Origin of the sequence: Salinivibrio sp. ML290 (genome assembly GCF_001995695.1) — a bacterium.
Lineage (GTDB): Bacteria > Pseudomonadota > Gammaproteobacteria > Enterobacterales > Vibrionaceae > Salinivibrio > Salinivibrio siamensis.
The window spans coordinates 173,015-230,685 of sequence record NZ_MUEY01000007.1; the positions used below are offsets into that span (position 1 = coordinate 173,015).

Annotated in this window: 40 protein-coding genes, 1 pseudogene and 1 riboswitch (2 of these 42 running past the window's edge); of the genes and pseudogenes, 26 read left to right on the top strand and 15 right to left on the bottom strand. The window is 49.0% G+C overall.

Annotation, left to right across the window (positions count from 1 at the left end; genetic code table 11):
• Nucleotides 1-27 carry the beginning of a GntR family transcriptional regulator gene (locus tag BZG23_RS08375; protein WP_077606644.1) on the bottom strand. The gene continues 693 nt to the left of window position 1, outside the view, so the window shows 27 of its 720 coding nt (coding positions 1-27); its start codon is at nt 25-27; its stop codon lies off the left edge, out of view.
• 269 nt (nt 28-296) lie between these two features.
• Between BZG23_RS08375 and BZG23_RS08380 the strand changes: the two genes are divergently transcribed.
• Nucleotides 297-3,143, top strand: coding sequence for a ligand-binding sensor domain-containing protein (locus BZG23_RS08380; RefSeq protein ID WP_198532127.1), 2,847 nt, complete (start codon nt 297-299; stop codon nt 3,141-3,143).
• 77 nt (nt 3,144-3,220) lie between these two features.
• Here the strand turns inward: BZG23_RS08380 and putP are convergent, their stop codons facing one another.
• The 4 genes from putP to BZG23_RS08400 all read right to left on the bottom strand — a co-directional run bounded on the left by putP (nt 3,221) and on the right by BZG23_RS08400 (nt 9,628).
• Entirely contained in the window at nt 3,221-4,717 is a 1,497-nt protein-coding gene (putP, locus tag BZG23_RS08385; RefSeq protein WP_046075580.1) for a sodium/proline symporter PutP, read from the bottom strand.
• 47 nt (nt 4,718-4,764) lie between these two features.
• A complete protein-coding gene (locus BZG23_RS08390) occupies nt 4,765-5,475 on the bottom strand; it encodes an aldehyde dehydrogenase family protein (RefSeq protein ID WP_077606646.1) in 711 nt (236 codons plus the stop codon).
• A gap of 31 nt (nt 5,476-5,506) precedes the next feature.
• A complete protein-coding gene (gene putA / locus BZG23_RS08395; protein WP_077606647.1) occupies nt 5,507-8,620 on the bottom strand; it encodes a bifunctional proline dehydrogenase/L-glutamate gamma-semialdehyde dehydrogenase PutA in 3,114 nt (1,037 codons plus the stop codon).
• Nucleotides 8,621-8,851: 231 nt separating this feature from the next.
• Complete coding sequence (locus BZG23_RS08400; RefSeq protein WP_077606648.1) at nt 8,852-9,628, bottom strand: helix-turn-helix transcriptional regulator; 777 nt, start codon at nt 9,626-9,628, stop codon at nt 8,852-8,854.
• A gap of 583 nt (nt 9,629-10,211) precedes the next feature.
• Between BZG23_RS08400 and BZG23_RS08405 the strand changes: the two genes are divergently transcribed.
• On the top strand, nt 10,212-12,065 hold the full coding sequence (locus BZG23_RS08405; protein WP_046075584.1) for an SUMF1/EgtB/PvdO family nonheme iron enzyme: 1,854 nt from the start codon (nt 10,212-10,214) through the stop codon (nt 12,063-12,065).
• Between the two features lie 516 nt (nt 12,066-12,581).
• On the top strand, nt 12,582-13,280 hold the full coding sequence (locus BZG23_RS08410) for a helix-turn-helix transcriptional regulator (RefSeq protein WP_077606649.1): 699 nt from the start codon (nt 12,582-12,584) through the stop codon (nt 13,278-13,280).
• Between the two features lie 97 nt (nt 13,281-13,377).
• Here BZG23_RS08410 and pdxH read toward each other — a convergent pair whose 3' ends face one another.
• On the bottom strand, nt 13,378-14,016 hold the full coding sequence (gene pdxH, locus BZG23_RS08415) for a pyridoxamine 5'-phosphate oxidase (protein ID WP_077606650.1): 639 nt from the start codon (nt 14,014-14,016) through the stop codon (nt 13,378-13,380).
• A 62-nt stretch (nt 14,017-14,078) separates the two neighbouring features.
• Between pdxH and BZG23_RS08420 the strand changes: the two are divergent.
• A pseudogene (locus BZG23_RS08420) lies at nt 14,079-15,740 on the top strand (type I secretion system permease/ATPase); the annotation flags it as partial.
• A 22-nt stretch (nt 15,741-15,762) separates the two neighbouring features.
• On the opposite strand, the gene BZG23_RS08425 reads toward BZG23_RS08420, so the two are convergent.
• The 4 genes from BZG23_RS08425 to BZG23_RS08440 form a co-directional block, all read right to left on the bottom strand.
• Complete coding sequence (locus BZG23_RS08425; RefSeq protein WP_077579445.1) at nt 15,763-17,427, bottom strand: DUF342 domain-containing protein; 1,665 nt, start codon at nt 17,425-17,427, stop codon at nt 15,763-15,765.
• Nucleotides 17,428-17,790: 363 nt separating this feature from the next.
• The gene (locus BZG23_RS08430) at nt 17,791-19,815 is read right to left on the bottom strand and encodes a GNAT family N-acetyltransferase (protein WP_077606652.1); all 2,025 of its coding nucleotides are present in this window, start codon (nt 19,813-19,815) and stop codon (nt 17,791-17,793) included.
• Between the two features lie 101 nt (nt 19,816-19,916).
• Nucleotides 19,917-20,888, bottom strand: a complete 972-nt coding sequence (locus BZG23_RS08435) for a ParB/RepB/Spo0J family partition protein (protein ID WP_046075595.1) — start codon at nt 20,886-20,888, stop codon at nt 19,917-19,919.
• Nucleotides 20,889-20,897: 9 nt separating this feature from the next.
• Complete coding sequence (locus BZG23_RS08440) at nt 20,898-22,106, bottom strand: ParA family protein (RefSeq protein WP_046076018.1); 1,209 nt, start codon at nt 22,104-22,106, stop codon at nt 20,898-20,900.
• Nucleotides 22,107-23,463: 1,357 nt separating this feature from the next.
• Between BZG23_RS08440 and BZG23_RS08445 the strand changes: the two genes are divergently transcribed.
• The 3 genes from BZG23_RS08445 (at nt 23,464) to BZG23_RS08455 (ending at nt 27,382) form a co-directional block, all read left to right on the top strand.
• Nucleotides 23,464-25,443: a replication initiator protein RctB domain-containing protein gene (locus tag BZG23_RS08445; protein ID WP_046075596.1), complete on the top strand. Its 1,980-nt coding sequence runs from the start codon at nt 23,464-23,466 to the stop codon at nt 25,441-25,443.
• 274 nt (nt 25,444-25,717) lie between these two features.
• The gene (locus BZG23_RS08450; protein ID WP_338013044.1) at nt 25,718-26,593 is read left to right on the top strand and encodes a DMT family transporter; all 876 of its coding nucleotides are present in this window, start codon (nt 25,718-25,720) and stop codon (nt 26,591-26,593) included.
• Between the two features lie 159 nt (nt 26,594-26,752).
• On the top strand, nt 26,753-27,382 hold the full coding sequence (locus BZG23_RS08455) for a GNAT family N-acetyltransferase (protein WP_077579449.1): 630 nt from the start codon (nt 26,753-26,755) through the stop codon (nt 27,380-27,382).
• Here BZG23_RS08455 and BZG23_RS08460 read toward each other — a convergent pair.
• Nucleotides 27,350-29,608 carry a bifunctional diguanylate cyclase/phosphodiesterase gene (locus BZG23_RS08460; protein WP_198532128.1) on the bottom strand — a complete coding sequence of 753 codons (2,259 nt, stop codon included), beginning with the start codon at nt 29,606-29,608 and terminating at the stop codon, nt 27,350-27,352. The two genes, BZG23_RS08455 and BZG23_RS08460, sit on opposite strands and share 33 nt — an antisense overlap.
• A gap of 455 nt (nt 29,609-30,063) precedes the next feature.
• On the opposite strand from BZG23_RS08460, the gene BZG23_RS08465 reads away from it, so the two are divergent.
• The 4 genes from BZG23_RS08465 (at nt 30,064) to BZG23_RS08480 (ending at nt 34,851) form a co-directional block, all read left to right on the top strand.
• Nucleotides 30,064-30,846, top strand: a complete 783-nt coding sequence (locus BZG23_RS08465) for an HAD-IA family hydrolase (RefSeq protein WP_077606655.1) — start codon at nt 30,064-30,066, stop codon at nt 30,844-30,846.
• Between the two features lie 18 nt (nt 30,847-30,864).
• Nucleotides 30,865-31,128: a DUF3081 domain-containing protein gene (locus BZG23_RS08470; RefSeq protein WP_074214461.1), complete on the top strand. Its 264-nt coding sequence runs from the start codon at nt 30,865-30,867 to the stop codon at nt 31,126-31,128.
• 73 nt (nt 31,129-31,201) lie between these two features.
• The gene (locus BZG23_RS08475; protein WP_077606656.1) at nt 31,202-33,097 is read left to right on the top strand and encodes a sensor histidine kinase; all 1,896 of its coding nucleotides are present in this window, start codon (nt 31,202-31,204) and stop codon (nt 33,095-33,097) included.
• On the top strand, nt 33,094-34,851 hold the full coding sequence (locus BZG23_RS08480; protein WP_077606657.1) for a putative bifunctional diguanylate cyclase/phosphodiesterase: 1,758 nt from the start codon (nt 33,094-33,096) through the stop codon (nt 34,849-34,851). The genes BZG23_RS08475 and BZG23_RS08480 overlap by 4 nt, the downstream gene beginning before the upstream one ends.
• 48 nt (nt 34,852-34,899) lie before the next feature.
• Here BZG23_RS08480 and BZG23_RS08485 read toward each other — a convergent pair whose 3' ends face one another.
• Complete coding sequence (locus BZG23_RS08485; protein WP_077606658.1) at nt 34,900-35,034, bottom strand: entericidin EcnAB; 135 nt, start codon at nt 35,032-35,034, stop codon at nt 34,900-34,902.
• 127 nt (nt 35,035-35,161) lie between these two features.
• Nucleotides 35,162-35,262: riboswitch (TPP riboswitch) on the top strand.
• Nucleotides 35,263-35,323: 61 nt separating this feature from the next.
• On the opposite strand from BZG23_RS08485, the gene thiD reads away from it, so the two are divergent.
• Complete coding sequence (gene thiD / locus BZG23_RS08490) at nt 35,324-36,175, top strand: bifunctional hydroxymethylpyrimidine kinase/phosphomethylpyrimidine kinase (protein ID WP_077606659.1); 852 nt, start codon at nt 35,324-35,326, stop codon at nt 36,173-36,175.
• Between the two features lie 113 nt (nt 36,176-36,288).
• Here the strand turns inward: thiD and BZG23_RS08495 are convergent, their stop codons facing one another.
• A complete protein-coding gene (locus BZG23_RS08495) occupies nt 36,289-37,314 on the bottom strand; it encodes a potassium channel family protein (RefSeq protein WP_077606660.1) in 1,026 nt (341 codons plus the stop codon).
• Nucleotides 37,315-37,488: 174 nt separating this feature from the next.
• Here BZG23_RS08495 and BZG23_RS16860 point away from each other — a divergent pair, with 174 nt between their 5' ends.
• From BZG23_RS16860 to BZG23_RS08570, 14 genes are all read left to right on the top strand, one after another.
• Nucleotides 37,489-38,589 (top strand): methyl-accepting chemotaxis protein, encoded by a 1,101-nt coding sequence (locus BZG23_RS16860; RefSeq protein ID WP_274532373.1) that lies wholly within the window; start codon nt 37,489-37,491, stop codon nt 38,587-38,589.
• Nucleotides 38,590-38,669: 80 nt separating this feature from the next.
• Nucleotides 38,670-39,572: a homocysteine S-methyltransferase family protein gene (locus tag BZG23_RS08505; protein ID WP_077606662.1), complete on the top strand. Its 903-nt coding sequence runs from the start codon at nt 38,670-38,672 to the stop codon at nt 39,570-39,572.
• A gap of 347 nt (nt 39,573-39,919) precedes the next feature.
• The gene (locus tag BZG23_RS08510; protein WP_077606663.1) at nt 39,920-41,002 is read left to right on the top strand and encodes a helix-turn-helix domain-containing protein; all 1,083 of its coding nucleotides are present in this window, start codon (nt 39,920-39,922) and stop codon (nt 41,000-41,002) included.
• A 247-nt stretch (nt 41,003-41,249) separates the two neighbouring features.
• Complete coding sequence (locus BZG23_RS08515; protein WP_443216284.1) at nt 41,250-42,203, top strand: WYL domain-containing protein; 954 nt, start codon at nt 41,250-41,252, stop codon at nt 42,201-42,203.
• A gap of 37 nt (nt 42,204-42,240) precedes the next feature.
• Entirely contained in the window at nt 42,241-45,591 is a 3,351-nt protein-coding gene (locus BZG23_RS08520) for an SNF2-related protein (RefSeq protein WP_077606665.1), read from the top strand.
• A gap of 3 nt (nt 45,592-45,594) precedes the next feature.
• On the top strand, nt 45,595-46,281 hold the full coding sequence (locus BZG23_RS08525) for a DUF4391 domain-containing protein (RefSeq protein ID WP_077606666.1): 687 nt from the start codon (nt 45,595-45,597) through the stop codon (nt 46,279-46,281).
• A 72-nt stretch (nt 46,282-46,353) separates the two neighbouring features.
• Complete coding sequence (locus BZG23_RS08530) at nt 46,354-48,297, top strand: site-specific DNA-methyltransferase (RefSeq protein WP_077606667.1); 1,944 nt, start codon at nt 46,354-46,356, stop codon at nt 48,295-48,297.
• A gap of 9 nt (nt 48,298-48,306) precedes the next feature.
• The gene (locus BZG23_RS08535) at nt 48,307-51,420 is read left to right on the top strand and encodes a type III restriction-modification system endonuclease (protein ID WP_077606668.1); all 3,114 of its coding nucleotides are present in this window, start codon (nt 48,307-48,309) and stop codon (nt 51,418-51,420) included.
• 621 nt (nt 51,421-52,041) lie between these two features.
• Complete coding sequence (locus BZG23_RS08545) at nt 52,042-52,809, top strand: DUF3450 domain-containing protein (protein ID WP_198532132.1); 768 nt, start codon at nt 52,042-52,044, stop codon at nt 52,807-52,809.
• Complete coding sequence (locus BZG23_RS08550) at nt 52,806-54,155, top strand: MotA/TolQ/ExbB proton channel family protein (RefSeq protein ID WP_077606671.1); 1,350 nt, start codon at nt 52,806-52,808, stop codon at nt 54,153-54,155. Before BZG23_RS08545 ends, BZG23_RS08550 begins: the two co-directional genes overlap by 4 nt.
• Nucleotides 54,152-54,700, top strand: coding sequence for a MotA/TolQ/ExbB proton channel family protein (locus tag BZG23_RS08555; RefSeq protein ID WP_077606672.1), 549 nt, complete (start codon nt 54,152-54,154; stop codon nt 54,698-54,700). The genes BZG23_RS08550 and BZG23_RS08555 overlap by 4 nt, the downstream gene beginning before the upstream one ends.
• Nucleotides 54,700-55,104 (top strand): ExbD/TolR family protein, encoded by a 405-nt coding sequence (locus tag BZG23_RS08560; protein ID WP_046075609.1) that lies wholly within the window; start codon nt 54,700-54,702, stop codon nt 55,102-55,104. Before BZG23_RS08555 ends, BZG23_RS08560 begins: the two co-directional genes overlap by 1 nt.
• On the top strand, nt 55,104-55,736 hold the full coding sequence (locus tag BZG23_RS08565; RefSeq protein WP_077606673.1) for an energy transducer TonB: 633 nt from the start codon (nt 55,104-55,106) through the stop codon (nt 55,734-55,736). The genes BZG23_RS08560 and BZG23_RS08565 overlap by 1 nt, the downstream gene beginning before the upstream one ends.
• Nucleotides 55,736-56,911, top strand: a complete 1,176-nt coding sequence (locus BZG23_RS08570) for a tetratricopeptide repeat protein (RefSeq protein ID WP_077606674.1) — start codon at nt 55,736-55,738, stop codon at nt 56,909-56,911. Before BZG23_RS08565 ends, BZG23_RS08570 begins: the two co-directional genes overlap by 1 nt.
• A 201-nt stretch (nt 56,912-57,112) precedes the next feature.
• Here the strand turns inward: BZG23_RS08570 and cspE are convergent, their stop codons facing one another.
• The gene (gene cspE, locus BZG23_RS08575) at nt 57,113-57,325 is read right to left on the bottom strand and encodes a transcription antiterminator/RNA stability regulator CspE (RefSeq protein WP_069360900.1); all 213 of its coding nucleotides are present in this window, start codon (nt 57,323-57,325) and stop codon (nt 57,113-57,115) included.
• A gap of 249 nt (nt 57,326-57,574) precedes the next feature.
• Nucleotides 57,575-57,671, bottom strand: the 3' portion of a protein-coding gene (locus BZG23_RS08580) for a LysR substrate-binding domain-containing protein (RefSeq protein ID WP_077606675.1). Its footprint extends 863 nt past the window's final position; the window shows 97 of its 960 coding nt (coding positions 864-960); the start codon falls outside the window, past its right edge — the gene reads right to left on this strand; it ends in the stop codon at nt 57,575-57,577.

Genomic DNA, 57,671 nt, shown 5'->3' on the forward strand with positions numbered 1-57,671 from the left:
CTGGCGAATCACCATAAATTGCATCATGAGCTGTCAGGCCTGCGTGATCTTTGTATCGCTAGTGTGATCTTTCTCAATTTGCTGTCAAAACCTGTCCATTATGTCCAAGAAATAAACAGTGATTAAGATAGAATCGCCAGTCTACTCGGAATCGGAGCAAAGAACAAAAGATGCACTTAAGGAACACGCTGAGACATATTTCCCCACAACTAGGCCGACGTCTCGTGTGTATTACGCTTTTTTGTTGGTTAGGTTTGGCAGGGCATATCACGCCCAGTTATGCCAAGGATAACCAATTGTCTGATTATTTTATTGAAACCTGGACCTCTGCCAACGGATTGCCGCATAACAGCATCAATGCCATTGCCCAAACCACTGACGGCTACTTGTGGTTTGCCACTTGGGAGGGCGTGGCACGTTATAACGGTTTAGAGTTTGTGCGCTTTGACCGCGGCCCTGATACACAAATGAAAGATTCAGGGACGCGCGCCCTGGCGACAGGGCCTGACAATCAACTTTATGCCGGAGGGGCACGAGGCAGCTTAGTGATGCGACAAGGCTTTTCTTGGCAGGGGCTTCCCACAGCCCCCAGTCTCATTAATGATGCGCTCCATGACCAAACAGGTGGCTTGTGGTTAGCCGTAGAGGGAATGGGGATTGCTTACTACGCCCCTGAACAGCTCTCGCAACCCGATCCCACCCCACAGACATTTATCGATACCCTCAGTAGCTATCACCTGACCCAGACCGCCGATGGTCAAGTCTATGCGGCCACCGAAAAAGGGGTCTACCAACTGTCTTTGCAAAACGGCGCGACGCCTCTCTCTTTTCACAACCTGTTTCGCAAAGCCTTTTATGTCTCGAGTGGTCAGGATGGGAGCCTCCTAGTCGGCTCCGAAAATGGCGCTTGGCGCTATAAAAACAGTCGCTGGACGCCACTGGCGAGTGAGCTACTCCACCAAGCGATTACCATGGTTGAACAAGACAGCCGTGGTGCCTATTGGTTCGGGACCCTTAGCCACGGTATTGCTCACATGAAAGACCAACATATCGATTTTCTCGACGATCACCGCGGCCTGCCCAACAACCGGATATTATCCTGGTTTGAAGACAATGAGGGCAGCATTTGGATAGGCACTAACGGCGGTGCAATGCGGCTTAGATACGCACCTTTTGTGACGCTGACTCAAGACAATGGACTAGCCGGTGACTATGTGCGCACCGTACTTGCTGACGATAAAAATACGGTGTGGGCAGGGGCCAGTGAGGGGTTAAGCCAAATTGATATCGTACAAGGTAATGCCAAAGTACTCGCCAAGGATATATCGGTGCTCAGTCTCGCGCCTCGAGCACAAGGTGGGGTATGGGTGGGTACCTACCAACAAGGCCTCTACTACTGGCACCAAGGCGCGCTCACTCCCGCCGAAACCCTGAACGATCAATTGCCTGACAATGAAGTCAGGGCGATTGTCGAACGTGATGGTGCATTATGGGTGGGCACACCACGTGGCTTGGTCACGTTTTCGTCTCTCCCAGGCGGTCAACCCGCGCACTCGTCAACCGTTTATCAAAAGCGTGCACGCTACAATAGTCAAAATAGTGCCCTACCCGGTAACTATGTTATGTCGTTAACGTTCGATGAAACGGGCAAGCTATGGATAGGCACCGGCAGCGGAGCCGGGTATCTGATCAATGAGACCATCACGCCGCTCGATTTCACCGATCAAGAGCAAGCGCAGTATGTTTTTGGCTTTTTTCACGAGCCTGGCTACGTATGGATGGCCACTGATCGGGGTATTGTCCGTTATCGACAATCTGATAGCCAACTCGCGTTAGTCGGCCGACCACATGGTCTACCGATTGATAAGTTCTTTCAAATCATCAAAGGCGATGACCAAAGTTTTTGGTTGTCCAGTAACCGAGGGATCTGGCGGGTCAACTATCATCACGCGCATCAAGTGGCGGATAAAACCCGCGCGCGTATTGACTTTGAGCATTATGATCAAAGCGATGGCATGCTGAATAGTCAGGCTAACGGCGGCTCTAATCCTGCGGCGACAAAAACCGCGGCAGGCGATATTGTCTTCGCCACCGCTCAAGGCGTGACGAGTGTTAAACCCGCACGATTGTCACAGATGCTCAGCCAGCCCTTGCCGATCGTGATGCAGAACGTGCACTTTGATGGCCAAGCGATTAACCCAGAGGCGAGCAACAGAGCCCCTGCTGGTACCAATCGCGTCTCCTTTTCCTATGCTGCGCTTGGCTATACCATGCCAGAACAAATCCAGTACCGCACCCAACTAGAGGGCTTTGAGTCTGAATGGGCCTACCGTCACGAAAACCATATTGCCGAATATACGAATTTACCACCGGGTGACTACACCTTTAAAGTCAGTGCTCGCTACCCTTATAGTAACTGGAGTGATGATGTGCTTAGCTATCGCTTCAGTGTGACCCCCTCGCTTTGGCAACGGTCAGATATACGTGCGCTGGGGTTCTTGACCTTAGTCACCCTCGCCTACGGCGCCTTTATGTGGCGAATCCGCCGAATGCAACAAAAAGAGGCGCAGCTCAAAGCGCTGGTGGAAGAGAAAACACACGCGCTACAAGCGCAAGCTGACGATTTTGAACGTATGTCGAAAGAGGATGCATTAACCGGCCTTGCGAATCGACGCGCCTTTGACGAATACTGGCACCTGGCCTTTGATGAAGCCAACCAGTCGGGGCAGCCCTTGCAAGTAGCGATTCTAGATATTGATCATTTTAAGCGCATCAACGATCAGCATTCACACCTGGTTGGCGACCAGATTATCCAACGAATCGGAAGCTTTTTAGATAAAGAACGCGAGCAATTAAGTCATATCGCCCGCTGGGGCGGCGAGGAATTTACGTTACTGTTTGCAGGGACACCGGCCGATGGTTATCGCTACTTTGATGGATTACGCCGTCGTATCGCGGCATTGACCCTTGACGACATTGCGCCGTCATTAAAAGTGACGGTCAGCATTGGTGTGGCTGGCAATCATCAGGCTACCGATTATGTCGATGGCCTCAAACAAGCTGACCAAGCCTTGTACCGTGCCAAGCGCGACGGACGGAACTGTGTGCGCCAACGTAGCGGACACGAGTCACAGCCATCCTAAACGTGAACGCCAAAGAAAAAGGAGCGCGAATGCGCTCCTTTATACGATGCTTTGAATAGAGGCTTTATGGCCAAGGCTTAGGCCATGGTTTCTAAGCTCTTTTCATAAGACTCGTATTGTTTTGATACCGACTCGCTTGGGCCACCGGTTGCTTTACTCACCACAATCGCCCCCAATCCCGCAAAGATAAAGCCAGGAACAATTTCATACAAATCGAAAATGCCGCCTGAAAGCTGTTTCCATACCACAACTGTCACGCCGCCGACCAAAATCGCCGTCAGTGCACCGTTACGGTTCATGTCACGCCAGAACAGACTGAGCAGCAGTGCTGGGCCAAAGGCAGCCCCAAAGCCCGCCCATGCATACGACACGAGGCCGAGGACTGAGCTTTCTGGATCCATCGCTAAGCCAAGCGCAATCGCCGAGAGTAAGATAACAGCGCCGCGACCCACCATCACCACTTCTTGCGTAGAAGCATCAGGACGGAACACTTGCTTATAGAAATCTTCCGCTAACGCAGATGACGAAACCAGTAGCTGTGAATCCGCGGTACTCATGATCGCAGCCAAAATGGCGGCAAGCAGGATACCGGCGATAACAGGGTGGAATGCCGCGTTAACGAGAAGCATGAAAATTTTCTCGCCATCCTTCAGATCGGCTGTCATGTCGTTTTGTACGTACAAAATGCCCACCAGCCCGATAAGCACCGCACCAAACATTGACAGCGCAGACCAACCAACGGCAATACGGCGCGCGGTAGTGATGTCTTTGTTTGAACGGGTGGCTTGGAAACGTGCCAAAATATGTGGCTGTCCAAAGTAACCCAGTCCCCATGCGGCCAGCGATACAATGCCGATCCAAGATAGCGGCTCGCCCTCAACATCACGCCAAAGCGTCATCAACTCAGGGTTAACAGCCGCCACATCGCTGCCAAGCTTAAAGATGCTCCCGTCCATGATCACGAAAGGCACAATCAGCAGGGCTGCCGCCATCAACAAACCTTGTACCAAGTCAGTCCAAGATACCGCCAAGAAGCCGCCGAACAAGGTGTAAGACACAACACAGATGGTGCCAATGACCACCGCAGTGGTGTAATCAAACCCAAACACCGTGGTGAAGAGTTTGCCGCCTGCAACCAAGCCGGAGCTGGTGTAGAAAAGGAAGAAAAGCAAAATGAAGAAAGCAGAGATGGTTTGTAGCAGTTTTGATTTATCTTCAAAACGGCGGGCAAAAAACTCCGGTAACGTCAATGCGTTATCTGCTTCAATACTGTATGTACGCAGGCGTTTGGCACAAATTAACCAGTTCAGGTAAGTCCCTAACAGCAAACCGCCTGCTAACCAAAGTGATTCCATTCCCGCAGCGTAGGCATAGCCAGGAAGGCCAAGCAGCAACCAACCACTCATATCTGATGCACCCGCTGACAATGCAGCAGGCCATGGGCCTAAAGAACGCCCCCCGAGGAAGTAGTCTTCGGAGTTGGATGTGCGTTTGTAGGCATATACACCAATGGCAAGCATCATGATGAGATATGCCAGAAAGGTTGCACTGATGGCATAGCTATTGTCTATCATATCTGTCCCTCAATTACATGGCCCCAACCGGGGCCATTTCTGGAAAGTTAATGTTCACCACTGCCGAGTTCCAGAAGCGTGGCATTACCACCTACAGCAGTGATATTTATGGTTCGGGTGCATTCGGTCACAAAACGCAACACATAGTCAGGCGTGCCGATCACGGGATAGTCAGCCGTGTCAGTTTCCGCAACCAGTGTGGCAATCACACCCTTACGTTGTGCGAGCTGGCGATTGACATGTCGCACATGTGCGTCCTCCCCTGTCGTTGCCAACCCGACGATATGCGGATGAACCAGCAGATCGCTGAGCGCGTCAATACCAACGCGAACCGCCACACGGTCTGGGCATCCGGCTTTAATGAGGTCGGCCAGTACAGCGTCGACCATATCAGCGTGAGTGCCCTCAACACTCACTACCACACAATTACCAGCGACCAAGGCGGCGGCTAACTGGCCACATAAGGCAATGGACGTCAGCGAGCCATCGCCCGTCACCGCGACGGTGCCACGCCCGGCGGTATAGAGCTCGTTAGTTTCCCCCGTTGGCCCTGGTAATTCATGTACTTTGTTGAGCAGCCGCTCTGCGCTGTCGCACTGAAAACGGATCATGCTCGCCGCTTGGGCAAAGTCATCGCCCCGTGCGGCAACGGTTTCAGACCACCGCTGTAATAAAGTGATGCGGCCAGCAACGGTTTGATCGTTCCAGTCTTCCCATACCGCGTCACACTGCTCTAAAACGTTATTTAATTGCTCCATCACGCTTCTCCTGATCTTGATACCAACCGACTTATTGAACGTTTACTGACGCTTGTGTAAAGCGGTAGAGATAATGTGGTCCGCCCGCTTTCGGGCCGGTACCTGACAGGCCACGGCCACCAAATGGCTGAACCCCAACTACCGCGCCGACTTGATCGCGGTTTACATAGCAGTTACCCACGCGCGCTCGGTGCTCAATATGAGCACATGTGGTTTCATTACGGCTATGCACACCCATTGTCAGACCGAAACCAGTGCGGTTGATATCATCAATCACTTTGTCGAGTTCGTTTGCGCGATAACGAACAATGTGCAAAATCGGACCAAAGTGCTCTTCGCTCAGCTGGTCAATGCTGCGAATTTCAAAGGCCGTTGGCGGGACAAAGGTGCCTTTATCACACTCAGACGAGAGCGGGACTTGGGTGACCAATTTGCCGCTGCGCTTCATTTGTTCAATGTGAGCAAGCAATTTGTCTTTCGCGGTTTGATCAATCACCGGTCCTACATCGGTAGAAAGGCGCTCTGGTCGCCCCACCGACAACTCAGCCATTGCGCCTTTAATCAGGCTAATCACACGGTCTGCGATATCCTCTTGAATGTATAGAACACGCAGGGCTGAACAGCGCTGACCCGCAGACGCAAACGCTGAGCGCAATACATCACGCACCACTTGCTCAGGTAACGCGGTACTGTCTACCAGCATGGCGTTTTGTCCGCCGGTTTCTGCCACCACAGGCACAGGATCAGCGTCACGCTCAGCCAATGTACGTGTGATACGCTGAGCAGTGGGCGTTGACCCTGTGAATGCCACACCGGCAATGCGGCTGTCTTCGGTCAATGGCGCACCCACCACAGGTCCACTGCCCGGGAGCAGTTGGATGACGCCAGCTGGGATCCCGGTTTCAAGTAGCAACTCAATCGCGCGATAAGCGATAATGGAGGTTTGCTCTGCCGGTTTTGCCACCACGGTATTACCGGCTACCAGCGCCGCACTGACTTGCCCCAAGAAGATAGCCAATGGGAAGTTCCACGGGCTAATACAGGTAAATACGCCACGACCTTGATAGCTCACGGACTGTATCTGGCCGTCAAAGCCTGTGTATGAAAGCGGCTCGCCCTGCAACGCTTCGGCCTGCTCGGGGTAGTAACGCAAAAAGTCGACCGCTTCACGCACTTCATCAATGCTGTCGTGAATCGTTTTACCGGCTTCGCGATGACAAATCGCCACCAATTCACCCAAATTCGCTTCGAGTTTATCAGCCAGGTCAAGTAAGTACTTACCACGCTTACTAACCGCTGTTTTCGACCACTCTGGGTAAACATTCGCGGCAATATCGAGTGCATTGTTCACCTGATCAGACGTCGCCCAGTCAACTTGGCCGACAGGCTCCTCGCGATCATAAGGCGCAACGATAGGATGCGTGTCACCAGCCAGACGTTGGCCATTGACAATGGGGCCGGCCTGCCATTGGTGCGCGCCCATAAAAGGCGCAACGCTTGCAGTGAATGGTTGCCATTCTGAGTCGATATCGGTCGCCACGCCTTGAGAGTTCTTGCGTGAGGGGCCAAAGATATCTAACGGCAGAGGGATACGATCGTTATGCAGTGTTTGATTGGCACGCAATGTATCGACAGGATCGGCGATAAGATCATCAATCGGGCAACGCGCGTCGACCAAACGGTGAACGAACGAGCTATTTGCGCCATTTTCCAGTAAGCGACGCACCAAATAAGGGAGCAAGTCTTTGTGGCTGCCCACTGGGGCATAAATGCGCACCTCGGTGTTAAATAAGGCTTTTGCATGGTTGTACAGCGCGTCACCCATGCCATGAAGGCGCTGGAACTCAAAGTCTTGATGGGTTGCCATCGAGGCTATCGCGGCGATGGTATGGGCGTTATGACTGGCAAATTGCGGATAAATGAGGCCGCGGACATGCTCGCTCAACAGAAAACGGGCACAGGCGAGATATGAGACATCAGTCGCCTCTTTACGGGTGAATACCGGATAGCCATGGTGTCCACCTTGCTGGCACAGTTTAATCTCGCTATCCCAGTACGCCCCTTTTACCAAGCGCATTGGGATCACATCACCTTGCTCTTTTGCTAACGCCGCTAACCAAGTAATCACAGGGAGCGCACGTTTTGAATAGGCTTGCACCACCAAACCAAATTTACCCCAGCCCTGAACCACAGGATCGCGATATAGCTTTTCAAATAGGGCTAGCGAGAGTTCTAGACGATCCGCTTCTTCAGCATCAATGGTGATCGCCACATCTTTTTCACGGGCACGCTTGAGCAGTACCAACACAGTGTCGAACATTTCGTTCATCATGCGATCGTAGTTGGCTGCTTCATAGCGCGGATGCAAAGCCGACAGCTTAATCGACACCGACGGCGATGGACCTTGGTAGCTAGATTTGGCTTCGCCCACAGATTCAATGGCTTGTAAGTAGTCCGCTAAGTAGGCTTTAGCATCTTCTTGAGTGAGTGCCGCTTCCCCTAACATATCGAATGAGTAGGTAAAGCCGTTATTGCGGGGGCCTTCACCGTTCTTTTGCGCCTCATCAATATCACGGCCAAGCACGAACTGGTGGCCCATGATTTTCATCGCCTGATGCATGGCTTGGCGAATCACCGGCTCGGACATTTTGTTAACAAGACGGTTTATAACAGAGGCTGGTTTCCCTTCGGTGCTTTCATCCAAAGTCACCACTTTTCCGGTGAGCATCAGTCCCCACGTTGAGGCATTAACAAACAGGGAGTCAGAGTGGCGCAAATGGGCTTTCCAGTCAGCAACACTCAGTTTATCGCGGATAAGTGCATCGGCGGTGTGCGAATCAGGGATGCGCATCAGCGCTTCAGCCAGACACATCAACAAAATCCCTTCACGGGTATCCAGGCTGTACTCAAGCAAGAGCGCATCAATCATTTGAACGGCTTTTTTATCCGCCCGTACCTGCTCAATCAACTGCGTGGCTTGACGACGTGTTTGCTCACGCTCACTGTCAGTGGCTTCCGCTAAGGGAATTAACTGTTGAAGCCATAGGCTTTCGTCAACGCAATACAGCGGAGAGATTTCAGACCAGATCTGCGCTAGTGGGCGCTCGATAAACGAGGGCTGCATAGCATCGATGGCTTTAAACATAGTGGTATCCTCACTCACGTCCTCCCAAACTCGGGCAGGAAAAATGTTACGTCATTGTTACTTTGCGATCGATTCTATGCGTGGTCTATCAGTAGGGTCTTACAAAATACACCGGCATTATTGCAAAATCCTCCGATGATTAACAAATAAAGCTGTCGATCGCCATAATGGCATAACAAATGAAGTGCATATTATTGATGCCTGAGACGGCGAAAGCACATCGGGCCAAGCTTAAACCGAGCCCTTAAACTTGGCAGGAGAAAGGCCAAAATAGCGAGAAAATGCATTAGTGAAACCGCTTTGGCTAGAGAAACCGCAGCTATCGGCAATTTGTGCCATGGTCAATTCACTTTCTTTAATCAGTTGTTTCGCTAAGGCAAAGCGTTTTTCAAGCACATATTGATGTGGCGTGGTGCCCACCTGCTCTTTAAATAACTGGTGGAATTGGCTTTCAGCCAGAAAAACACTGCCCGCTAACTGCGCCACCGAGATTTTGCGGCTGATGTGCTGATGAATATAACGGTCAATGATATCCATGTTTAAACGGTGACCATCACGTCGCGGCGAAACATGATCACGGAAATGGCGATGTAACACGCACATCAGCGTATCCGCACAAGCGCGGCTAAGCAGCAAATCAGACGGGTTGGCGATCATCTCTGCGGTCAGCGCCTTGATCAGCATTTGCGCGTGAGTGTCGAGTTGGAAGTAAGGCTCGCGACTAAACAAACGCGCAATGTTGTCATGCATGGACGCATGCCCCACCCATTCTTGGTATGGAAGATTAATCACCAGAATTTCATTACGTCCAACCCCGGTAAATGCATGCTCGTGTGATTCCTCCACCAAACAGCCTTGGCCTGGGCCAACCAGACTGCCACGCCCATCAACATCGAATTCCGTTTGCCCTTGCAGACCAATCACGACCTGCTTGTACTCATGGCTATGGTGAAGCTGTTGCCGAGGCAAGGCGATCACTTCAGAGACTTTGGGTGTTTTCACCACCATGGCTATCCCTCTTGGTGCGGATTACGGGTTTGCCGCCAAACATTCAAGTGCCTTTTCCTCATTCTGGCACGCTTATCACCCGTGTGCGACTGGATTCTATGTGCTTATTCTCAACTTTACGGAACAATGATCAAGTAGTGCATTTTTTACGGCCTCTGTCATTTTGACGCTAAAAATGCGAAGGATCCCTCATGTATTTCTTGTTGATCGGATGAAAGCCGGATGTAACGCGATAAAAAAAACACCACAAAAATAGATAAAAAATATAAAATTCAAACATTTAAACCTTATTCGATGAAAGCCTCACTGACTTGATCATTGTTTCGAGGCGATCAAAGGGGATCAACACCTTGATCATTCTTCCGTTTTATCGTGTCTTCACGCAATCTTATTTGAAGCAAGCCACCGCTTAAGGTAATCTCGCATAAACATAAAAACCATGAGCACAGTTGCACCGATCACGTCGCAGAATGCTGACTGCCGTCAAATAATTAGCACGGTTTGCGTGGCAACGCGGGTTTCCGTGATAGTCTACTTTTTGGACATAGGTATTATTATTGCGACATGCGTAAGCAAGGGAACTATGACAACGAAATATATAAAAGCGTTATGCTTAGCGCTCCCTCCCCTACTGCTAACCGAGTTGGCGTTCGCTGAAAACGCGTCTTCCGCTGATAATCTCGATCCGGTCAGTGAGTTGGTTGAGAAACTCCGCGATAAAGAAGATACGTTGGAGGCTCGAAACGATGAACTGGCTCTGCAGCAGGCGAAATTGGATGACCTTTTGGTCAAGCGCGCGACGTTAGAAGATGAGCTGAGCAACCTGAAACGCAAACGCAGTAATGCTAAAGCAGAGCTGGATGCGAAATTTCAGGATTTAATTGCCGATCCGAGCACAGATATCAGCCCGTATCAGCAGGCCTACCAACAAGCATGGCAGCAGGTGAACAACCACCAGCAAACACAAGCTGCCAACGAGTCCGCCATTATCGAGCAGAAGAAACGACTGGCGAAACTTGAACGAGAACAAGCACTATTGGCAACAACCCTTGAGAATTTACATGAGGCCATGCGCGAAGCACGCGCGGAACGTCTACGTAAAGAGCTCACCCAAAAAGACACTATTGAAGTTGTCCATAGCTTGACCTGTTCGCCCAACATGACATTGTCGGCGTGCGCGAACCAAGGTGAGACGCTGACCATGCAAAAAGCGATTCGTGACTTCCGAGGCCAGGTAACGGACTTTGTCACCGAATCCAATGCAGTGAAGCAAAACATCGATAAAGTCGCGTTTAATATCCACGTCACTAACAGTGAAGTCGTTGACGCAGGCTTTACCGGTGGCATGGACTACACAACGCGTATTAAAGCGGAGCTGGTAAGCCGTCCTGATAAAACGGCGGCATGTCGACTGCTTGATCTTGAAGACAGATACTGTGTTGAAACCACCCAAGCACAGCAGCAAGCCAATCGTAAACAGCAGGCGAAACGCTGGGTTAACGTGACAATACGGTCTAATCGTTACGATGACAGTGTGACCATTAATGATGTGTCATACGGAAGTACGCCCGTAGAACTCATGCTGCCAGTGGGCAATCATGACTTAACGGTCACTAAACCTGGTTTTGTGCCTTATGATCGCGAAGTCTACCTCGGTAAAGATCAAGTGGTGTGGGCCAAACTGAAAGAGCAGCCTAATCAGCCGCCAAGCCCAGGTAAAAAGTTCACTGACCCTGTTGCCAACAATCTCGAAGCACCGCAAATGGTGGTGATCGGCGCTGGCGAATACAAAGTAGGGCCAGATGCACGTGAAAATGTGGCTATTCAGCAATCATTTGCGATGGGCGCAACGCCCGTCACGGTGGAGCAATTTGACGCCTTTGTGACAGCCTCCGGTTATGTCACCGCGGCTGAACAAGGCAATGGCTGCAATATGCTGGTGAATGGCGAGATCAACCAAAGCCTAGAGACAGATTGGCGTCAACCCGGCTTTGATCAAGCGGCTGACTCTCCGGTCGTTTGTGTGAATAAAGATGATGCCGAGGCTTACACCAAGTGGCTAAGCCAACAAACGGGGCAGCGSTACGCACTTCCAAACGATGTTGAGTGGGAAGTGGCCGCCCGTGGTGGCACGGAAAGCGATTACTGGTGGGGCAATGAAATCGGTGTCGGCAACGCCAATACAGGCTGGAGCGGCACAGTATGGTCAAACGACCGCACCTCACCGGTTAAAAGCTTTCCGCCTAACCCATTCGGTGTTTATGACACCGCGGGGAATGTTTGGGAGTGGGTGAGCAATGATACGCCTGTCGCTCGTGGCGGTGCGTGGAACTTTTCACCTCAACGCTCACGCGTTTCCGAGCGTTTGGAGTTAGGCGAAAACACCAGCGCTAACTACCTTGGGTTCCGCGTGGTGCGAGATATCAAAACCCCTTAATCTCGTCACACTGAGCCTCATCACCATGGTAGAAACAAACGCCGCTATTCGTAGCGGCGTTTTTTGTGTGGGGGCAAGCCATTTTGTCTTGATGCTTTTGACCCTAGACACCGACACAACCTAAACAATATCAAGCCTGATTGAACGAGCGAAAACTAACAATCTTTATATTAAGTTGCTTGATTCGATGTCAATAGGTCAAATCCCCCCTACCCAACGTCTAGCCTTCTGGATATAGTAAACCCCGTAAACGCGATTTGTCCCGATGAATGCGTTTATAGCAGTTCCTAACACTGTTAGGTGCAGTCAGATACCAGCGTCGTCACTTACCCTCAGACATCCGCTTGGTATCTCGACAACCTCTTCTACACGTCGTACAGGATATGTCCTGAAAGGGAAATCTTGTCTTTGCCGGCTTTATGCCGGCTTTTTTTTATGCTCCAATAGCTTGTCCGTTTTTCTATATCTTGATGGGCGCTTGCGTCCAATAATAATAACAATGAATGGGTAAGCAATATGAATCACGTTCCCCCTGCTCTGTCTATGCTAGAGCAATTACCTGGCTGTTGGGGCTGCAAAGATACTCAGTCGGTGTTTGTCTACGCCAATAGTGAATACTGCCGCCTCATGGGCCTTACACAACCGCAAGACTGCATAGGCAAAACCGACCATGATATGCCCTGCCCCACCACGCGTTGCGCCGATCAATTTCAAGCGCAAGACCAATATGTGATGAAAACAGGCAAGCGACTCCGTGTGCTCGATATTCATCCTTATGCCAATGGCCGTTGGCATGCGCACCTGTTTACCAAAACGCCTTGGTTCAATGAAAAGGGGCATATTTGTGGGGTCATGTTCTGTGGCCAGGAGCTCAGTGATACCGCTATTTTAGAAGTCGGGCATTGGGTGTGCCGTGCCGTCACCCACCCTGAACAAGCCTTGTGCGATCATCACCATAGTGACTCTCAGGTACACCTGACGTCACGAGAGCGGGAGGTCCTTTTCCTTCATCTGCATGGTAAGAAACCGCAATTGATCGCACAGACATTGTCGGTGTCCGTCAAAACCATTGAGAACCACTTTGCGCATTTACGCGAAAAGTTCGATGTCGACTCCAAAGCAGGTTTATTAGAGCATGCGCTCGCGCAAGGGTTTGGCTCCGCGATTCCCGAAAGCTTATTAACCCAACAATTGTCTGTGGTGCTGCGAGATTAACCAAGCAGCCCCCCAACTCAACCGTGCGCCATCTCGCCGTCATTCTGGGAGGACGAGATGGCGTCTCCCACCGCTATCGTCAAGGTCGCGTCACAAGCTACGGCGCTAGGCGCTCAATCGCCCAGCGATCATCCTCTTGGCGCTGATATAAGAAACGGTCGTGCAAGCGGTGCTCGCCACCTTGCCAAAACTCAATACTTTGGGGCTTGATTCGATAGCCGCCCCAGAATGTAGGGACAGGCACTTCCCCTTTCTCGAACTGCTTTTTCAGCTCTAAAAACTTGCCTTCTAACGCCGAGCGTGCTGATAAGCGTTCGCTTTGCTTGCTTGCCCATGCCGCGATCTGACTTTCTTTGGGGCGGGAAGTGAAATACTTAAATACCTCTTTTTTACTCAGAGGCTCCGCCTCACCCATAATATGGACTTGTCGCTCAATAAAATGCCAAGGAAAGTGCAAACTAATCTTGCTGTTTTTTTTCAAATGTAGCGCTTTGCGACTCCCCAAGTTGGTGTAAAAAACAAACCCCTCTTGATTAAAGTCTTTAAGCAAAACGATGCGCTGAAAAGGTTGCCCATCTTCATCGACAGTGGCGACAGTCATTGCGGTTGGATCAGGCACTTGGGTATCAATGGCTTGTTGTAACCACTGGCCAAATAAATCCATAGGCGCGTCGGGTAAATCGTCACGACGCAATCCCCCTTGGGTGTATTCTCTTCGAATATCTGACAACTCCATTGCTTTCTCCAATTCGTTTATTTTCAGCTATTTTGCGCAGGTACCTAACGATACACAAGTGCAATTTTTATCGGGATGTCTTAATCGCTTCACTCTTTATCAATGTCTTTGCGATTAGTGTGCCGCTATTTTCTCGCCTCGTTTACGACAAAATCGTGCCTAACTTGGCCTTCGATTCACTGTGGGTGCTCGCGAGTGGGATTTTGGTCATTTTTGTCTTCGACTTACTCCTTAAACTGCTGCGCAGTTACTTTATTGATATTGCAGGTAAGAAAACAGATTTACTCATTTCTTCACGCATATATGCCAAAGTCATAGGGGTAAGAATGGACGCAAAACCCCCTTCAGTCGGGGCCTTTGCACGGCATATGCAAGAATTTGAATCCATCCGCGAGTTTTTTACCTCGGCGTCTATATCCACCCTCATCGACCTCCCCTTTGCCTTCATCTTCTTGCTCGTGATTTGGTTTGTCGCCGGTCCTTTAGTAATCGTGCCTATCATTGCGGTCACGTTATTGGTCATCCATGCATGGCTAATTCAAAAGCCCCTGCGGCGCACAATTGAGGAAGGGACACGTCTTTCTTCACAAAAGAACGCCAACCTCATAGAAAGCCTGTCAGGGCTTGAGACCATTAAAATATTCGGGGCGGAGAGTCAGTTTCAGTATCGCTGGGAAGAAGCGGTGGCCCATATGGCAAACTGGAGTATCAAAACACGCCGTCTCACAGACTCAGTCCATAACTCGGCCAGTTTTGTTCAGCAGTTTGTCATCGTCAGTATGATTGTATTTGGTGTTTACCAAATAGCCGCGGGCGAACTGACAATGGGGGGATTGATTGCGGCAAGTATGCTGAGCTCAAGAGCAGTAGCGCCCTTGGTTCAATTATCTTTGCTCTCGACACGCTATCACCAAGCAAAATCAGCACTCGATATCATCGACCAACTGATGGCATTGCCATCAGAACAAACCGAAGGTAAGCATTATCTACATCGCCCGATGCTGCGTGGCAAAATTGAGCTCGATAAGGTTGACTTTCATTATCCTAACACCAACGCCCTCGCCTTACGGCAAGTGTCCTTTCGCATTTATCCCGGCGAAAAAGTCGGTATTATTGGCAGAGTGGGCTCAGGAAAAACAACGCTTGCCCGCCTGATAGTCGGCCTTTATTCTCCCACCCAAGGCTCGGTTGCCATCGATGATACCGATATCTCTCAACTTCATTATATCGACGTTCGTCGCAATGTCGGTTTTGTCCCTCAAGAGCCGACGCTATTCTTTGGCTCAATCAGAGAGAATATGACCCTCGGCCAACCCCTTGCCGATGATATTGATATTATGGACGCCGCTGCCCGCTCGGGCGTGTTAAGTTTTACCCAATACCATGCCTCAGGACTAGAAAGACAAGTTGGTGAAGGTGGCGTCTTATTGTCAGGGGGACAGCGACAAGCCGTTGCAATTGCTCGCGCCTTTTTAAGCCGCCCACCTGTGATTTTACTCGATGAGCCAACCAGCCAGATGGATAACCGCACAGAGCAGTTCATTAAGACGCAGCTAAAAGATTTACGCAGAGAGGAGACACTCATTCTCAGTACCCACAAAACCAGCATGCTGGATGTGGTTGACCGTCTTATTGTGATGGAGGAAGGATGTGTGGTCGCAGATGGACCGAAAAAGGCAGTGCTTCAGGCCTTAAAAGAAGGAAAAATCCGTAAAGTTGGCTAACAGTTTACACTGTAAACCAGTATCAACCATTGGCTTGATACGGTTTTAATTCAATCGCGGCATTGTCATAAAATAGATGTGATGGGCCGTGCTCTGAGTGAACCAAGTGCTTTTCTTCGCCGATAGTACAGTGAACACGACTAAGTAGCGACTTAGTCGCAATGATACTGGCCGTTTGGTATCCGCTCTCTATCGCTGCGTCTGTTTCTTCTACCATGGTTTCTATTTCACTTAGCGCGGTAGAAAGGTGCTCGCGTGTCGAGCTTATTCTTTCAACCATGGCCGCGTCACGCTTCTCTTCTGGGACCGCTTCAAGTTTTTTCTCTGCCGCCTGGATCTTATCCAATTGGGCACTTTTCTCTTCCCAGCTTTTGTTTAAATTGACGAGTTCCCGTTTAAGTATTGGCAGACGCGGAAAGCAATGTATATACGTATGCGCCCCTGCGCTCGCGCCGATAATCACCGCCTGGACTTTTTCGCCCACTTCATGCTTACCGCCCGCCAACGTGCCTTTGCGCTTGGTGGCATCACTAATAACGATTGACTGCCCTACATGCGTTTTGCAATGCATCGCATGCAAGGTAAGTTCTAGGTTTTGATTGGCACAGAGTGTGGCATATTGCGCGAACTTGGCGACAATATTGCCCTCCGCAACCAGGGTGCAGTTGATGTCAGAGTCTGCTGCGACTTGTCGACCAATGATCCCATTTTGGACAATAATGTCTGCGCCAGCGGTAATGGTCGCTGATTCCACTACCCCTCCCACGGTGACCGTTCCCGATGCTGTGACCTTCATACCCACTTCAACATCACCTTTAATCACCACACTGCCTTCAAAGTTGACATGCCCGGTGCCGACATCAACCGCATCTAAGCTCAATGCATCATCGACCGCCACGCCGTCTTTTTGTAACCGTGGGATCCCAGCCATGGTCGCCACTAGAATATTAGGGTCTTTGTTACTTAACTCGCTGCCTGGGTGCGCGGTCAATGTCATTGGCTTACCGGAAGATGTCGATAACACCGACCCAGTTACAGTAAAGCCCTCATAGCCCGATGTTTCAGGGATCAGTTTAGCTAAAGGCTGTCCTTGCTTAACCATCACCATTTCACCCAAATCACGCATGTCAACGGTTCCATCCTCACGCTGTTTGGGACGGCGAACACGCTCGGCAGGATCTTCAATGAGATAGACAAGGTGCGCATCTTCGCCCGCAACCGGCTGCCGACCGAATGCGACGGGAACATCAAGGTATTCACCAGGTTTGAGCTTTCCTGACGCGGAGAGAAGTTTTTGCAGGGTCGGCTTTTTTATCCCTCGAACGATATTGGCATCACGCAGCGTCGAGAGAATGTCATCGGCTTTCAGTCCACGCCCGCCACACGCGCCGTTAACGATCAAATAGGCCGTCATTTTATCGTCGGCGATACGCGCTTCGATGGTTGCATCACGGCGTTCTGCAATAATGAAGTCTTCCGATTCAGCATCATCCGGCGACGCGTTTAACTTGGTTAATGCTGACTCTATCGTATCATCAAAACAAAAAAAGCCCTCGACTTGGTTGCTCACCAACCAGTCCTTGATTTGTTTTTTCTCTATCGGTTGGCCATTGGTATGCTCGACTTTCCCTGCCGATAAGTATACACGCTGACCATCCTGAGAGACGCGGAGGATATCGTCTAGCATCTCGCTTCCTGCCTATCTAATCCCTGTGGCGGCCTTATTAGCCAGATAAACCACTTGGCAATGCGCTTGCTCCATCATCTCGAGGAGCTTGCACTCGACTGTTGTCACTGATTAGATTAGTCCAAATCTAATGCAAGTGTGCGCAATTGTCTCATTTATAATAAATTATACAGGTTTATCCCGCTTGGGAGCAGGATCACTGATAAAAACGTGACCAGGATAGGATTAATTCAGTCGCCCTCAGCACGGCTCCCATAATGAAGGGTAGTAGACCGATTTACAGTGTAAATAAACGTAATGAGCGACAGCGTTTACACTGTAAACCAAGCCACTGCCACGTGTTCAGTTTACAGTGTAAATGGGTCATGTCGTCATGTGTATTTGAATATAATTCCGTATCCGGGATTCCGCATCCCTCTTTCCTGCCAGCTGATATCGGGTGCAGACAACAGACCAAGGCAACCCTAACAAAATACGGCTAACCAGAATGGGTAACGTGGCATTTTCGTCGTCTTTCTGGACGCGACCTATATGATGATATAACCAAGCCTGTAAGCTTGAGAGGGCAGCATCGACCCCCACCCCTCCGGCAACAAATCCATCAATTTGTTGTCTTACTTCCTCCGATAGCGGTGCGGTTGGTAACCCAGCAATGATAGAGGCAGCGATGTCAGTTTCCATCCGTTGATGGCTCGTGAGCATCTGAATGGGAAGGTTTTGCCTAAATAAGCGTAACGCCTGATCACACCAGTTCAAAGGCTGGATAGGCTTAAGCATTTGCAGCGAATAGCACCCACTGGCTTGATCGCGTTTTAATCCCAATTTAACCGGCTTAAATCCTTGCTTAAACCAAAACGGCGTCAGCACGGCGGTTGCACCGAAGCTAACACCGACCCCGACCACTGAGGCTTCAGCCGCGTGTTTATTCACGGTCGCGAGCAACCGTTGACCGACGCCTTGCTGTCGATAAGGCTCAGACACGGCAATGCGTTGGACTCGCCAGAGCCTGTCGTGCAGAACCTCCGCGAGCCCCAAATGCGCGGCGACCGATTGGCTAAACAGATGCCCTTTTATCCGGCGTTGCCCTGCGACCACCGCGTGACAAGTTTGCCAATCTATTCCTCCTTCTTGGCTCACCACACACGCGGCAACCAACTTATTATTGAGCCAGCCAGCAAAGATTAAGCCGGCGTCATCGTCCAGAAGACGGGCTAAGTCGTTAGGCGATGTTTGATAATGGGCCGCGATCAGTAATGTGAATAACTGCCGTAAACACGCCTCATCTCGATACAACTGCTGACGGCTAAGCGGCTCAATCACCATATCGTTCACCCACCCTGTTTCGAGCATATCGGTCTGATCGCTGCCTACGTCGTCGCCATTCAGTAAAAAGAGGGCGTTCAACGTGCGCTCAACCGGATCATCGTCAGCCCATCTCATAGGCGCCGTGAGCTTCAATGTGCGCCACTGCGGCTGCTCGACGTCCAACATTTGCTTGAGTCGGAGCGTAAAAGCACGTCCTGTCCCTTCATAGCCATGCTCGGTCGTCGCAATCGCAACGCGACTGTATTGATTCAGCCATTGGCTGATTATCGGAAGTGGGATTGCCGCCGCTTCATCAACCAATAACAAGTCTGCTGCTGGCGCATCCTGTAGCAGCGCATCAGGGGCAATAAAGCGTATCTGGCTTCCTTGATAGTCGATATGTTGGCCAGCATCATCGATCTGAAGGGTGGCTTTCAGATGATGAAAAAGCGTTGATGCATGGGCAGGGGAAGGCGATGACACAATGATGCGTCTTGGTTTTTTCATCATCAAGTTAGCCGCGGCCATCCCTAATGCGGCTGATTTCCCCCGACCGCGGTCAGCGGTTAGCAGCAGGGGACGGCGCCGATGTCCAGTCACGACTTTTTCCACGGCAGCAATCGCATCATCCTGAGTCACTGAATGCGTTTGATGTTTCGCTGGACGTTGCTGGGGTAAACGATGCAGCCAATGACAATTAAATGCGACGCTATCATCTTCACTCAAACAGCGAAGAAGGCGTTGTACGGACGGAGGCATTTCGTTATCGAGGGCGGCAATTCGGAGTACAATGAGTGCACCCGCGCGGCAACAACCGGCTATGGCGCAAAAGGCTTCCGCATTAAATTGCGCATTCACCTCCACCACAATATGACCACATTCTTGTCCCAGCTTTTGATGTGCTTGGCGCCAACTCAAACCATATTCTGTGTTTCCCACAATCAGCGGGGGCTGAGTCTCATCAAAGCCGCCCAGTACAGTCGCCAAGTCCTGATCGACACAAACCAGTTGACGGTGGGAGTAGTGCGCTGCACGTAAGATCAGTGGCTCAAAAAAGTCTTCCAATGTGGGTAATGTCATCATGTTTCCATAAGGCTTTTACCAAGCGGATAGGAGATGATAACACGCAAAAAAAAACGACACGCTAGGCATGTCGTTTTTAACGCTGGGGCATGTGCAAAATATTAGTTTTCTAGCGCTTGTTTAATCAGTGCCAGAATTCGGTCTGCGTCCTCATCACTGACTTTCTTTAAACTAATATTCAGGTTATTTCCTTTGCGACGATAAGACGCACGTCCGTCCAACAAGGTTTTGGCTTGCTCTCGTTCACTCGATGTCGGCTCGACAAGTTCATCTTTAAACTGCTCAATCAACTGGGTGACTTCTCGCGTAATACGCGTCACTCCTTGCGCCTCTACCTGTTGCCATAAAGGCGTGTCACCAAGCTTGGCAACCAGCTTTTGTTGCAGGGACGCATCAAGGCTAAAATATAAGCGATGCAACTTCACAATGGTTGGCCGTCCCAGCTCAGACACACTGGGGTAGGCTTGCAGTAGTGGTAAGGGCAGGGCCGCGGCTTTTAAGGCACCGCTGACCAAGGCTTCGCTACACTGACACGCACTCGCCAATGCTTTTTGGTCACTCACTTCGCCACTGTCTAACATTGCCTGCATCTCTTTACCGCGTTCATAAAGCGATAACGGTTTGTGGGCATTGGCGACATCGGACAAGAATTTAGCATGGCGTGTACTGATGCCTTTCGCCACGTAGACTAAGAAATCTTGTTCTGCAATCAGACACGACATGCGGCGTCGGCTACCGTCGAGGACTTCAATACGACCATCGTCAAGCCAACGACCCACAGCAGGGTACTGCTGGCCATGTGCTTTTAACGTTACCAAAATATCGGATAACGCGAGTTCATTCAGAAATGACTGCTCTCGCGCATTCTTATCAAAAACGGTCGTTTTATCTCGGATCTCACTGGCAGGGACTTTTACCAGCTCAAATTCAACCGTGTGTTCACCGGCGACCGCAAGTTCAATGACTGCCGCTTTCTCACTCGCTGCACTCTGAGCTTCTTGCGTTGTCGTTGCTCGTCGCTTGTCTGCTTTGGCAAACAAACGCGCATTTAAATCAGAGGTCTTAATGGCCATTTTTTGTGATTACTCCTGATTGAGCTGAGACCAGTGGCTGTGCAGCACACGCTCTAGTTCTAAACCGACACGATGGACGGCATCTTGGGCTGTCGACAGGGTCTTCTTACCGCCTTCAAAATCTTGAGAGGTAAGATCAAAGACTGTGCTGTAAGTGTCGGCACAGGTCTCAAACGCGCGACTTCTTGGAATGGTCGCCATCATTACTTGTTCACCCAAAAGATAATTCATTTCCGTTAAGACCGAAATCTGTTTTTTGTTGTCATCTTCAAACATAGTCGGCATTAAACGAACAAACTCAAGGCCATGCCAGTCTTCAGGGAACATCTCATAGACTTGTGGCAGATGCTGGAAAAAGTTCACCGTCGACGCCCAATCGAGGCGTTTTGCCGCACAAGGGATCACTAACGAGTTCGAGGCGTACATCGCATTCCACACCAGCGGATCGATATGCGGGCCTGTATCTATCATGATAATGTCAAACTCATCACTGATTGGGTCGATGACTTTTTCTTGCAGCAACTCAACCACGTTCAGAGACTGGCTAGTCGCCAGTGCTTGCCATGCCTCAGCATTAAACATCGCGTCTTCTGGAAAGGCCGCCATGGTTTTTAAGTTTGGATACTGTGTCGGCAGTAAGACATTACGCATCATGAAGTCTTTGTCTGCAGGCTGGGGCGTATTATCCAGCATGACGTCAACGGCGGAGTAAATCCCCTCTTGCTCGGTCAAACTAATTTGTGGATTGAGGAACAGTCGCAATGAGCCTTGTGGATCCAAGTCGATTAAGCAAATGCGATAACGCTTTTCCAAGTTGAGGGCCATACATGCCGCTAAGTGCACCGCACTCATGGATTTACCCGTTCCGCCTTTCTGGTTCTGGATGTTTACCACCCAAGGCTTATGGGTTTTTCCTTTACGCTCATGGAAAGTCGGCACGTTCGCCGCATCCATGATTTGGTGCGCCTCATCGAGTGTAATCGAATAATGGTTAGCATTGTTTTTAGTGAACTGATGTCCCTCTTGCTCCATGCGAGAGATCGCTTCATCGAGCTTTCGCCGCGTTAATCCCGAACGCGTTTCCATTAATGCTTTTGACATCGGTGGAAAGAGTTGGTCGTGGCGTTCTTCCATTACAATCTCGACCCGATCAGACTGAACCTGTTTCGTCTGCGCGGCGATATTGCGGAGGTTTTCAATCGTCTTTTCCCTATCCATATTCTTTTTCGCCTTAACGAGAAATAATTGCCGATTGTACAGCACATTCCATTCAAAACAATAAAAAGGTGAACAAAAGCCAATCAAATAAAGATCCTGCTCACAATTGTTATCATGGATGATTGATGAAAACATCGACGAATAGTTGGTTATACTCACTTCGACAAACCATGCGATAAATTCCTCACATTTAAAATGTCACAGCGTCACTTATTTACAATGTAAACAGTTGATAGAGTCGGAAGCCTATCTTTGAATGGCTAATTTACGGTACCCGATCGTTGAACCGAATTTATCGCCTTTTACCCCTTAAGAGGGGAGAGCGGTTAACAATCTCACCCATTAGCCGTTCATGCGATGGCTTACCGCGGTTTTGATCATTTTTCCCGTAACGATGATCAAGGTGTTCGGCCTTAATGGATGCTAATACTTGATCATGCTTTCGAGAGTAAAGGCGCTGTTGGGGAAGCATGATCAAGCAGAATTATGGGTTAAATCATCGGCAAATCTGCGCGATGTGTCTCTGTATATTACGGAACAATGATCAAGACTGGCTGTAAAGACTACCAGCCTGTGCGGTTGTTCGGAACGATATAGTCGAACCGCCAAATTACGGATAACGTCAGGTGTAACAAGGGATCGAGAAGGATCCGGGCATTCCATCCATATCACGTGGACTAAACAACGGTTTACATCAAGATGATCGAACAGCACGATCTCATACATGATCATTGTTCCACTAACCGGACACATACATTCCTATGGCAGTTATACTGTCAATGTCATTTCGATTTGGAGGATGAGAGTGAAATAGCCGCTAGACTTATCGGCAACATGCACGCTTTTTCATCAAATCAGCTAAAAAAGCGCTGTCTTGATCATTGTTCCTAAGCCTCATTAGCCTGATTAACCACCGAATCCAATAACGTCATCACCCGCGACATCCTATAGCTGTGGATAAGATGTGTATCACGCTTGATCATTGTTTCAGTTATTATCTGATCATTAATGCGGTAAGCTGTTGATCATTGATGCAGGCCTCACTTGATCATCGTTGGTGCATGATGTTGATCATGCCTCCAAGACATTGATGATCATGCTTTCGAGATGGCTGAAATTATAATTCATAAAAATCATGGTGTTATAACAAACCAGCCACTCGGATCATAAGATCAGATCATCAAATTAGATCAGAATAATCATAAAGATCAGTTAAAAAGCGCAATAAAAAAGATCTTTCTTTTTGGGTCTTTTTTTATTAGTCTTTCCCTGGAAGAGTGATCGATTTACGGTTTCCGTCACCTCAATTTAAAAAAATGCGTGTTGAGTATCCCCGTGACAAAGGATTTAAGCTGACATGAGTGCCAGTAAACCCGAAAAAATCTTGATAAAAGCCCCTCGTTCCCACAAAGACGGGCATTTGTTCGCCGTACACGATCAGTTGATTGATTGGCTTGCACAGTATGAGCACTTTAAAGGGGTAACCAAAAGTATTCTAGAGCTACTGAACTTAATTTCAGTACGCGGTTTTGCCTCTCAAGACGGGTATGTATCCACCACAGAATTGGTTGACGCAACAGACGGGCAACTCACTCGCGCAGCCATCCAACAACGACTCCGTGCCGCTGTCCAGTTAGGACTGTTCATTCAGCAACCCGTGAGGTTTGAAGAAGGACTCGCAGGCAAAACCATGCTGCATCAGTTTGTTAATCCCAGCCGATTGATTTCATCACTCGGCAGTGCAGGCTTGATGACAGAAAAAAGTCGCGATGCCGTCAAGCAAAAACGGTCGAAAGCGTTAGCGCAAACGCAAGTTAATCGACAATTGCTCAGTGAGCATGGACTAGGCACCCCTCCGATGATGCCTGGTGAAAAAGATCAAATTTTGGTCTCGCCGACCAGTTGGGCTGGGATCATTGATCAAGCGCTTGCTCCACCGCGAACCAAAAAGGGTTATCAGAAGTCGATGGTGGCGATCAGCGGCACTAAGGCGATCATTGAAACGCGATCGGCTAAGTCGATCATGACGGTTGATGATCTGATGACACTGTTCGCCCTGTTCACCCTCACGGTGCAGTATCATGATCATCATTTACCCAATTACGAGTTACAGACCCAATCTATAGGCAACAAAACACCGATCTATATCACTGATATCCTGCAGTTACGGGGTAAAAAAGACAGTGGTCCTGCGCGTGATGCCATCCGCGAGAGCATTGATAGAATCGAGTTTACTGACTTTCAGCTTCATGAACTAACAGGTCGTTGGCTGAGTGAAAACATGCCAGAAGGGTTCAAAAGTGACCGATTCCGGTTCTTAGCCAGAACCATTACCGCTTCCGAGGAAGCGCCCAAAGAGGGTGAAGACGGTGAGGTCAGGATCAAGCCCAACCTTTATATCTTGGTATGGGAGCCCTCGTTCTTTGAAGAATTGATGACGCGTGATTACTTCTTTTTATTCCCACCAGAAATATTGCGTCAGCATACCTTGGTGTTTCAACTCTATTCGCTCTTCAGAAGCCGTATGTCGCGTCGACTCGAAGATACCATGCTACTTAGCGAGCTAAACCAAAAAATGGCCCGTAATATCGAATGGCGCCGTTTTTCCAGTGATTTAACCCGGGAGCTCAGAAAGCTGGCTGAAGGTAAGGTGACAGAGTCTGTGTTTGCGGTGAACTTGTGGGGATATCACTTAACATTAACGCGCGAAGATGAAGAGAAAAAATATCCTGACTATCGCATGGATATAAAGTGCAACGTCGACGAAGTGATCCGCTACTCTCGTGCCAAAATGTATAACGAGGGTAAACGCTCGTTGGCCCCCACTATGCCCAATCCGCTGAGAAATGAGATCCTTCCTAGCCAAGACCTTGATCAGCTTTCCGGGATCATTGATGGCGAGTTTGAACCGATTCAGCGCAAAGAGAAGAGCAGTGGCCGGTTAGGGCGTCGTGTGAAACAACGTAAGCACTTGGTTGAGATTAATGCGGATGAGCTGACCATTGTGCTCTCAAAGTATACGTCTGAGGAGGCGTTGCAACGAAGCATTACCGCGCTGTCGGCGATGACAGGCCATCCTTCCTCCGTGATTACCGAAGAATGTCAGGGTTATCTCGAAAAACTGGATTGGTTGCGGGTCGGTGATCAGGTCGTCTCCTATGAAACGCTCAGCCGTACGATTGAGTTTTACAATCAACAACAGCTCGATAGACATCTTTCTATTGAAAAGTTGATATCTGGGTTAGCCGTGCGAAGAAAAGTCTGTCAGCGCGTGTTTGAGGGCCATCTCGATGGGCAAGTGCTCAAGGCCTTGGATGACATAGCGATGGGAGGGTAGTGACCGATTTTGCAGGTTGTTGACGTGGTAATGACACAACCTTTGATGAGCGGCGTAAACTACTCACTGATAGATACCTTTGTCCTATTGGGTGCCTTGATGGCACCATTTGGCTAATCACTTGCCGAGCGGGCTTTGCCCGCTTTTTTCTTCCTTGCCAACGATGATGCGTTTCCCTCTTTGTCGTGGGGTCACGTCAGCTATTGGTTTTATTCTGCGTTTTACAGTGTAAACTGCCTACTTTCTTCCACGCTATATTGGGCTTTGCGAGGCCATGATGCCATTTCTCTTGCCATTGGCGGCGGTGCTCATTTGGTCGGTCAACACGATTGTAAACAAGATGTCTGTCACTGTGATTGCACCGGGTGCGATGGCATTCTATCGGTGGTTTTTTGCCATTTTGGTATTAACGCCGTTTTGTTTACCGACATTATGGCGCCAACGACGTTCGGTGCGTTGCTATGCACCACGTCTTGCCATTCTAGCGCTGTTAGGCATGGTCACTAACCAATCCGTTGCCTATTTTGCTGCGCAAACCACGACGGCGACCAATATGGCGCTGATTATGTCGTTGGTGCCCATGTTGAGCTTGTTGATCAGTGTGCCTGTGCTGTCACAGCCGTTGACGATGCGTGCGATCCTCGGGGCCGTGTTATCCTTCGCTGGCTTGGTGTATATGCTAACGCTGGGCAAACCGCTTTCTCTTTTTCACGCAGGCGCGTCGGTGGGAGACGGGCTAATGCTGGTATGTGCGTCCTCGTATGCGCTGTATTGCGTTTTACTTAAACGTTGGTCGATGGCGCTGTCCAATTGGGTGTCTGTGTATGTACAAGCTGTATTTGCGGTGGTGATGTTGTTGCCCGTTCTGTGGATGGCGCCCAGTCCCGCCATCCCCGCTGACGCCTATCCGCTAGTGGGGTTTGCCGCCTTAGGCGCTTCCGTGCTTGCGCCTGCGATTTGGCTAAACGCTATCGCGCTCAATGGGGCGAGTCGAACGGCGATGTACATGAACCTTTTACCCGTGATGACTGCGGCTATTGCAGTGGCGGTACTGGGAGAAATACTGACTCAGTATCACATCCTCGGTGGAGGACTTGTGATGCTGGGCGTTGCCATATCACAGCAATCAAGGCAGCCGTCCTGTCAGTAACCGTCTACACTCAATTAAGTGGGTTCTTTGACGGAGGTCGCCAATGTGGTGGTTAATTGAGTTAGACTGGGTACCCTTGTGGGTCATACCGACAAGCGGTCGCGCTGAGCGGACAGCGTCGTCGCCCATCATTTGGTAAAGAGAGAGCAATAATCTTACATGGATGTGGATGTATCTGAATGTTGCGTCGTCACCATTCGGCCTGCGCAGCGCAACGAAGCGCGCTACTTTTGGCGTAATATATATTATTCCCGTGCTTGGAAGCAGTATGATGCGCCGTATACACCGATAGATCCGGTGTCGTTTTGGTCGTTTCGTTTTGGTCTTTTTCGTCGTTTCATCGTGGGTGACACGGCGCAGGTGATTTGTGTGGACAATAAGCCTGTGGGTTATGTCACCCTGTATTGGGAAGACAAGCGCACGCGTTGGTTGGAAGTGGGGATCACTATTTTCGATCCTGTCCACTGGGGCAAAGGTATCGGCCGACGTGCTCTGACGCAGTGGATTGACCAATTATTTATTCGCCATCAAGTCAACCGAATCGGCTTGACCACTTGGTCGGGAAACACGGGGATGATGCGCTGTGCTAAAGCACTAGGGATGCGCGAAGAGGGGCGCTTACGCGCCGTCCGTTATTATCAAGGTGAGTACTATGACTCACTTCGTTATGGGGTATTGCGCGATGAGTGGTTGCAGCAAGCTGCGCCAGTGCGTCAAAACGGTCCCTCGTCCGCCAACACCCTGGCCGCTGTCGCCTCAACCATGCACCAAGACCATTCGCTGGTTTGATTGCGGCAGTAACCAATCTTCAAGTGCTGTCCGTTCAATCGGCCGAGAGAGCACATACCCTTGCAAGTAGTCACATTGGTGTTGGCGAAGCCAGCATAGCTGCTGTTTCGTCTCGACGCCTTCTGCTACTACGGTTAAACCGACGGCATGTGCCATGGCAATCATTCCTCGACACAGGGGCGCCGCTTTACCGTTAGGCTGATCGATATCCATAATAAAACTGCGATCCATCTTAATCACGCTAAACGGATATTGGCGCAGCAGCGAGAGGGATGAATACCCGGTGCCAAAGTCATCGAGGTACAGTTTTATTCCCAGTGCGTGAAGCTGACGCAAGTTCCTCCCCACCGTTTCTGAGTGCTCAAGTAAGGCCGTCTCCGTCATTTCTAACCCCAGACACTGAGGCGCAAACTGGTGTCTGGCGACCAGCGAGGCAACGTCATCGGCGAAGGTGGCTGACTGACACTGCTTGGCAGACACATTCACGGTGATAGAAGGACATTGATTGGCAGGGAATCGGGTATGCCAGCTATCCAGTACTTCGGCAACTTGCTCGAGCACCCAGTCGCCCAGCTCAATGATATAGCCTGTTTCTTCTGCGATTGGGATGAACTCTGCAGGAGAGATCCACCCTAACGTCGGATGTTGCCACCGGAGCAGTGCTTCTGCGTGGCTGAGTGTTTCTTGTTCGCCATCGAAAATAGGTTGAAACACGAGATGAAACTGCTGATTAGCCAACCCTTTCTTTAAATCTTGTTCAACAATAAAGCGCTGCTGAACTTTGGCAAGCATGGCTGGCTGGAAAATCGCGAGGCGTTCACGGGTCTGCTTGGCGTGATACATGGCAATATCGGCTTGCTGAATAATATCCGTCACCGACGCATTGGCCTTGTTAACTGATGCAATACCAACGCTGGCGGACAAGTTAATCATATGGTCGTCCACCTTGTACGGTGTGCTGAGTGCCTGCAGCAGGTGCTTGGCTTTGGTTTGTGCTAATGCCAGTGAACTGTCGGCTTTAAGCAAAATGATGAACTCGTCGCCCCCAAAGCGAAATACACGCTCGCCACTGACCGATTGTGTTAAACGTTTGGCAACCTGCTTAAGGAGCTTATCGCCCGTTACATGACCGAGAGAGTCGTTAACCACTTTAAACCGATCCAGATCGATAAACAGCAAGGTAAAGTGCTCGCTGTACTGGGCGCTTACTTGCTCAAGTGCGCCCTCCAAGGCATGGTCGAGCGCCGCTCGGTTTGCCAGCCCAGTTAGACTGTCGTGCTGGGCTTGATGGGTGAGTTGGCGGGTCTGCTTATTGACTAGGTGTTGTGCTAATGAAAGTCGATTGGCGTATGACCAAAAACTGGCAAGAACCGATAAGCCGAGTGACAGTACCAATAGTCCAACCAGCACCCCGTAGAGTAGCCCCGTGTGCAAGCCGCGCAGATGGGTGAATCTAACCACTAACCCTTCTTCGCTGCCGGCAATCGGAACAGTGATATCGGGCGAATGAGTATTTCGCCATCTATTCAACGCCAATAAAGAGTGGGTGGCAAACATTTGCTGATGGCCAAAGGCTTCACGGGCGATTAGCCCCATATCGGGCGCGGGAGTGTCACCTTGCCAAAGCGTGGGTAGAAAGGTATCAAAATAAAGTGTGGTGGCGAGAAAGCCTGCTAACTGCCCATGTCGTCCTGTGATTGCGGCAAACCATCGCACACCATGGCCTTGCTCGTCGTGAATTAATCGCGCGACGGGCTGACGTTTAAAATAGGCGCGCTCCATGGTCACTGTGTTCTCGCACTGCGCATCCGCGCGCCAGCCTAAATACCCTTCTTCGGCCGCTTTCGGGGATAGGTAAAGCGCGGGAAAGGTATCGCCCCGCATCACCCACTGGCAGGCTTGATTGTTGAGTGGAGGAAAAGGGCGATAATGGCTTTGTTGGGCGGCGAACTGTTTTAACTCAGCGCGATTGACTCGGGGTAACCACATAACACTATCAAGCCCTGAGCGCTTTTGGGTATGGTTGTCGATAAAGGCATGGAATTTATCGCGCGTTGGGCCACCTTCTTGTTGCAGATAAAGCTGCGCCGACAGCTGTAGCTCATAGAGCTGAGAAAACGCTTTACTAAGAGCATGGCGCTGCTTTTCCACATCGGTCGCAAACCGGCTTTGCTGACGCTGGTTTTCCAAGGTATAGACTGACCAGCCTGCGATTAGCGCAATCATTATAACCGTTAGGTAACGCCATAGAGGTTGTGAGGAAAAATACCGCATAAAGAATACATCGAATCTCACTATCGAGAGAGACAGGGTAGGGCGACTCGATGACAATCTGTGCTAAATACGGTTTCATTTTTATGACAGGGCGTGACTTCGCCTGCCCTCGTGTGTCAGAAAAATGACGGGTTTTTTATACAGGGTCAAGGTCGGTATCGGTCACCAATAACGTATTTAAATGTGATGTATATCACATAAGGGTTAGGGGCTTGATTCAACACCGAAGTTTGGACGCAATCGGTCAATTATGCATTTTTGTCGCGATGATTCGATACATTCTGCCTGAGGTTTGGGTAGGATGAGTGAGCGTTCTCTGCTAACTTTCAATGAGTCGATGGAGAGACAACCCGATCCACCGTTCCCTTTCCTTCCTGGCGATAACACATTGATTGTGGAGGCGTTCCATGAAAAAACTGGAGAATATCTCTGCGATATGCTTTGACTTAGACGGCACACTCGCAGACCCCTTTGATGATCTCTATGACGCAGTCCTCGGCATGCTCAGAGGATTCAACTTGCCAGAGGAAGAGCCTAACTCTATTCGTGATTGGGTGGGGGATGGTGCCGATTTATTGATCCATCGGGTGCTGACTCGGCACATTGATGGGCGTGTTTCCACCACTGTGCTTAATCAAGCGCGGGCTTTGTTTTTGTCCTCCTATCTGGGCAATAAACCGCCAAAAACTCGACTCTATCCAGGCGTACTTGCGTGTTTAGAAGGGCTCTCGCAGCGCCAGTTTCCGATGATATGTACCACGGATATGCAAACCGCGCACGCCAACAGTTTGCTAAAGGCCCTCGGGGTGGCTCACTTTTTTACCCGCATTTTAGGCACGGACGCGATTGCGGCGGGAAGACCTGATCCAGATAGTATTTATGAGGCGGCTGCCATCCTCGCGGTTCCGCCCACGGAGTTGCTAGTCGTCGGTGATGCCGTAAACGATGTTCACGCTGCCAGGGCAGCAGGCTCGCCCGTCGTGTGTGTCGATTATGGCTATAATTACGGTACGGCGATCCAAAAGATGGGGCCAGACACTACCCTTGATACATTGGCATCTTTGCCCAATATTATTTCTAAGCCGAGCCGGCTCAATGTGGCAGGCCATGCATTGGCCTCTCCCCCGGTATTGGCAGGGCCGCTTTGTAGTCGTCGACAACGACTGGGAGGTGGGGCACAATTTCGCTAACACAGCCAGGAGGGAAGCGTGAAAAACGAACTCAATCCTACGCACCTACTTCGCGCTTTTGAGATAGTGACAGAGTATGGTGAAGAAATTGAAGATGGACACCGCCTAGATGGCATCGACGCTTTCTCAGATTATGACGGCTATACCATTTATTTAGCGGGTAATGGGGTACAGTTACGCGTGGGGTTCCACAATACCTATGACCTTGACTATGAGCATGAAAACCTGAAAGAGCAGTTCCTGAAGAAGGTGGACGCTTTGGTCAAAAATTACAAAAAGTAACCACGATAAAACCTCTCTAGGTACGTGGTATAACGCCCCAATGGATGGGGCGTTTTTTGTTTGAGGCGGGAAAATGAACGAGCAATCAACCATGGACGGTAGGTGTGCACGCGGCTCACAGGCTCATTATAAAGCACTGGTGGACAGTGCTGCGGCAGCCATTTTAGTGATTGATGAGAGGGGGATTATCCTTGACGCCAACCCTTTCACCCACACCCTGCTTGGCTACGCGCAAAACCAGTTAGTTGGTCAGGATGTTGAGTGTTTAATGCCCCCTGAGCATCAGGGCAAACACGGCCAGTACTTAAAAAAGTATCTGTCCACCGGTGAACCCAATGTGATTGGTACTGGTCGGCGTGTTATGGCAAGACACCGTGAGGGACATTTAGTGCCTGTCCACTTGGCAGTGAGCGAAGTGTGGGTCGATGCGCGACGTGAGTTTATCGGCATTATGTCTGACTTAAGCGCATTAACCCATGCCCAAGCCACTGTTCAGCACGAGCGAAATAGGCTGAAAACCATCATCGATGCGATCGGCAATCCTGTGTTTGTCAGAGAATTAGGTGGTCAATATGCGTTAGCAAACCGAGCCTGTTTGCAAGCGGTGAATGTTGACCATGTTACCCAATTGGCTGAGGCGTTTGGTAAAGCGCTTCCCGATGGCATGCGTGACACCCTCAACGCCCTCGATCACCAATTGACTGTCGACGGTGAGCCCGTCCACATTGATGTGACACTGCGCGATGGTCGCACCTTTAAGCTGGCGAAAACCCTGATTCATCACCTTGCCGGCGAGCCTTACGCCATTGTCACTGTGGCTTATGACGCCACCCCACTTTTACAGGCCATGCAAGAGGCTGAGCGCGCCAATCAAGCAAAAAGTGATTTCTTATCGGCGATGAGCCACGAGTTACGCACGCCGTTGAACAGTGTTTTGGGTTATGCGCAGTTATTGCTTAAATCGCCCGATCTAACCCTTTCAGACAGTCAGCACCAGTATGTTGAACAAATCCACCAAAGTGGCCGTCATTTGCTTGCCTTGATCAATGATGTCTTGGATCTGGCAAAAATTGAGGCCGGCAAAACCACCATTAACCCGACCTGGTACCCAGCTACGGCACTGGTCAATGATGCCATTCACACGTTAGCGCCGCTTGCCGAACGACAAAAGGTGAGCCTACAAAGCCATTTGCCTCAAGGGCTGGACGGAGAGCTTTATGTGGACCCGATCCGGTTTAAGCAAGTATTGATTAATTTGCTTAGCAACGCGGTCAAATATAACCACCCTCAAGGAAGCGTATGGGTTGACGCACGCGAGGCCGGCGGAAACCTCACACTTTGCGTCAATGACACTGGGATTGGCATTGCATCTGATCAGCTAGCCGGCTTGTTTGAGCCCTTTAATCGTCTGATGGCAGAAGATTCACTGATTGAAGGCGCGGGGGTTGGCTTGGCCGTGACCCATCAACTGGTGGCAAAGATGCAAGGCCGTATTGAGGTAACAAGTCAAGTGGGTGAGGGGAGTTGTTTCTCCGTCACTTTCCCTTATCGGTCAGCGTTGTCATCCGCCGGCTCAGAGGGCAAGATGTTGCGGCAGGCAAGTTTATCCTTAAAGCAACCTCACCGTGTGTTGTATATCGACCGAGACAGCCATCAGCAGCGACTGATGGCTGATTGCTTTGAGGATTGGCCCTTGCTGACATTGCATTGTGCGCATGATGTCTCACTGGCAGACGCAATGGCACACACATTGGCGCCGTCGCTTTTGATCATCAATGGCGATGATGCTGCAACGCTCCAGGATCATGGGTTGCAATTCATTGAGGGGAGATCCGTGATTGTGCTTGAAACGGAACAACACAAGCCTCACCACCCGCATACTCCCTCATCGTTTAAGCGGCTCCAGCACCCCGTGTCGTCATCCGATCTTGCTGCGGCTATCCAATCGTTACTGGAGGACAGGGAATGATAAAGTCATCATTACAAGCGACTATTTTGATCATTGACGATCGGCGGGAAAACATTGACTTGCTCTCTGCAATGCTCAAGCAAGCAGGATACCAGCACTTGATTGGCTTAACGGATCCGAGCTTGGTCACCGATCACCTTTCCCCAGTTCCGGATCTTATCTTACTCGATATGCGTATGCCGCAGCGCTCAGGACTTATGGTGTTGGACGATCTTAACCATGCCCTCGGTGAGCATTGCCCGCCGGTTATGGTGTTGACTGCAGATAACGATCTGAATTTGCGTAACCAAGCCTTGTGCCGCGGAGCGATTGATTATATCAGCAAGCCGTTTGATTATGACGAAGTGCTTCAGCGTATTCATAATCTGCTGCAGTTACAGCTCAAAACGTTAAAACAGCGAGACCAGGCCGCGCGCTTGCAAATGTTGGTGAATAAACAAACCGCCGCGTTGCGTGCCCTCTCTCTCACCCATTCTTTAACAGGGCTCCCCAATCGTCGAGCCTTGTTAGATGCAGCGGAACGACAATTAATGCGAGGCTCCGTCACTGTGCTAATGATTGCGCTTGATGGGATGGAGGCAGTGACCCAGCACCAAGGGCACTTAATGACAGAGGCCCTGTATAAACACATTGCGGAGCTGCTGGCGAACAGTACGGTAGCGCGCTCGCATCGAGTGGGAGTATGGGATAGCTCGAGACTAGTGATGCTGATTGAAGGCGAGGGTGAAGAGGCGGCGCAAAAAGCGGCGAGGATTCACCGATTGATCAATGGGCACCACACGTTAGAAGGGCGGTTAATGTTCTTACATTGCCATATTGGGATCAGCCGCGCCCATTCTGAAAACGAGGATGTCGCCCAGCTTTTTCGCCAAGCGATTTTAGCCATTCCAACCAATGAGCAGCCTGTGGCTGAGTATCAACCTGAACTCGATAATAAAGCCCAGCGTGAGCATTTGATCCGTACTGAGCTTGGCGCTGCCTTGCAAAGTAACCATCTATCCTTAGTGTATCAACCTAAGTGGCGACTTGATGGGGGGCTGCTGGTGGGGGCCGAAGCATTACTGCGCTGGCAACACCCAACGCTCGGGGCGATAAGCCCCGCCGAATTTATTCCCATCGCTGAGCGCAGTGCCGATATGATGCAACTTGGCGATAAAGTGTTAATGATGGCACTGGAGGCGGTGGCGCAATGGCGGGCTCGCGCCCTAGTTGACGAGTGCTTTCATTTGTCGGTAAATGTGTCTGCCCAGCAGCTCCGTCATGGTTTTGCCGAGAGTGTGCTGGCTCGCTGCCATGCGACAAATATCCCGCCGGCCATTATTCAATTGGAAGTCACGGAATCGGCACTGATCCAGCAAATCTCGGTGGCATTGCGAGAGCTACAACAATTGCGGGAGGCTGGTATGCATATCGCGTTGGATGACTTTGGCACCGGATATAGCTCATTGAGTTACCTTAAACAGTTACCCGTTGATTGGGTTAAACTCGACCGCAGTTTTATTCAAGACCTAGCCACTAACGCCAGTGACAAACACTTGGTGGGTAGCGTGATTGATTTGGCGCATGGGTTTGGTCATGGCGTGGTCGCCGAAGGGGTGGAAAAAGTCAGCCAGCAGCAGGTGCTGCAGACGATTGGCTGCGACCAAGTACAGGGCTTTTTATATGCAAAGCCGCTTGCTATAACCGACTTTGAGGACATTTTATCGCAAGGTAGACACGCGATGAACGCCGAGATCTCGCCTACCGCGCATTAAATGACGCCTCGGTGCGCTAGATTTGGCCCGCACCGAGGTCACTTTGAATCATTCAGTGGCTTCATGGACGGTTTCTTTAGTGTCCTCCCACACTTTTGATGAGTCTTCTTTTACTCCTTCCCAGGTGTTTGAGCAGCCGGCAACAAATAAGGTGGTGATCACAAGCAATAACGATAGCTTCATAGGGACTCCTGTTCGCACATTTTTGTTACGCGTATTTTACGCATTACTTATCCTACTCGAACCTCGAAAAAGGCTCCAGCGGCGAATAATACGCTTGCGCTTTGCCTGTGGGGTTAATATCCTGAACGACAGTTAGTCGGGGAGCAAGTGATTGCTGAGACTGCGAAAGCAGGACCCGTAGAACCTGATCCAGTTAGCACTGGCGGAGGGAACTGACACGTTCAGCACACGAAGTGGCGCATTTCGGCTTACTTCGTCTCCTTCCGCCCCTGATGATTAAGGGGCCAATATGAACCTATCTCCACCTGTTATTCTTACCATCGCCGGCTCAGACAGCGGTGGCGGTGCCGGCATTCAAGCCGATATTAAAGCGATTTCAGCCACCGGCGGTTATGCGTGCTCGGTGATCACCGCGTTAACCGCGCAAAACACCTGTGGCGTTGAGGCCGTCTCGGCAGTTGATCCTGGTTTTGTCCGCGCCCAGCTAGATGCGGTGTTGTACGATATGCCAGTGCGTGCGATTAAAATCGGCATGCTCGCCAACCAAGCGATTATTCGCGAAGTAGCTGCCGTGTTAGCGCGATCGCCACACTTACCGGTGATTTTAGATCCCGTGATGGTGGCCACCAGCGGCGATCCTTTGTTGGATGAACACGCCATGACAGCGTTGATTGAAGCGCTGATCCCACGCGCAACCGTGCTCACCCCCAACTTGCCGGAGGCGGCGCGATTAACCGGTCAGCCTGTCCCCACCTCCATTGAGCAAATGCATGCGTTAGTCCCCGCCTTGCGTCGCCTCGGCTGCCCGTACGTGATGCTCAAAGGCGGCCATTTACATCACGTTCCTGAAAGTGTGGATGTGTGGATTAGTCGAGATACTTGCCAAACCCTGAGCGCCCGTCGGGTTGAGACCGCGAATACGCACGGCACAGGCTGTTCACTGTCTGCCGCTATCGCCTCGTTTTACGCCCAAGGGATGACGCCTATCGAGGCCGGGCGCGCGGCGAAGCATTATCTCACCGACGCCTTGGCGCATAGTCAGCAGTTAAAGGTGGGAAGAGGCGCGGGGCCTGTGCATCATTTTTACGCCTACCCAGTCGAAGCGCGTCATCACGATGCGCAAGAAGCCTCAGTCGAATAGGCCGTTTTTCACGAATAGGGCACGTAAAGCGAGTCCGCCGCTGCTAAGGTGAAGCGGCGGACTGCTCGGGAAAGGCTAACAGCCAGTGTCGCGTGTGATAAATGGTGTCCGAATCACGCCGCCGACCAATGCGGTAAACGCTCGGCAGCAATGTAGAACACGCGATCGCCGGGGGCGACGTCTGTTTTAAGGTTGGGGTTAAGGGTAATACCTTCACCTTTGTCGAGACCAATTAACGTTGCATCGTATTCATGCTTTAATTGATTGAACAAGGTGCCGACGTCCGTGGCGCTCGCATCGGTGGGGTAACGCGCGCAATACTGTGTCATCCCTTGTGCGGTGCTTAATAGCTCGTGATGTAACTGGCTGGAACCCGGGTCGACAGCGGCTTTTGCCAGCATTTCCWCCGACACAGACGGTACACACTCGGCGTGCGGATAGTGCTGTTTTAATATTTGGCTGAGTGCATCATCTTGAAAGTAAGCGAGCAGATGCGCGGACGGGTTTTTGTGCGCGCAGAACAGAGCCGCAGACAGAGTAATATCGTCTTCTGGGTTATCGATAATAATGCTCGAAGCACTATCAATCCCCGCACGGGCAATCCCCTCGGCATCGGTAAAGCTGGTTACACGCACAAATTCCACCTCACCGGGGAGCGGGTTTTCCATTTCGGGACGCACGCAAAGCACAATCGGGCGATCGCCATGCACACCGCTTTGTAGTAGGCGAATGAGCTGGATAGTGCGTTGACCATTCCACCCCAACACCAGAATATGATTTTTCACTGTAAGACTCCGTTTTCCTTGTAATCCACGTCGCCAATAATCGACCAACGCACTGGTTACATGCCCAATCACAACGGCAAATAACCCCAGCCCGCCGGGAATAATCCAAAAGGCGGTAATCCACTGTCCTGCTTCTGTCGCTGGCGAATAATCGCCATAGCCGACGGTGGACGCTGTGACCATTAAGTAATAGATATAGCGACCGAGTGACTGGGTCATCTCGGTTTCACCCGCCCAATGCAACAGCAGCCAGCCAATCACGCCGTAACCGAGAACCACCAATCCCAAAATACGCCCGTTTAAATGGGCAAAGTGACTGATAATCCAACGTTTAAAAAGCAACCAAAAGGTCATAGTGTTTCGCTCATTTGCTGCAGAAACGCCAGTATGGCGGGAATTATTATCGGTTTACAGTGTAAATCAAACGATTGGCGCAAAATGGATCACATTTCGCTTGGCTCATCATACATCGCCAATATTAAGCGTTAAAATATTATAAAAAGCTTAATTACTTAATTGGGAGTCAGCGTGTTTATATCTCGTCGTCAACTTGAACAAGAGCAGCAAAAACAAGTCGCTCTGCAGCAAAAAATTGAGCAGATCAACCATACCATCGACGCGCTGAATGCAGAGAAAGAGGCATTGCAGGCAGAGTTAGCCACCGTAGAGAAAAAACGCCAAACGGGAAAAGCCATCGACGCCAACTTATGCCACTTCGGTGACTCAATCAATGCGACGCAATCGTCTCTGGCCACCTTGGCCGACACCATCAACGGTGAAAAAGAACGGGTAACGGACGTGAGCCATCAGGCGGCGTCATGTGCCGAACAAGTCAATGATCTTGCGCGTCATGTGCAGTCGTTATCCGCGCAATGTCAGCAATCGTCAGAAGCAATTCGTGCGCTCGACCAGCATGCCCAAGAGGTGAGCGGTATTGTGAAGTTGATTCGCGATGTCGCCGATCAAACCAATCTTTTAGCGTTAAACGCAGCGATTGAAGCGGCACGTGCCGGTGAGCAGGGTCGAGGGTTTGCGGTGGTCGCCGATGAAGTGCGTAGCTTATCAGAACGTACAGCCAGCGCCACGCAAGATATCACCCAGCTGGTCGAGAAGATTCGCGCTGGGAGTGGGCATGCTTGCACACTCACCGATCAGCTTGCCAGTGACGCGATTGAATATAGCGAGCAAGGCCAACAGGTGGCCGATGCGATGGCCACGCAGAGTGAGCAAGCACAGCATAGCCGTACCACTATTAAAGCCTCTGCGCTGCGTGCTTTTTGTGAACTGGCGAAACTTGACCATATTAGCTTTAAATTTGCGATATACCGCGTCGTGCTGGGTGAAGACAGCATGACCTCGGACGATATCACCGATCACACCCAATGCCGCCTCGGCCAATGGTATGAACAGGGTGAAGGCCAGCAGTATTTCACACAGTTGCAAACGTTTAAAGCCATTGCCGCGCCTCACGAGCAAGTGCATACCCACGCGAAAGCAGCGGTGGCAGCGTTTCATGCTCAGCAACCCGAGCAAATGGTCACTGCATTAAAAGAGATGGAAAGCGCCAGCATGACGGTGATTGATAAGCTTGAACATCTCGCGATTGAAGGCAGTGAAGAGGTAGCGTAACAACGGGGTGTTAAATCGATAAGCACATGGTAACCTCAAACTCAACCAAGGATAAATGGCCGAAGGAGGCTGAAGTTACCATGACATCGATAGCGTTACTCGATGGCGGCCTAGGACAGGAAATATATCAACGAGGGCCGGATGTGAGCTCGAAGCTTTGGTCCGTCGCGGTGATGTTAAAACATGCCAATATTGTTAAAGACGTGCACAAAGACTTTATTCGTGCCGGTGCGAAAACGCATACCCTGAATACCTACCCAGCGACCCCCACGCGTCTCGCCAAAGCCGGCCTGAGCGATAAAATAGACATTATTTACCAGAAAGCCTTCGAAGCGCTGCAGCAAGCGGTGGATGAGACAAGCGCCGATGTTGATATTGCCGGCTGTTTACCGCCGCTGGTGGGCAGCTATCTCGGCCAGCCGCAACGCAGCTTTGACGATATGAAAGCAGAGTTCTGCCACATTGCGCGTCTGCAGCCTCACGTGGATGTGTTTTTAATTGAAACCATGACCAACACCCTTGAAGCGCGTGCAGCGTGCGCCGCCGCCCGTGAGCAAGGTAAACCGTTTGGGGTTGCGTTTCGGTTAGAGCCTAATGGCGCACTCCGCTCTGGCGAGTCGCTAGAGCAAGCCATGCACGCGGTCACTGAATATGCCCCGACAGCAGTGATGCTCAATTGCTGCGACCCAGAGGTGCTTACCACGGCAATGCCAAAGATGGCGACCCAGGCCGACATTGTGGGTGGCTATGCCAACGCGTTTAAATCGGTAGAAGACATGGCCAAAGGCAGCAAAGCTGATGCCCTGCAAGCGCGGGAAGATCTCTCCCCCTTAGTCCACACCGAACGCGTGCAACAATGGATTGCCGACGGTGCCCTGGTGGTCGGTGGCTGCTGCGAAATCACCCCCGCGCATATCCAACACCTCGCACAAACCCTTGAGCAATCTCACGAGATCATCAAGTTTTCGCAGTTAGCGGATTAATAGCTCGTTCCCACGCGCCGGCGTTACCTACCTCGTTCCCACGCTCCCGCGTGGGAATGCATACTGTAACTGATTTGCTGATCGTTCCCCGCGCGCCGACGTGGGGAGCGAGCAAGCATGAGATCACAGTGGAACTCTGACAACTCACTCAATCAAGCTTATCCATCAGTCTGCGGGCACGAAAACGGCTCCGCGCATTTAGCGTCAAGTATCCTGATACTGGAAGAAGGCGTGAGTAAAATTGAGAACTCTTAACGGCCAAGCAGATAGAAAATTACGGCGATAAGGTTTATGATTACGACAAAGTGATTATTTTTATAAACCAACTCATTGCTTAAGAGGATGCCATGTTTGCAGAACGCCTAGAACGAGCTCGTAAGGCGGCCGGGCTATCAATGAGTGCATTAGCCAATGAAGTTGGCCTGTCCGCTAACGCCATTAAAAAGTACGAGCATGGCACGACAATGCCTTCATCTTCGAACCTGCTGAAGTTGGCAAAAGCACTTGATGTTCGTACAGAGTACTTCTTTCGCCCAACGAAGGTGAAGTTAGAAGGTGTTGAGTACCGCAAGCGTGCAAGTACGCCAAAAAAAACGCTGGACCGAATCAATGGTGACGTTCTAGACCAAGCTGAACGCTGGCAAGAGCTATTAGCGTGTTATCCAGATTCGGTAAAACCCATTCCTGAGTTTGCTTTACCAGAAGCGCTTCCAAAGCAAGTCACTTGTTTAGAGCAAGCCGAAACGTTAGCGATTCAAATGCGTCATGCCTGGGAGCTTGGCCTAAACCCTATTCAAGATATGATTGATACCCTCGAAGCCAAAGGGGTGATGATCATTACCACTGGTGTTGAAACGGATAAAAAGTTTGATGGCTTAGCGGGGAAAATTGGCAACACCCCCGTCGTTGTGATTTCTACTGCCCAGAGTGGAGACCGTCAGCGTTTCACCTTAGCACATGAGCTAGGGCACTTAGTGGTGCAGGGACGTTTAGCTGAAGGGATTGATGAAGAGAAGGTGTGCAATGCTTTTGCGGGTGCATTCCTTTTACCTACTCAGACACTCATCGAGCACCTGGGTGAAAAACGCCGTCATATTGAGCCGCGCGAATTGCTCATGCTAAAGCACGAATATGGTATCAGTATGCTGGCAGCACTGTTTCGAGCGGGTCAATGCGGCATCATAACCCCCGCGACCCAAAAGAACTTGTTTATGCTGTTCAGTAAAAATGGCTGGCGAACGCTAGAGCCAGGTAACGCCTATCCACAAGAAACCACTTATCTACATAAGCAGTTGGTTTATCGCGCTTTGGGTGAAGAATATATTGGAGAATCTAAAGCCGCTGAACTTCTGGGAATGTCACTATCCAGCTTTCATAAAGAGCGTAAGTTGGAGATGACCGTTAACAAGCTGGTCGCTCAGGAGGGGTAATTGCAAGCCAACGGCAGACGTTTACCATGGCAAATGGCCGAGCAAGCCTTAGCGGAACTAAAGCAAGAACAGTAAAAGTGTGTTCACTCGTTCTCACGCTCCCGAATGGTAATGCATACTCAATATCATGTTGGAAGCTAGGCTAGAATCATTGATCAATACCTGTTCAACAGTCACATTCTTGCCTAAAGAAACACTACAATGTCTTTTGTCTCGCATTTTTTATGATAAAATTTTACCTAATAAAATTAATCAGGTAAGAGCCTACTCCGTGTTCAATCGGGATAATGATAACCCAATACAGCTCGCTCAATTGTCACAAGCAGCCAGAGATAGGATCGCACATATCGATTTTACCCTTATGTTTAAAGGGGAGGCTGTGCGTGCCGATTTAGTCGATCGCTTTAATATTGCGGCGGCACAAGCTACCAAAGACTTCAACCTATACCGAGAGCTAGCGCCTAATAACATCACGTACGACCCAAAGCAGCGGCTACACAAACGTGGAACGCATTTTACCCCTTTGTTTGACTACGATGCGGTACGAACGCTGGCAACCATCAGCCAGGGCTACGGAGATGGCTTCACTGGCAAGGTAAAACCGCCGTTGGCTTGTGAAGCGCCTTATCACCTCAATAAGCCGAGTCTATCGATAGTGGCGAAGGTCACCGAGGCCATCCACAAAGGCAAAGCCTTGCGTATTACCTATGTGTCGTTATCGAGCGGTGAAACAACGCGTGACATTGTGCCGCATACGTTGGTGGACAATGGCCTGCGTTGGCACGTTCGTGGTTTTGACCGCAAGCACTGTGAATTCAGAGACTTTGTACTGACCCGAATTAAAGCAGCGGTTGTGCTTGAGGATTCTACTTTGTCGCCTTCTGTTGTTAAAGAAAGTGAGCTCGAAACCCAGGACAGGCAATGGAACCGATTTGTTGAGCTGGAGTTAGTACCGCACCCACGCATAGAGCACAGCGAAGCGATTGAATTGGATTATGGTATGACGGGTGGCGTTCTAAAGGTTGAGATTAGGGCTGCAACTGCGGGGTATTTGCTCAGACAATGGAACGTGGATTGTTCCTTGGATGAGTCGCTATCTGGGGCTGAATACCAGCTTTTTTTAAGAAATAAACAAGCGTTGTATGGTGTTGCGAACCTAAAACTGGCACCGAGTTTTGACGAAAAAGAACTTGGTAACTAATGCACAAAAATGAACTTGGCGCAGGGTATAAATTTTGATGAAAATAATCGATAATCTTAACAACCTATTAGGTGACGAGCTTCAACAGACGCTGACACCGAACACAAAGTTAAAGATTGCTGCGTCTTGCTTTTCAATTTATGCGTATGAGGCTCTCAAAAAGGAGTTAGCGAAGATAGACTCACTTGAATTCATCTTCACATCACCTACTTTTGTCGCAGATGAAGTTACCGATAAATTCAAAAAAGAAAAACGAGAGTTCTTTATCCCCAAAGCTGGGCGTGAACGCAGCCTCTACGGAACTGACTTTGAAATACAGTTAAAGAATAAGCTCACTCAAAAAGCGATCGCTAAAGAGTGTGCAAACTGGATCAGAAAGAAAGCGACATTCAAATCAAACAAAACTGATTCCCCAATGCAATCGTTTGTTGTGACGCAAGCATCTAGGCAGCAAACAGAAGCCATGAGTGCAGTTTTTGCTCCGGTTAGCGGTTTTACGGCGGTTGATTTGGGGTATCAGCGAGGCAACGCTATTTCGAATTTTGTGCAAAAAATCGATGAGCCAAATTTCACAGCCCAGTATTTACAGTTATTTGACCAAATTTGGAAAGACCCTGCGAAGCTTCAAGATGTTACTAAAACCATTTGCGAGCATATAGAGTCTGTCTATCAAGAAAACTCGCCTGAAAAAGTCTATTTCATCATTTTGTATAACATTTTTAATGAATTCCTTGATGATATTACAGAGGATGTATTACCAAATGATCGAACCGGCTATCAGGACACCTTGATTTGGAACAAGTTATTTAACTACCAAAAAGACGCCGCGACTGGGATTATCAATAAGTTAGAGACCTATAACGGCTGCATTCTGGCTGATAGTGTTGGTCTTGGTAAAACATTTACAGCGTTAGCTGTCATCAAGTATTACGAGCTCAGAAACAAATCTGTGCTGCTTCTATGTCCGAAAAAGTTAGCGGATAACTGGCTCAACTTTAATCGAAACCTAAAAACAAATATCTTTGCTAAAGACCGTTTCAGTTACGATGTTTTGTGCCATACAGATTTGAGCCGAACCACTGGCGAATCCTTCGGTACTCCGTTGAATAGAATCAACTGGGGTAACTACGACCTAGTCGTCATTGATGAGTCTCATAACTTTAGAAACAACGATGCAGTGAAAGATCGAGAAACTCGATATCAGAAACTGATGAATAAAGTGATTCGCGCTGGCGTGAAAACCAAAGTTCTGATGCTATCAGCGACACCAGTGAATAACAGATTTACTGACCTAAGAAACCAGCTTGCGCTAGCTTATGAAGGCGAGTCGAGCAATATCACAAAGCACCTTAAAACCACAAAAAGCGTAGAACAGATATTCAACCAAGCACAAGCCGCATTTAACGCTTGGTCCAAACTAGACCCTGAGACGCGAACAGCTAAAGCCATACTCGATGCCTTGGATTTTGACTTTTTTGAACTGCTTGATAGCGTCACTATCGCTCGCTCACGAAAGCACATCACAACATTCTACGATACGACAGATATTGGCCATTTTCCTGAACGTAACAAACCAATCTCGTTTCATTGTCCGCTTACTACTCGTTCGGATGTAGTAAGCCTGAATGAGATCTTTGAACAGCTTAAGCGACTCAAGCTTTCCGTCTATGCGCCAGTGAGTTATATCCTCCCGAGTAGATTGAAGAAATACGAGGAGATGTATGATACGCAAGTTGAAGGCGGAAAAGGTAAGTTAAAGCAAAGCGACCGTGAAAAAAGCTTGGTTGCATTAATGACAACGAACCTTCTAAAGCGTCTTGAGAGCTCCGTATACTCGTTCAGAAGCACCTTGCAATCACTCCATGATAACCATATTCGTGTTCTTGGCATTATCGACGAGTTTTATAAGCGAGACGGGCAAACTGAAGTCAGTAGTCTGGTTGAAGCGCTTGAGTCTATTGAAGCAGATGAAGACGACATGCCTTCTTATCACGATATGGAAATCGGCAACAAGATCAAAATCAAGCTGATGGATATGGATCTTCCATCATGGCAGCAGGATTTAAATGGAGATTTGGAGCTGATCAAAGGGTTGCTAGATTCTGTTAGCAAAATTAAGCCAGAAGAAGATGCTAAGTTGCAGCATCTCAATTCACATATTGCTGAAAAAATAAACAACCCTATAAATCCTGGAAACAGAAAAATCATCGTGTTCACGGCGTTTGCTGACACCGCTCAATATCTGTACGAGCAGTTGTCACCTGTGATGTTAAGTGAACATAGAATCCATAGTGCGATGATCACTGGTGGTGCCAGTTTACCTAAGACCACCTTAAAAACCGGACGAAAAGACGCTCATCGTACTAAGAGCTATGACACACAAGAAGTGCTCACCTTATTTTCTCCAGCTGCCAAATCGAAAGCCAGTGTATTACCTGATGAACCCGCTGAAATCGATTTGTTGATTACTACAGACTGTATCTCTGAAGGGCAGAACTTACAGGACTGTGATTACTTAATTAACTTTGATATTCACTGGAATCCAGTTCGGATTGTTCAGCGCTTTGGGCGAGTTGACCGTATTGGCTCGCCGAATAAATGTATTCAGTTAGTTAACTACTGGCCTGATATATCGCTGGATGAGTACATCAACTTAAAAGAACGTGTTGAAAGTCGAATGACGATAGTTGACGTGACAGCGACCGGTGATGATAACGTTCTAAGTAGTCAAGCTAACGATGTGTCGTACCGTAAAGAACAGTTAAAGAAACTACAAGAAGAAGTCATCGAGCTTGAAGATTTAAAAACGGGCGTTTCTATCACCGATCTAGGTCTAAATGAATTTCGGATGGACCTGCTTAATTTAATAAAACTCTACGGCGAACCAAGAAATGCACCAAGCGGCATGCATGCGGTGGTTGAAGCTAAGCCTGAACTAGGGTTATTGCCTGGCGTGGTGTTTGCGCTGAAAAACGTCAATAACAGTATCGATAGCGATCTGCAAAACAGGCTCCACCCTTATTACCTTGTCTATGTATCGAATGAAGGGCACATCGTCGCTAATCATTTTGAGGTAAAGAGACTATTAGATTTAATCCGCAGTAGCTGTAAAGGGCAAACAGAGCCGCTCAGTGAGATTTGTGCGTTATTTAATCGCCTAACACAAGACGGTCGAGATATGCAGCGTTACTCTCACCTTCTAACAGATGCCATAAAAAGCATGATTGAAGTTAAGGAAGAAAAAGATGTTGATAGTTTGTTTAGCGGTGGCGCTACCTCAGCGTTAGTGAATACATTTGCCGGGCTTGATGACTTTGAATTGTTGGCATTTATTGTGATCCAGCAAAAGCAGCTCATAGAAAACAGTGCTCAGGATGAGGTTGTTTAATCTATGAACTCACCTTGGATATTTCCTGACAAAGCAAAGTTCGGTCGTGTCGTGCCGAAGAAAAAAATATACGAACACAGTGCGGCAAGCGCTGGGTTGAAGTCACTTTTTGTAGAGCAAGTCGAACAGATCCTTTGGGCTTACAAGCTATCGCCCAACACGCTGAATATTCCACAAACTAATGAGGTCAGTGAAATACAGGTTTTCAATGTGAAGCTTAAAGGTGGCTCGATAGACGACAGCGTACTAAAAGCGATTGATTTGGCCATACCTTTTCCCATTCTATTTGAGATATGGGGGCCTAGTGGTGAACAAGGCTACTACGCCGCTTGCTATAAACGTAAGGCAGAAAATGATCAGTCAAAATGGTTTTGTAGCCGCTATTTACGCTCAGAAACCTTCTATTCAGATGATTCATTAACAGTGACTTCAGAAGTGTTGGGTTTGCCTACCGCCATCGATATGGCCGAGCTGTATCAAAAGCTTCTTACTCGCTTGTTACCCATACCCCAACGAGCCGCTGAGAGTATTGAAGAGGTCATTGAACGCTTGGTGGCAATTCAGGCATTGGAAAAGCAAATCTCGCAATATAAGAAGAAGGTTAATGCCGAGAAACAGTTTAACCGCAAGGTTGAGCTCAATAAGCAGTTAAAGAATTTAAGGTGCGAGCTTGAAGAGTTACTCGCATAAAGAATAAAAATTTCAATAAGTTAAATAGTGCCACATGCTTTTTATGCAAGGCATCACGCAAAAGGTGAACACATGGATAAATTACAGATGCACAGCCCCGACATGACGCAGCAAAACATAGAGAAAATTCAGGCGTTGTTTCCGAACTGCGTGACGGAGTCAAAAGGGGCTGACGGAGAGCTAAAGTTAGCCATTGACTTTGACCAACTTAAACAAGAGCTATCAAATTCAATCGTTGAAGGCCCACAAGAGCGCTATCAGTTGAACTGGCCTGGTAAGCGAGAAGCACTACTAACAGCGAATGCACCTATTGCCAAGACCTTAAGACCTTGTCGAGAAGAAAGTGTTAATTTTGACACGACTGAAAACCTCTTTATTGAAGGCGATAATCTTGATGCGCTAAAGATGCTGCAAGAACCATACCTAGACAAAATTAAGATGATTTATATCGATCCTCCTTATAATCGAGGTGAAGATCTAATATACAGAGACGATTATGCGGATAATGCAGAAAACTATTTAATTTCCTCCAATCAAGTTGATGATTCAGGAAAAAGGCTAATAGCTAACAGTGAATCTAATGGTCGCTTTCATTCAGATTGGCTAACCAATATTTACATGAGACTAAAGCTAGCAAGAAACCTCCTGTCTGATGATGGCGTAATATTTGTAAGTATTGATGATAACGAAGTCCACAATTTACGGAAGTTATGCGATGAGGTTTTTGGTGAAGATAATGCACTCGTTCCACTAATATGGTCTCTTCCACGAGGTATTAATGCAGGTCACATATCTAGAGCACATGAATATATTTTGGTTTATGCAAAAAACAAATCTAGTTTACCCTTATTTCAAAAGGTTGGTGATGAAACATTCTCAGTAGAGAGATGTAACAAGAAAATTGACAGGAGGCACCCTGCTTCTGAGATTACGTTTCCTCCTGGTATCAGATATGAAGGACAAGACAAAACAATTACAGGGAAGATTGAAGGTTCTGAAGCTATAGAAATAAAAGGAGAGTTGGTATTTGAATCTGGGAAACTAGCAAAAGAAGTTACGCTTTCGACTGGTTGGACTATGAAAAATATGATTCTAGCGTGGTTACGAGGTGAAGAGGTCTTCGATTCAAAAGGGCAAAAGATTGTTGAGTTTTATTTTAAAGAAAACGGTAAGTTATATAGTAAAAAGAAGGTAGAATTTGAGTCACCTAAATCAATTTTAGCTGGTGTTCCTGATACGCAAGCAGCACGACTTGAAATCGAAGACTTGTTGGGAAGTCAGGACGTCTTTCCATACCCTAAACCAACAGAGTTAATCAGAAAGCTTATATCTATGACGGTAAAAAGCGGTGATACTGTTTTAGATTTTTTCAGTGGTTCGGGAAGTACAGCTCATGCAGTGTTTAAAGAGTTAATTAATAAGAAAGTACGATTTATTTCGATTCAAATTCCAGAAGTGATTAATGATAGCAATGTAGATAGTTTAGTTGCCTTAGAGTTTTGTGAAAAACTCGGTGTCCCCAATAATATTGCTGAGATAAGCAAAGAACGAATTCGCCGAGCAGGAAAAAGTATAGCAAAATCATATAAAGGAAACCTTGATGATTTAGATTTTGGCTTTCGAGTACTTAAAGTAGATTCATCCAATATGGCGGATGTGTACTACTCGCCAGATCAAGTTACTCAGGGTTCGTTAGACTTATTGGTAGATAATATTAAACCAGACCGCACTGCTGAGGATTTACTCTTCCAGGTACTGCTGGATTGGGGCGTCGATTTAACCTTACCCATCAAAAAAGAAACGATTCAAGGCAAGACAGTTTTCTTTATTGATGATGATGCGTTGGTGGCCTGTTTTGATCTGCGTATAAATGAAGCTTTGATTAAAGAGTTAGCTACAAAAGAGCCACTTCGCGTGGTGTTCCGTGATGACGGCTTTGAGAGTGATGCAGTAAAAATTAATGCCGAGCAGATTTTCAAGCAAGTGTCGCCGCATACTGAAGTTAAAGCGATATAAGGAGGGAGTATGAAGTTCAAGTTCAAAGTCCAGCCTTATCAAACTGTTGCCGTAGAGTCGGTTGTTGACTGCTTTGCAGGCCAACCTAATGCTGGAGGTATTAGTTACCGTATTGATCCAGGTTTATCTGTTGATAAACATGGCCAATCTGGCTGGAATATGGTTGATCAAGACGGTTTTAAAAATGCTGACCTCGCGATCACTGAATCGCAGTTATTGCAGAATATCCATGGTGTTCAAAGTAGACAGAACCTCCCTGTTTCAGAAGCGTTAGTCAGCAATGCTAGCGCTAAGATTAATCTCGATGTTGAGATGGAAACCGGTACAGGTAAGACCTATTGCTACATCAAAACCATCTTTGAGATGAATAAGCGCTATGGCTGGAGCAAATTTATTATCGTAGTGCCTAGCATCGCCATTCGCGAAGGCGTTTATAAATCGCTGCAAGTTACGAGTGAGCATTTTGCCCAGAATTACGACGGTAAAAAGGCCCGGTTCTTTATCTATAACTCGAAACAATTGCACCAGTTAGAGAGTTTTTCTTCTGACAGTGGCATCAATGTGATGGTCATCAATATTCAAGCCTTTAATGCGGCGGCTGATGCAGAGAAAAAAGCTAATGAAGGTAAGAAATCTTCCGCAGAGAGTAGAAAAATATTTAGAGAGTTAGATGATTTCCAATCCAGGCGGCCTATAGATGTTATTAGTGCAAACCGTCCGATCCTGATTCTAGATGAGCCGCAGAAGATGGAAGGCAAGAAGACATTGGATGCCTTAGCCAAATTCAAACCACTGATGGTACTTCGATATTCGGCCACGCATAAGACAACACACAATAAGGTGCATCGCCTGGATGCGCTTGATGCTTATAACAATAAGCTGGTTAAGAAAATTGCAGTTCGTGGTATTTCAGTAAAAGGCTTAGCGGGTACGACAGCCTATCTATACCTGGAGTCCATCGAGATCTCGAAAAAAATGCCAGTGGCTCGCATTGAGATCGAAGTTAAACAACAGAATGGCATTAAACGCATACCCAAGAAGGTCACTAAGGGCGATAATCTTTTTTATCTTAGTAATGGTCTGGATCAGTACCGTGATTTTGTGGTTACTGATGTCAACGCGATTAACGATACGGTTGAATTCAAGAATGGCCACGTTTTAACTGCGGGCGATGCCACGGGGGATGTGACCGAAGAGACCATTCGTCGTATACAGATCCGCGAGACAATTAAAGCGCACCTTGAAAAAGAAAAAACACTTTTTAACCAGGGTATAAAGGTTCTCTCTCTCTTTTTTATTGACGAAGTCGCAAAGTATAGAGACTACTCTCAAGCCGATGAGAAAGGCGAATATGCTCGCATCTTTGAAGAAGAGTACTCCTTGCTTGTACAGGAGTATCTTGATGAGTTGACCCTTTTACCGAGTGAGCAGAATGATGCCTATAAAGCCTATCTATCAGCTATTGAAGGCTCTAGAACGCATAATGGTTACTTCTCGATAGACAAAAAGTCAAAGCAGCTTAAAAATCCAGGAGTAAAGAAACGGGGCGAAGAGGCAGGTATATCAGATGATGTAGATGCCTATGATTTGATTTTAAAAGATAAGGAAAAATTACTTTCGTTTGAAGAGCCTACTCGATTCATCTTTTCACACTCGGCCTTGCGCGAGGGGTGGGATAATCCAAACGTATTTGTCATGTGTATGTTAAAACATAGCGACAACACTATCTCTCGTCGTCAAGAAGTTGGGCGTGGTTTACGTCTGGCCGTCAATAAATATGGTGACAGACAAGACCATCCGGCAACTGTGCATGAAATTAATGTTTTGTCGGTGATTGCAAGTGAAAGCTATAAAGACTTTGTCACGAATCTACAAAAAGAAATCAGCGAGTCTCTCTCAGCGAGACCTAGAAAAGCAGATGAAGCTTATTTTACAGGTAAGACAATTACAACGGCTGATGGGCCTGTAGAAGTAACACCTGTCATGGCTAAGCAAATTTATAAGTATTTGCTTAAAAATGATTATACCAATGAAGCTGACGACTCAATAGCGCCATCATTCCACCAGGCTAAAGCTAGTGGACAGTTAGCGCCAATGCCTGCTGACTTAGAGCCGTACCAAGAACAGATATTAACCCTGATTGATGGTGTTTATAGTGAAGCGCAACTTCCTGGTGTTGGTGATGATCGTAAACCTAAAAACAATCCGTTGAATGCTAACTTTGATAAGAAAGAGTTTCAGGAACTTTGGCAAAAAATCAATCGCAAAGCGGTTTATAAGGTTGATTTTGATTCATCTGAGTTGATTAAAAACTGTATTCGGGTACTCAACAAAGAGCTTAAGGTCACGCCTCTTCAGTATACTATTCAGGGTGGTATTCAATTAGAGGGTATTACCGACGACCAGTTAAAGTCTGGGCATAGCTTTAAAGTAAGAGATACTGAAGTACAAACTTACCAATCATCAGTTCGTTCCTCTGTTCAATATGACTTAGTGGGTAAGTTGGCTGAAAATTGCGTACTGACTCGAAAAACAGTCGCCGAAATACTGATGGGGATAGAGCCTGTAGTATTTGCACAATTTAAGCAGAACCCTGAGAATTTTCTCGCTGAAGCTTCACGCCTTATAAAGGAGCAAAAGGCATCTGTGATTATCGAGAAGCTATCATATGACCCAACTAACGAATCTTATGATATCGATATATTCACGGCAGAGCAAAAAATGACAGATATGACAAAAGCCGTTAGTGGGGTTAATAAGCATATTTATGATTATGTTGTCGTTGATTCACAAGGCATTGAGCGGGACTTTGTTACCGAGCTTGATACAAGCAAAGAAGTCGTGGTTTATGCAAAACTGCCTCGCGGTTTTCTGATACCGACACCCGTTGGCGACTACAATCCTGATTGGGCGATTTCTTTCAAAGAAGGAAGTGTTAAACACATTTACTTTATTGCAGAGACTAAAGGAACGATGTCTTCGCTTGAATTGCGTGGCATAGAAGATCGCAAGATTGAATGTGCCAGAAAATTCTTTGAAAAAATCAATGCAGAGGTCACGAGTGAAAACGTCAAATATGATGTTGTTACGAGTTACTCGAAACTGATGGAAGTCGTAAGCTAACCGGGAGAAAATACAGGCTTAAGCGTGCCAAGTATGGGCGCTTTTACTCATTCCCACGCTCCCGCGTGGGAATGAGAACACAAAACGCCCCTGTAAATGCCTCTGTAAACGCCCCTGTAAATAATATTGATGCGGTGGATATTCAAGGCTTGAAGACGCCGGAGGCCATCATCGCCCTGCTAGCGGCCGATAACACGCTCACGCGGCCGCAGCTGGCCGAGCGGATCGGGCAAAGACATTCGCACCATTGGTCGCACCTTGGCCAAGTTATAGCAAGCGCAAAGGCAAAGGATTAAACGGGTCGGCTCTGATAAAGCCGGCCATCGGGAGGTTCAATTGTGACACAATTGCTGCGTTTGTTGATAAATTTAAAGGCGTTGGCGGAAAAGTATGATTGTTAGAGGATAACTTTGGTGTGCATTCCCACGYAGGAGCGTGGGAACGAGTAACTAGCTATCTCATCATGACTCGATATGGGCAATATTCCCGCGTTTCTAGGCCTGCTAGGCTAGATTTTTGCCGTCAAACTCGGTACATTGCACGCAAATAGAAACTATTCTCACTTTTGTTTATGGCTATGCCATATCATCAAGCATATTTGCAGATATCACCATGATAAAATTGTCTTCATTTCGGCTCGCGCTAGGCGTTGCGTCCTGTTTGGCGCTGACGCCAGCGGTGAGTGCGGATCAACTCGAAAAAGCTCAAGCCATCGAGGGTAACACCACCCAAGAGGCCGCGCAGTYACAGTCACGGATTAACCGCCACTCTGATAGCAGCTTGGCCATGCGCCAAGAAATTGAGCAGCTGCAAGCGCAGATCAGTAACCTGGAAATCTATCGCGATCACTTGCAAAACTTGGTGGTCAATCAGGATAAAGAGGCGACCAGCCTGCGGAATCAAATCGACGAGATCAAAGACACCCGCCAAGGTATTGTGCCGTTGATGTATCGCATGTTGGGTGGGCTCGAGCAGTGGCTTGCCAAGGATATTCCTCTTAAAGCCGAGCAACGCCAAGCTCGTTTGCAAAAACTGCAGGCGATGATGGGGCGTGCCGATGTGGCGGACTCGGAGAAATTCCGTCGTATTCTCGAGGCATACCAGATAGAGCGAGACTATGGCAGCAAGCTTGATGCCTACCAAGATACCGTTGTACTCAATGGTCGAGATCACCAGGTCGATGTCCTCCATCTTGGCCGTATGTCGCTGGTGGCGCGTAGCTTAGATGGTAAGCAGTATTGGCTGTGGAGCGCCCGTGATGATCAGTGGGTTGAGCTGGATGCGAGTGTCGCAGACGCGGTGGATAAGGCCTTTGCGGTGGCGCAAAAGCAAATGGCACCGTCATTGTTATCTCTGCCATTGAGTGCTAACCAAGGGGTGAAGTCATGAATTGGAAAACCCTGATTGCCGCAACCTGTTTTGCCGCGATTGCGCCTTTTACCCACGCCGATGATCTTGTTGGGCAAACCCAACAGGCGCATCAACAGGCGACTGAGCATAACCAAGCGCGAGAAGCACAATTCGCGCTGACCGAGCGTGAGCTACGTGAAAAGCTCAATCAGCTCAAAGCCACGCGCAACGCGTTAGAGGCGGAAACAGAGAAACTGAGTGACACCTTCAGCGATAACGAGCAAAAACTGGCGTCGTTAGAAGATAAGCTGCGTTTGGAGTCGGGCAGTTTGGGTGAGCTGTTTGGTGTGGTGCGCCAAGCAAGTAAAACCATCCAGACTGACGGCGCGTCGAGCTATGTGGCAATCACTCAACCTGCGTTTAATCAAACGGTGGCAGATATTGTTGCCGCTGATACTTTGCCCTCGCTCAACCAGCTTAATAGCCTGTGGCAGGGCATGCTCACCCAAATGCAAACCAGTGGTCAGCTGCAAACCCTTTCTTTACCTGTAGTGAATGCGCAAGGCGTGTCGTCTGAACAGTCGGTGGTGCGAGTGGGTAACCTAGGCTTGGTGAATGAGCAAGGGTATTTAAGCTGGCAAGCTGAACGACAAGTGGCCGTTCCCTACCGCGCACAGCCTGATGACACCTTAACACCAGCGAAGCTTGAGCAAGCTATCGCTAACGTGGGTGAGACCGTACTTGTCGATCCGTCGCGTGGCGCGTTACTTGGGCAGCTAGAAAACGCGCCAAGCTTAAGCGAACGCTTTGCGCAAGGTGGCTTTGTTGCCAAAGTGATCGCGACCTTATTGGCGGTCGGCTTGTTAATTGCGCTCTACCGTGGGGCAGTCTTGCTCTCGATTCACGCCAAAATGCATCGCCAGCTTAAACACCCAGAATCACCAGAAGATAACCCGCTTGGCCGTGTGCTGAAGGTCTATCATGATGCGCCAAAGCGTGATGTTSAATCACTGGAGCTGCGTTTATTAGAAGCGGTGGTGGATGAACAGCAAGGCTGTGAAAAAGGCCTCTCGATGTTGAAATTGCTTGCTGCGTTGGCGCCGATGCTCGGCCTGCTGGGGACGGTAACCGGGATGATCGAGACCTTCCAAGTGATTACTCAGTTTGGCAATGGCGACCCGAAAGTGATGGCAGATGGCATCTCGATGGCGTTGGTCACCACAGTGCTTGGCTTGATTGCGGCCATTCCGTTACTGCTGGCGCATAACATCCTCAGTGGGCAAGCTGATCACATTCGTGGCATGCTGGAAAAGCAAAGCATTAGTTTGGTGGCTGAACAAGCTGAAAACAGTGATCAGCGAGCGGAAACCGGACAAGCGGCATGATAGACGTCGAGTTATTCTCACAGCTTGGCCAGCAAGATATTTGGAGCACCTTGCGTCATTTTATGGCGCAAGGTGGGCCCGTGCTTTGGTGGCTCGGTGTGGTGGTATTGGTGTGCTGGGTGTTGGTGATTGAACGCCTGCTATACCTGTATTCACGGTTCCCCGCACAACGTCGTGCGTGGATTGCGGCGTGGCAGGCGCGTACCGATCACCATTCTTGGCATGCACGCGCCATTCGCCAAGGCTGGTTGTTTCAAGCCCAACAGGATCTCGGCCGTTATCTTGGCTTTATTAAAGCCCTGGTGGCGATTTGTCCGATGTTGGGGCTGTTAGGCACGGTCACGGGGATGATTTCTGTGTTTGATGTGATGGCCAGTCAAGGCACCAGTGAGCCCCGTTTAATGGCCTCAGGTATTTCAATGGCCACCTTACCCACCATGGCAGGTATGGTGGCTGCTTTAGCCGGTATGTTTGCCCATGCCCGTTTAGTTAAAGCCTGTCAGCGCCGAGAAGTCGCGCTGCAGCAGGCGCTTCGGAGTCAGTAATGCGATTGATTCGAGCCCAAAAACAGCGCGAAGAAGCGCAGGTTGATTTAACCTCCATGTTGGACATTGTGTTCATCATGCTGATCTTTTTTATCGTCACCAGCTCGTTTGTGCGTGAGTCTGGCGTGGAAGTAAACCGCCCGGAAGCCAGCCACTCAACCAGTCAGAAAGAGGCGGGTATTTTTGTCGCGGTCACCGCCTCGAATGAGGTGTACATTGATAAGCGCCTTGTCGATGTGGAACGTGTCGAAGCGACGCTTGAACACCTATTGCTCGATAAGCCGGACGCCTCGCTGGTGATTCAAGCCGATGAGTTGGCCTACAATGGAACGGTGGTTGAAGTGATGGACGCGGCGAAAGGGGCCGGCATTGGCAGCATTGCGTTGGCCACGGAGTCGCCGTAATGAAGCGATGGCTAATCTCATTGCCGGCGGCGTTGATGGTTACGCTTGGCCTGTTTATGTTGATGGCGTTGATGGTCGGACAATCGTCTCAGCGGCCTCAGGACACGGCTGAGTCGGTAAGCATTGATATTTTCATGCAAGAGCCGGATACCGAGGTACAACGTCGCCAACGCAGTGTCCCGGAGCGCCCGACACCGCCAGAGGTGCCTAAACCACCGACGCCGGTCACCCAAACGCAGACACAATCCAGTGCTGCGCCACAGCCGGATATGGCTAACTTGAATGTACAAAGCAATATTCAAGGCGTGATGGTGCAAGCGCCGTCGCTAGGCGATTTAAATGTCAGCACTGGGCCGAACAATCAGCAGGCGATGCCGCTATTTCGGGTCGAACCCAACTATCCGCCACGCGCCATGCGACGCGGCCTAGAGGGGTTTGTGGTGGTGAGCTTTACCATTAGTCCCTCGGGACGCCCACAAGATTTGACCGTGGTCGATGCCAACCCGCCACGTGTTTTTGAGCGAGAGGCGTTACGTGCGCTACGCAAGTGGAAATATGAGCCGAAAGTGGTTAACGGAGAAGCCGTGGCCCAACCCGGTCAACAGGTGAAACTGGAGTTTAACTTACGCTAATGTTTAAACGACTCATTGTTACCTTAGTATTGGTCATCTCGCTGCCAGTCGCTGCGCAGCTTTCGCCATCGGTGGCACGCTCGATTGAAAAAGCACAAACGTTAGAGCAAGACGCCAAACTGGGGGAGGCGATTGCCGTGCTCGAAGCGCTGTCTGCTGAACGCGCCTACGACAAAGCCTTTGTAAACCGGGCGCTGGGAGTGTTCTATTGGCAATATGGCAATAACGATAAGGCGATCGTCCATATTCAACGCGCGGTCGACAGTGAACAGTTGCAAGATGCGCAAGCCTGGCAAACCAAGCGTATGCTCGCTGATTTATTGTTGATTGATGGGCAATATACCGCTGCGCTTCAATACTACTATCCGCTTGCACGCTCGGTCCCCAAAGAAAAGACGGATCAAGCCGAAGACGTGTGGCTGCGGATTATGCAGGCGCACTACCAGCGTGAGCAGTGGAGTAAGGTATTAAGCGCCTATCCGGCGTATCAGGGCGTGGTAAAAAATAGGGCCAGCGTGTCGGCGCTATCGTTGAAGTTGGGGGCACAGCTACAACTCGAGCAATGGCGCGGGGCGACACCGACGCTTAAAGCATTGTTGAAGCGCGAGCCTGACAATAAGCAATGGTGGCGCCAATTGGCGGCCAACTATGTGCGCTTGGAGCAGCCAAAAGAGGCGATCAGCACGTATTTACTCGCCAAGCGAAAAGGAATGGCGCTTGAACCGAGTGAGCAGCGTACGGTGGCGCAGTTGTATGCCAATGTGGGCGTACCCGAACGGGCAGCGAAGTGGCTCAAACGCTTGCCTGAGAACGAACAAGATGCGCAAACGCTCGCGCAGCAAGCAAGCTTATGGCAGCAAGCGCGAGAATGGCCTCAAGCGGTTTCAGCTTGGCAATTGGCGGCACAAAAAGACCGTCAGTACCATTGGCAATTGGCGTTAATGCAAATTCAGCAAGGCGACTATCAGCAAGCACTTACTTCGCTTGATAAGGCGGGTAAAGGGGCCTCAGCCAAAGAGATAGCGCTGACCAAAGTGCGCGCCTACTACAAACTAAAGCAGTTTGACCAGGCGCTCAAGCAAGCACGCATTGCTAAAAAGATTGCCCCTGATGAAGCGGTAGAAAGCTGGTTAACGTTTTTGAAAAAGCGTCAGCAAATGCAGCAGCGAGGCTGATTAAGCCATAGGTAGCGAGTGACCTTGGTCGTTGCTCTGATATAAAAAAGCCCCAGCCTGGTGAGACACCAGATAGTTGGGGCTTTTTTGTTTAAATGTTTTGTCTCTATCGCTTGCTATCCGCCGTGTTGACCACGTTCACCAAATGATAGGCACAAAAAAAGGGCGCCTGAGCGCCCTCTATCAATCAGGTCTGATTTCTTATGCTACAGAAACGTCAGAAGCCTGTGGGCCTTTTTGGCCTTGCTCAACGGTGAAGTTCACACGCTGGCCTTCAGTTAGGGTTTTGAAACCTTCGCCAACGATCGCACGGAAGTGTACAAACACGTCTTTTTCGCCGTTGTCACGAGTGATGAAACCGAAACCTTTCTCTTCGTTAAACCACTTTACGATACCAGTTGCTTGATTAGACATAATCATTCTCTCTTAAATTACAAAAAATAGGATAGCTTTGAACGGAGTCGATGAAATGTCTAAAAGCGAAAGCGGGTAACGTTAGAAACTCTATAATATTGATAATAGCGTAGCTTATGTTGACTTTTACTTGATGTATCATTGATGCTCCATGTTCCAGAGCTGTGACCACCATACAGCATTACGCTCACATGTAAAGCACTTATACTTTTTTTTGAAAATTTGTAAGCCCGTACTGTGTTGAGTGTATTAGTGCTCTCTTTGCGTTACGGCGTGAGTATCGTTGTACAGGGTGATCTCGCGTGGCCAAGTTGCCTTAAACTCATCCGCTTGCTGCTTTATCCAG

Bases quoted from the DNA above. Each gene is read 5' to 3' on its own strand.
- putP (WP_046075580.1), bottom strand. From the start codon at position 4,717: ATGATAGACAATAGCTATGCCATCAGTGCAACCTTTCTGGCATATCTC.
- BZG23_RS08390 (WP_077606646.1), bottom strand. From the start codon at position 5,475: ATGGAGCAATTAAATAACGTTTTAGAGCAGTGTGACGCGGTATGGGAA.
- putA (WP_077606647.1), bottom strand. From the start codon at position 8,620: ATGTTTAAAGCCATCGATGCTATGCAGCCCTCGTTTATCGAGCGCCCA.
- BZG23_RS08400 (WP_077606648.1), bottom strand. From the start codon at position 9,628: ATGGTGGTGAAAACACCCAAAGTCTCTGAAGTGATCGCCTTGCCTCGG.
- BZG23_RS08410 (WP_077606649.1), top strand. From the start codon at position 12,582: ATGAATCACGTTCCCCCTGCTCTGTCTATGCTAGAGCAATTACCTGGC.
- pdxH (WP_077606650.1), bottom strand. From the start codon at position 14,016: ATGGAGTTGTCAGATATTCGAAGAGAATACACCCAAGGGGGATTGCGT.
- BZG23_RS08425 (WP_077579445.1), bottom strand. From the start codon at position 17,427: ATGCTAGACGATATCCTCCGCGTCTCTCAGGATGGTCAGCGTGTATAC.
- BZG23_RS08430 (WP_077606652.1), bottom strand. From the start codon at position 19,815: ATGATGACATTACCCACATTGGAAGACTTTTTTGAGCCACTGATCTTA.
- BZG23_RS08435 (WP_046075595.1), bottom strand. From the start codon at position 20,888: ATGGCCATTAAGACCTCTGATTTAAATGCGCGTTTGTTTGCCAAAGCA.
- BZG23_RS08440 (WP_046076018.1), bottom strand. From the start codon at position 22,106: ATGGATAGGGAAAAGACGATTGAAAACCTCCGCAATATCGCCGCGCAG.
- BZG23_RS08445 (WP_046075596.1), top strand. From the start codon at position 23,464: ATGAGTGCCAGTAAACCCGAAAAAATCTTGATAAAAGCCCCTCGTTCC.
- BZG23_RS08450 (WP_338013044.1), top strand. From the start codon at position 25,718: ATGATGCCATTTCTCTTGCCATTGGCGGCGGTGCTCATTTGGTCGGTC.
- BZG23_RS08455 (WP_077579449.1), top strand. From the start codon at position 26,753: ATGGATGTGGATGTATCTGAATGTTGCGTCGTCACCATTCGGCCTGCG.
- BZG23_RS08460 (WP_198532128.1), bottom strand. From the start codon at position 29,608: ATGATTGCGCTAATCGCAGGCTGGTCAGTCTATACCTTGGAAAACCAG.
- BZG23_RS08465 (WP_077606655.1), top strand. From the start codon at position 30,064: ATGAAAAAACTGGAGAATATCTCTGCGATATGCTTTGACTTAGACGGC.
- BZG23_RS08475 (WP_077606656.1), top strand. From the start codon at position 31,202: ATGAACGAGCAATCAACCATGGACGGTAGGTGTGCACGCGGCTCACAG.
- BZG23_RS08480 (WP_077606657.1), top strand. From the start codon at position 33,094: ATGATAAAGTCATCATTACAAGCGACTATTTTGATCATTGACGATCGG.
- BZG23_RS08485 (WP_077606658.1), bottom strand. From the start codon at position 35,034: ATGAAGCTATCGTTATTGCTTGTGATCACCACCTTATTTGTTGCCGGC.
- thiD (WP_077606659.1), top strand. From the start codon at position 35,324: ATGAACCTATCTCCACCTGTTATTCTTACCATCGCCGGCTCAGACAGC.
- BZG23_RS08505 (WP_077606662.1), top strand. From the start codon at position 38,670: ATGACATCGATAGCGTTACTCGATGGCGGCCTAGGACAGGAAATATAT.
- BZG23_RS08510 (WP_077606663.1), top strand. From the start codon at position 39,920: ATGTTTGCAGAACGCCTAGAACGAGCTCGTAAGGCGGCCGGGCTATCA.
- BZG23_RS08520 (WP_077606665.1), top strand. From the start codon at position 42,241: ATGAAAATAATCGATAATCTTAACAACCTATTAGGTGACGAGCTTCAA.
- BZG23_RS08525 (WP_077606666.1), top strand. From the start codon at position 45,595: ATGAACTCACCTTGGATATTTCCTGACAAAGCAAAGTTCGGTCGTGTC.
- BZG23_RS08530 (WP_077606667.1), top strand. From the start codon at position 46,354: ATGGATAAATTACAGATGCACAGCCCCGACATGACGCAGCAAAACATA.
- BZG23_RS08535 (WP_077606668.1), top strand. From the start codon at position 48,307: ATGAAGTTCAAGTTCAAAGTCCAGCCTTATCAAACTGTTGCCGTAGAG.
- BZG23_RS08555 (WP_077606672.1), top strand. From the start codon at position 54,152: ATGATAGACGTCGAGTTATTCTCACAGCTTGGCCAGCAAGATATTTGG.
- BZG23_RS08560 (WP_046075609.1), top strand. From the start codon at position 54,700: ATGCGATTGATTCGAGCCCAAAAACAGCGCGAAGAAGCGCAGGTTGAT.
- BZG23_RS08565 (WP_077606673.1), top strand. From the start codon at position 55,104: ATGAAGCGATGGCTAATCTCATTGCCGGCGGCGTTGATGGTTACGCTT.
- BZG23_RS08570 (WP_077606674.1), top strand. From the start codon at position 55,736: ATGTTTAAACGACTCATTGTTACCTTAGTATTGGTCATCTCGCTGCCA.
- cspE (WP_069360900.1), bottom strand. From the start codon at position 57,325: ATGTCTAATCAAGCAACTGGTATCGTAAAGTGGTTTAACGAAGAGAAA.